We start from the raw sequence: 51,333 nt of genomic DNA on the forward strand, positions 1-51,333 counted from the left end.
GCCTCCGACCACCCCGCCCACGGGCTGCGGCTCGGTCCCGGCGTACGTGGCCGGCACGYTCTACAACGCGGGCAACGWGGTCTCCCACAACGGCCGCAKGTACAAGGCCCAGTGGTGGACCCAGAACGAGACSCCSGGCWCSACCGGRGAGTGGGGCGTCTGGAAGGACCAGGGCGCCTGCTGACGCCCCGCACCACCCGCTGAACCCCGCATGAACCACTGCCCCCGCCCGGAATGTCCCTCCGGCCGGGGGCAGTTCCATGCCCCGGCCCGGCGCCCGGGGGCGTCCGGGCCGCCGGGCCTCAGGCCGGCAGTGGCTCCGAGCCGAGCAGTTCCGGGATGCGGTCCGGCGCCACCGCCCGCGAGTACAGCCAGCCCTGCCCCGTGTCGCAGCCGATGCTGCGCAGCCGGTTCGCCTGCCCCGAGGTCTCGACGCACTCGGCGGTGACCGTCAGCCCCAGCCGGTGCGCCAGCTGCACCAGCGCCTCGACGATCAGCTCGTCGGCCGGGTTGGCGTGCTCCTCGTCCTGGAAGCCCCGGACGAACGCGCCGTCCAGCTTGAGGACGGAGACCGGCAGCCGGCTCAGGTAGGCCAGGTTCGAGTAGCCGGTGCCGAAGTCGTCGATCGCGATCCGCACCCCCATGTCGCTCAGCGCCTGGAGCGCCTGGAGCGGCCGCCCGGCGGAGCCCATCACCGCGGACTCGGTCAGTTCCAGCTGGAGCAGGTGCGGGGCGAGCCCCGTCTCCGCGAGGATCCCGGCCACGTCGGTGACCAGGTCGGAGTCCCAGACCTGGCGGACCGCCACGTTGACGCTGACGAAGATCGGGCGCTCGTCCGGACGGTCCTGCTGCCACTGCCGGGCCTGGAGGCAGGCCGAGCGCAGCACCCAGCGGCCGAGCTCCACGATGGAGCCGTCCTCCTCGGCGATCCCGACGAACCGATTCGGCGGCAGGGTGCCGAACTGGGGGTGGTGCCAGCGCACCAGCGCCTCCACCCCGCGCACCGCGCCGTCCGTCAGATCCACCAGCGGCTGGTACTCCAGGGCGAACTCCCCCCGCTCCACGGCCGGCCGGAGCGTGGAGGAGAGCGACTGCCGGGTCATCCGGTGCGCGTTGCGCTCCGGGTCGAAGAAGGTCCAGCGGGCCTTGCCGTCCGCCTTCGCCCAGTACAGCGTGGTGTCGGCGTCCTGCATCAGGGCCGTCGCCGTGGTGCCGGCCCCCGAGCGCTCGACCACGCCGATCGACGCGGAGACCGAGAGCCGCCGGCCGCCCAGGTCGAAGGGCTCCTGGAGGGCGCACAGCACCGAGCGGGCCAGGTCGGCCAGTTGCTCGGTGCCGGTGGAGTCCTCGACCAGGATGGCGAACTCGTCCCCGCCGAGCCGGGCCACCAGATGGCCGCCGCTGCGGGTGTAGCCGTCGCCGTCCGCGCACTCCGTCAGACGGGCGGCCGCGGCGGCGAGGAGCCGGTCGCCGACCCGGTGGCCGAGGGTGTCGTTGACCGCCTTGAAGCCGTCGAGGTCCAGGTAGCAGAGACCGATCCGCCCTGTTCTGCCATACCCGTACGACTCGTAGGAAGAGCTGATCGCCCTGCGGCGGGCCGCCGTGCCCGCCGTGCCGTCCGCCGTGCCCGCGGTGGTCGGGGTGCTCGCGGTGCCCGCGATGGACGCCGCGCTCGCCATGTCCGCCGCGTCCTGCGCCGAGGACTCCAGGGCGGCCGAGAGCCGCTCGAAGAACAGGGCGCGGTTGGGCAGCCGGGTCACCGGGTCGTGCATCTGGAGGTGCCGCAGCCGCGCCTGGAGCTCGCGCCGGTCGCTGATGTCCGCGATCGACACCAGGACGCGCGGACTGTCGGGCACCGGGGCCACGGTGACCTCGACCCACAGCGAGCGGCCGTCGGCGTGCTTGAGGCGGCGGGTGCAGCGGAAGCGGGAGCGGCGGCCGCGCAGCACCTCGCTGTACGCGTGCCAGGTGCGCCCGTCGGACCCGAGGTCGACGAGGTCGGCGGCGGCCTGGTCCCGCAGTGCCTCCGGCGCGGCGCCGAGGAGGGCGCCGAAGGTGTCGTTGGCCGTGACGACGAGGCCGTGCTGGTCGACGAGGGCCATCGCGAGCGGGGAGGCGCGGAACGCGGCGCGGTGATCCCGGAGTTCCGAGGGGGAACAGCCGACGCGGTGCTCGGCTCCGTACGGGGGGTGACGCTCCGTGAGTGCGGACTCCGCCGCGCGCGTCTCCGGCGGCTCTGGGTGCACCGGTCCTTCGGGGGTTCCGCTCACGCTCGCTCCCGTAGTGCAGTCGGGCCGGTCGCAGAGGTCGGAACGGTCGGCCGAGGAAGAGTGTGCCGATCATAGAGCCCGTACGGGGGAGCGTTCCAGCTCCACGGTGCCTCCGGGGGACGGCCGATCCGGTGAGGCCTCCCGCCGGAACACCCCGCCCGATCGTTTCTGCTCAGGTCTGACACGGGTCGACGCCGACGTGACCGAAAGTGACTTTCCGTGAGCTGAAGCGCGTCCGTGTCGCGTCGACGCCATGGCGCGCCCTCACCCGACCGGGGCAGCGGAAACATGCGAAACGTCGCAAACCATCACAAGGTGGTTGAGGTGTCCCGCATTCCCGATCCGGAGGTCCACGTGAGGGGTCAGCAGCCACTCGGGGGAGTGGAACGCTCGCGGCTGCGTGCCGGCGCGGCGGCCCTCACCTCGTTCGCCGCCCTCGCCGCCACCGGGCTCGTCGCCGGGCCCGCCGTCGGAGCCCCGGCGGCCGGGCCCTGCGTCCTGCCCCGCACCGCGGCCCATCACTCGCTCGGCCTCGACACCTGGAACAGGTCGTATCCGCGCCCCGACCGCCCCCTCGACGCGGTCATGATCTTCCTGTCGTTCCCGGACTCCGAGCCACTCAACGACCCGGCCGAACTGGCCGCCGACCACTTCCCCGCCACCAGCGAGTTCTTCACCCGCGCCTCCTACGGGCGGTTCACCCTGCGCCCGGACATCCAGCGCGTCTGGACCGCCATGCCGAAGGAGTCGGGCGCGTACGACATACGGCGCGACTGGGACGCCGGTCAGCGCGCCGCCTACCTCCGGGACGCGATCGACGCCGCCGACGCGAGCGTCGACTTCTCCCGGTACGACATCGTCTACCTGGTCGCCGACCCGGACGCGCCCGGAGTGGACTCCGACGCGACCAAGGTCGTCAACCTGGAGAAGCCGCTGGAGGTCGACGGCACCGAGATCAGGCGGGTGGTCACCGTCTTCGAGCGGCACCCGCCGGACCGGAACGTGCTGGCGCACGAGACCGGGCACGTCTTCGACCTGCCCGACCTCTACCGCCGCCCGGTGGACGGCAAGGGCGACTGGGACACCCATGTGGGTGACTGGGACGTCATGGGCAGCCAGTTCGGGCTGTCCCCCGACCTCTTCGGCTGGCACAAGTGGAAGCTCGGCTGGCTCTCCGGCGCGCAGATCGCCTGTGTCCAGGGGACGGACCCCCGGATGGTGACCCTGGAGGCGACCGACGCCCAGCCGGCGGCCGGGGCCACGCTCGGGACCCGGCTCGCCGTGGTCCGCACCGGCCCCGACAGCGTTCTCGCGATCGAGGCGCGGGGCCGGGCCGGGAGCAACGCCGACACCTGCACCGAGGGCGTCCTCGTCTACCGGATCCGCGGCACCGCCGCCTCCGGCGACGGGCCCGTCGAGGTCGTCGACGCCCATCCGCGCACCGAGGCCTGCTGGGACCGCTCCGTCTACCCGCCGCTCGCGGACGCCCCGCTGGAGGAGGGCGAGACGCTCACCGTGCCCGGTACGGGGGTACGGGTGGAGGTCGCGGAACGCACCGCGGCGGGCGCCTGGACGGTCCGGATCACCCCGCCCCCCGTCGGCTGAGAGCCGGATCCCGGGACGGCCGGGAACACGAAGAAGCCCCCCGCTTCCGCGAGGGGCTTCTTCTGTCGGTGCGCCGCCAGGGACTCGAACCCCGGACCCGCTGATTAAGAGTCAGCTGCTCTAACCAACTGAGCTAGCGGCGCCTGCTGACGTCGTAGACATTAGCATCCGGATCGGCGGGAGGAAAAATCGATACCCGCACGTCGGCGGCGGATGCCGAGCGGGCGGCCCGGACGCAGGCCCAGAGCACGACCTCGGGTCCGGGCAGCCACGGACTGCGCGTGTCGGGTGCCACGAGCCAGCGGGGTCCCTCGCCGTCGGACGGCACCAGCGGCGGCACGGTCACGGCGTCCCCGAGCCCGTGGCAGAGCGGCCGGGGGACGCTGTCGCCCCAGTCCTCCCAGTCGAGCAGGGCCGGCAGCCGCTGGGCGGTGCCCGGCGCGGCGAACAGCATCATCCGGCCCCGGTGCACCGCGACGGGCCCCGAGCCCGGGCCCTCCTCCCAGAGCCGGTCCAGCATCCGGCGCCCGAAGACCGGGTCCACGTTGACGACGTCGAAGACGGTCCCGCAGGGCAGTGCGGCCGGGGAGGACGGCCGCGACTCCCAGCGGGTCAGCGCGGCCTCGCGGCTCCCGGTGGCGGAGGTGAGCCAGGAGGCGCCGTCGGCGGTCACCCGGGCGGGCTGGTGCCGCCCCTCGTCGCCCTCCCCGGGGAACCGGAGGATCCGGGGCACCCAGGGCGTCCGGGTGATGTCGTGCGGGGCCTCGTCGCGCGTCCACGTCGTCATGCTCCAGATCTACCGGGAGTCACGTAACCGTCGCCGAGAGTTCACGGAATCCCGGACAGGAGGGGAGGGCGAGGAGTATCGTGCCCTCCCGGCATATGCCAGGGGTGGTATTCCAGCCACCCATGACCAAGCCCCCGCACGCTCCGGGCCTCCGGCCGCCTCCGTGGAGCCGGCCGGAGGCCCGGGGCGTGCGCGGCTCAGTCCTCCGCCGGCCGCCCGTTCGTCCTGATCAGGTCGTGGCCGAACTCGATCATCTTCCGGGCGTAGTCCTCGGTCCACTGCGCCCGCTCGGCGACGTCCGCGGGCGTCAGCCGGTCGAACCGGCGCGGGTCCGCCAGCTGCGCCGCCGCGATCGCCTGGAACTCGGTCGCCCGGTCCGTCGCCGCGCGGAACGCCAGCGTCAGCTCCGTCGCGCGGGACAGCAGCTCCCGGGGGTCGTCTATCGACTCCAGGTCGAAGAAGTGCTCCGGGTCGGCGGTCGCCTCGGCAGGCTCGAAGACCAGCGGTGCCGGCCTGAGCCGCCGCTGTCCGCTCCGCTCCGCGGGTTCCGCCATCGTCGCTCTCCTCTTCACGTCCATGTGCACGTTCCCGTTCACGTTCCCGTTGCCCCGGTACGGCACCGGCACGTCGCGCACCGGCTCCCCGCACACGGGCGGCCCGGAACCCCGGGCCGCTCTCCATTGTCCCGCGCCCCGCAAGAGGGCGTCGGGCCGTGGCGCGCACGGGCCGCCCGGCCCCGCCGCGGTCAGGGCGTCCAGGTGACGCGGTGCTCCTCCAGGTGGGAGAGGACCGCGTGGTTCGCCTCCCAGCCGTCCGGGAACGACACGGCGGCGCCCAGCTGCACCGGCTCGGTCGACGGGTGGGCGTCGAGCAGGTCCGCGACGCCCGCCCGGCAGACCACGACGCACGCGTGCCGGTGCCGGGAGGCGAGCACGCACAGCCGGCCCGTCTCCAGGTGGAAGGCGGTCGCGTCGGGCCGGCCGGACAGCGGGTGGAGGACGACCGTCACGTCGTACTCGCGTCCCTGGAGCCGGTTCGCGGTGTCCACCGTCACGCCCGTGACGCCCAGCCCGGCGAGGGCCGCGCGGACCGCCGCCGCCTGGTCGCGGTGCGCGGTGCCGACCGCGACCCGGTCGGGCGTCAGCGGCACGGGGGTCTCCGAGCGCTCGGAGACCGCGGCCCCGCCCCGGTCGAGGAGCCGGCGCACCACGACGGCGACCGCGGCCACCGCCTCCGGGTCGGTGCGGGGGGTGTGCCGGGCGGGCAGTTCGAGCAGGCCCCAGCCCGACTCCGCCGCCTCGTCCAGCACCCGGTCGGGCCCCGAGCCGTCCGAGGCGACCGCGAAGGAGAGCCGCCGGTCGCCGGGCCCGGTGCCGCTGCGGAACGGCGTGAACGGATAGAACGCGTCCGAGACCAGCGGCGCCGCCGAGGCCGGCAGCCGCCAGGACACCGGCAGCCGGTGCTGCGGCAGGTCGGGGTTGTGCGCGAGCAGGGTGGAGACCGCGCTCGCCGACGGGTCGTACGAGAGTCCCGCCCACTGCTCGGCGCCCACCACCGAGAACGGGTCCAGCTGCCCGGGATCGCCCACGAACAGGGCCCGCTCGAAGAGCCCCGCCACCGCGAGCAGCGCGTCCGAGCGCATCTGGTACGCCTCGTCGACGATCGCGTGCGCCCACGGCTCGACGTTCTTCACGTGCGCCCACTTGGCGGCCGTGGAGAGGACCACCGGCAGCCCGGCGAGCTCACCCGCCTTCGCCGACTTCCGTACGTTCTCCAGGTCGTTCAGCGCCTTGTCGTACGGGTCGCTGTCGTTCGAGTGGAGCCGGCCGACCTCCAGGTCCGGCTCCTTCTCGGCGAGCCGCAGCACCAGGTCGTCCACCTGCGCGTTCGTCTGGGCCACCACCATCAGCGGGCGTCCCTCCGCGGCCAGTTCGAGGGCGGCCCGCACCACCAGCGTCGACTTCCCGGCGCCGGGCGGGGAGTCCACCACCACCCCGCGCGCGGTGCCGTGCAGGGTGGCCGCGAGGATGTCGGCCGTCGCCCGGCCCGCGGCGGCCGAGGGGTCGAACGGCGCCGCGTCCCCGACGGGCGGCCTCGACAGGTCGAACACGGTCACAGCACGTCCTCCGGGGTCACGGCGTCGGGCAGTTCCACGGCGTCGGCCCGCGGCGGACCGCCGTGCGTCCAGGGCGTCTCCTCGGCCTCCGGCAGCTGCGGCCCGACCCGCTGGTCGTGCTCGAACAGGGTGAAGGCGATCCGCTCGCCCTTCTCCGGCACCGAGCCCTCCGCCGGCTCCTTCGAGCGGCCCATCCGGTCGAGGAGCCGCAGCAGCAGCGCCCCGTCCTCCTCGTACCGCACGAACTCCGCCGACTGCGGCTTCCCGTCGAGCGAGCGGTACACCTTCACCTTCTCGCCCAGATGCGGCCGGTCCTCGGTGCGGACCGTGAGGAGCGGCCGCGGGGCGGGCCGCTTGGACTCCGTCCACGCCATCGTCACCTCGACCACCTCGGCCGCGAACGCCTCGCCCGACAGCCGCCGTCCGGCGAGCACCAGCGGATCGTCCAGGGCCTCCTGCGCCTCCAGCTGACCCTGCGCCTGCTCCCGCGCGGCGAGCTTCCGGGCCGCCGTCACGGCGTCGTCCCGGCGCGGCTGCGGCGGCTCGCCCGCGGTGACCCGGTCCCGGTGGGCGGTGAACGACCAGCGGTCGCGGGTCCAGCGGTCCTCGACCCTGGCCCCCTCCGGCAGCTCCCGCAGCAGACCGACCGCTCGCCAGACCGCGTCCCAGGTGGGCCGCAGCTGGGAGACGACCAGCCGCCGCACCTCCCGCTCCGCCCGGTGCAGCTCACCGAGACCGCGCTCGGCCGCCTCGCCGTCCTCGGCCGCGCCGACCGCCTGCCGCGCCCGGTCGTACCGCTCGATCGCGGGCGCGAGCAGCCCGTTGTCGAAGGCGGGATCGGTGGCGGGCCCGGCGGGCGGACAGAACAGCTGCCCCCGCGGGTCCCGGCCCGTCTCGGCCCGCAGCGCCGCCTCGGCGCCCGGCCCCCCGTCGTACGGGTCGATCCACGCGAGCAGCGCCCCCAGGTGCTGGTCCTCCAGCGAGGACTGACCGGTCGCCCAGTGCCGGTTGAGCAGGTCGGTCGCGCTGAGCAGCAGCGAGGACCCGGGCACCCGGGCCCGGTCGCCGAAGTGCGTCAGCCACCGCCCGAGCAGCGGCACCCGGGGCGGCGCGGGGAACGGCGTCTCCGGGTCCTGCTCGGCCGTCCGGCGGAACCGCGTGGACCGCCCGAGCAGCCGTACGTACTCGATGCCCGCCCGGCTCGGCACGATCAGCTGCGGCGCGTCCGCGCACAGCTCGACCTCGACCTTCACCTTCTTGCCGGATTCGGGGTCGACCTCGCTCTTCTCCGCCGCCTCGACGGCCGCCGCGAAGGAGTCGACGTACGGCAGGACCTCCTCGGCCAGATCGGCGAGGAAGGCGAACCGCAGCTCCCGGTCCCGGGGCTGGGCCACCACCAGGAGCCTCGGCTCCTCCGGGTCGGTGCCGACGAGCGCCCCCAGCGGGGCACCCGCCTCACCGGCCGTGGTCAGCGGGACGAGGACGAGGGGCCGTGCGGAGAGCCGCCGGTGCCGGACGGTGGCCAGCGGCTGCGCGCGGCCGGACTCGACGGCCTCCATCCGGGCCAGGGTGGAGATCAGCGACATGTCCGCGCCTCCGCCCCCGCCAGGGCCTCCTCGCGCAGGGCCCGCGCCCGGCGCAGCGCCGCCACCGCCGGGTCGTCCGGGTCCCCCTCCTCGCCCCGGGCGGCCCGGAGGACCGCGCCGACCGTCGTCAGCCCGCCCAGCTCACCCCGTACCGAGCGGCCCAGGGTCTCCACCGCCTCCGCCTCCCGGGCCCGCGAGCGGCAGTGGAAGGCCAGCTCGCAGGCGGCCAGGCACTCCGACGCGTACTGGTGGGGCACGCACTCCACGGCCGCCGCCAGCTCCTCCGCCGAGCGCTCCGCCAGGTCGAAGCCGACGCCCTCGGGCAGCGCGGCGGCGATCTCGTCGACCCGGGTCAGCCGGTCGAGCTGGCGGCGGGTCACCGACCGCTGCTTGCGCACGTCGACGACCGAGGCCGTCGGCAGGTTGGAGAAGTCCTTCGGGCAGACGAGGAGCACCGAGGGGGCCACCCGGGCGCCCTCGGTGACCGCCGCCACCCGTTCGAGCGCGAGCACGTACACGGCGGCCTGCCGGGCGGCCGCGCCGACCTTGGAGGCGTCCGCCGCGCCGTCGACCATCGGGAAGGACTTGATCTCCACGACCGTCCACCCGCCGTCGGGGCGGACCACCACGGCGTCCGGCTCCAGGTAGACCGGCGAACCGGCCACCTCCAGGGCGAGCAGCGGGTGGTCGAGGAGAGTCCACGCGCCGGCCGCGGTCGCCTCCCGCAGGGCGAGGGCGGTGCGGGCCACCCGCCCCTCGGGTCCGGCGGCCGTCAGCTCGGGCACGGAGACCGCGCCCGGCTCCTCGACGCCGATCAGCCGCAGCAGCTCGCGGCCGCCGTCGGCCTTGACCTTCGCCTCGAAGGAGTTCCCCCGGACGATCGCGAACTGGGACTGCCCGAAGGGGGCGGGCGAGCCGAGCCTCTCGGCCAGGGCGGACTTGTCGACGCCCGCGCCGTCGAGCAGGGCCCGGCGCCGGCAGCCGGGGTTCGCGGCCAGCGCCGCGAGGGCCCGCGCGTCGAGCGGACGCGGCGGGGTGGCCGGTCCGCGCAGCTCAGCGAGCCTCTCCCACGCTCTCTGCTTCGCCGGAGCTGGAGCTGGAGCAGGGGAGGCCCCTGGTCGACGTGTCGTCTGCGGAGGTCGGGAAGGTCCGCTGTCCGGGGATGCGCTCACCCGCGGAAGTCTCGCATCCGCCACTGACAACCGGGGGAGCTTCCGCCGTTCCGCGCAGTCGCCGGGCGAGCCGCAGCACGGGCGGGGTGAGGAGCAGACCGGCCCCCATCACGGCCGCGCCGGCGACCGCGTCCAGCAGGTAGTGGTTGGCGGTGCCCATCACGACCACCGTCGTGAGCAGCGGATACGCGACCCCGAGGGCCTTCGCGGCCGGGGTCCGCCCGTACCGCCAGAGCATCACCCCGCACCACAGGGCCCAGCCGACGTGCAGGCTGGGCATGGCCGCGTACTGGTTCGTGAGACCGCCGAGCCCGCGCGGCGCGCTGGCCTCGCCGCCCCACCAGCCGTACGCGCTGAAGTGCGCCATCGTGTCGGTGAAGCCGTGCACCGGGTCGAGCAGCCGGGGCGGGCAGGTGGGCAGCAGGGTGAAGCCGACCAGGCCGAGCAGGGTGGAGACCATCAGCCAGGTCCGGGCGGCCCGGTAGTGGGCGGGGCGGCGGCGGAAGAGCCACAGCAGGATCGCCGGGGTGACCAGGTAGTGCAGGGAGGCGTACGCGAAGTCCGCCGGGATCCCGAGCGCGGGCACGTCCGTGAACAGCCGGTTCAGCGGATGTTCGGCGTCGATGCCGAGCAGCCGCTCCAGGCGCAGGATCGCCAGCCCGTGCTCGACGGCCGAGGCCTCGTCGCCGCGGACGAGCAGCCGCCCGCCCGAGTAGGCCGCGTACACGACCCCGATCAGTGCCAGTTCCGCCCACCAGCGTGGCTTGCGCATACGAAAGGTCCCCCACCCCGACTGCCGGTCGCCCCGGGGGAGGGGACGCCGGACGCCGCCCGCGGGTTGCCCCCACGTCACCCCGAATCCACGTGGGCGATGATGGAGGAGGCACGTCCGCACCGTGAACCTCTGGAGATTCCTTCCCATGGCACCGCGCATCCTGCTCGCCCGGCACGGCCAGACCGAGTGGTCGCTCCTCGGCCGGCACACCGGCAGGACCGACATCCCGCTGCTCGACGAGGGGCGGCGCGGCGCGAAGCTCCTCGGCGAGCGCCTCCACCGGGGCCCCTGGGCGGGGCTGCCCGGCGTGGAGGTGCGCACCAGCCCGCTGGTCCGGGCGAGCGAGACCTGCGAACTCGCCGGCTTCGGCGAGCGGGCCGAGCCGTGGGACGCGCTGATGGAGTGGGACTACGGGGCGTACGAGGGGCTGACCCCGCCGCAGATCCAGGACATCCGGCCGGGCTGGTTCATCTGGCGCGACGCGGTACCGGACGGCGAGACCCTGGCGCAGCTGTCGGACCGCGCCGACGAGATCGTGAACTGGGCCCGCTCGGCCGACCGCGACGTCCTGGTCTTCGCGCACGGCCACATCCTGCGGTCGATCGGCGCCCGGTGGCTCGGCGAGGACGTCTCCTTCGCCTCCCGCATCCGCCTGGACCCGACGAGCCTGTCCGTCCTCGGCTGGGCGTACGGGGCGCCTGCGGTCGAGCGCTGGAACGACACCGGGCACCTGGAGTAGGCGCCCCGGCCGCGAGAGTCGCCGGGCGGTCTCCGGTCAGTACGCGGCGAGGGCCCGGCGGGTGTCGACGAGCATGTCGCGGATCCTGGCCGAGGCGATGCCCTCCAGGGAGTCGATCACCCGCCGCGCCTCCGCCTCGGCCTCGTCCGGGCGGCCCGCGTGCGCCAGGTTCTTGGCGAGGTGGGCGCGGTAGAGCGCCAGGTTCCGCGCGAAGTGCGGGTTCTGCAGGACGGCGGCCCGGTGGGCGTGCCGGGCCGCGCGGCCCCAGTCGCCGAGGGCCGACCAGCACTGGGCCTCCAGGGCCTCCCGCTCCGGCTCCCCGAAGAACGACATCCACTCGGGGTCGTCCTCGGCCGTGCCGCGGTCGAAGAAGCCGTGGGCGCGGCCGAGGGCCTGCTCGCAGGCCGACCGGTCGCCGAGCCCGGCCCAGGCGGCGGCCTCGCGCAGCGAGAGCAGCGACCGCAGCCGGTCCGAGTCCAGGCCCTGCGCGGCCCGCAGGCCCGCCTGCGCGGCCCGGACCGCCTCGCGGAACCGGCCGGTGTCCCGGGCGAGGAAGGAGGTGTTGCAGAAGGCGTGCGCCTCCAGGGCGGCGTTCCCCGCCACGCGCGCGGTGGCCAGCGCCTCGGCGTAGTGCGAGCGGGCGTCCTCGGGCCGGCCCGAGTCGTGGGCCAGCCAGCCCACCGAGAGGGAGAGTTCGCCCGCGCCCGCGTGCAGTCGGTCCTCGGTGGAGCGGCGGGCCATGGTGCCCGTGTCGAGCAGCGCGTAGGCGGCCCGGAGCGGGTGGGCGGCGACCTTGTAGAGCCCGTCGGCGCCGTGCCGGTCGTCGAGCAGGCGGATCTGCCGTACGGCGTCCTCGACGGCCCGCACCTCGGCGTCGCCGATCCGGTGGGTGCCGCGGGGGGAGGGGATCGCGACGGCGGGGCCGCCGAGTCCCAGAGAGGTGGCCGCCAGGGTGGCGGAGCCGCTCGTCATGAATGCGCGACGCAGCACGTCGCTCTCCTCATCGTTCCGGGTCGGGAGTGCCGCGGGAGCCGGAGCCCCGGCCGCGACCGGCTGTCGCCGGCCGCGCACCGTCTCCCGCGCGGAGAAGCCCAGGTCCGACAGACCCAGACCGGGGAACATGTGCAGGAACACCCGCTCGTACGCGTAGTTGGGACAGCGGATCTCGCCCGCCTCCACGCGCCCGATGTAGCGGGCGTCGCACGCGACCTGTTCGCCGATCTCCCGCGCCGCCCGCCGGACGGCCGCGGCGAACTCCGCCGGCGAGTGCTGCCCGCGGAGCCTGCGGAAGGCGAGATTGGGAACTGCCCGTGACGTCGCCATGGCCGAGCCCTCTCCTGTGCTGCCGGGTGGTCCGGCGGCAAGAACGTACCTGCTGTGACCGGATGGACACACAGAGTTCCGCAACAAATCGGATATCTCGCCTGCGATCTGCCATGAACTGCCATCCTTTGCGGCGGCATGGCGCCGTAGCCGTTGACGCGCCCGGGCGTTGAACCGTATGGGAGAGACGGAACGTGTCTCCTCAGGAGCGAGGAGGGGTTCCCATGTCGGAGATCGGTTCCCAGTCGGCCACGCGGCACGCGCCCGCCCCGGACGCCCGCGCGCCCCGGTCCTGGGGGGCGGTCCGGGGCGCGCGGGCGTCCGGGGCGGGCGCGTGCCGCCTGGCCGACTGGGAACCGATCCCCGACATGGGAACCCCTCCTCGCTCCTGAGGGTCCGCGGAACCGTGGGACCTGGTCACCGTGCCCGTCCGGCAGGGCCTGGAGGCCGTCGACATCCTGCGCCGCGGCGCAGTCCCCGCCGTCGGCCCCGTCGTCCACGACGGCACCTGCGACACCCTCGGCTTCCTCGTGCCGCCCGGCACGGCCGCCGGCTGGGACATGCCCGGCAGCGCCTGTACCAGGACCTCGGGCCGCGGCCTGCGCCTGCCCGAGCTGCCCGAACTGCCGGAACCCGCGGGGGACGCGCCCCGCCCCGCCGGCTGGCTGCTGCCCCCGGGCGACGCCGACCCCGTCACCGACCCCGTCGTGCTGCGCGAGGCGCTCGGCGAGGCGGCCCGGCTCATCGAGGCGGCGGACGGCTGCCACTGAGCCGCCGCGACCGCCGCCGGGCCCGGGGCCGCGCGGCGGGGCCGGGGCGAATGCCCCGATAATGGCCCTGTGGCCAGGAACAGACAGCGCGACCGGGCGCCCGCCGCCTCCGTCGTCGAGACCGTCGACGGCGGGCTCGCCGAACTCATACCCGACCGGGAACGCCCCCGCGCGTGGACGCTGCTGATCGACGGCGCCCCGCAGTCCCACGTGGACCTCGACGACCCGGCCCACCTCACCTTCGAGTACCAGCGGCGCCTCGGCCACATCGCCGACCTCGTCGCCCCGCCGCAGCGGCCGCTCCAGGCCGTCCACCTCGGCGGCGGCGCCTTCACCCTCGCCCGGTACGTCGCCGCGACCCGGCCCCGCTCCACCCAGCAGATCGTGGAACTCGACGGCCTCCTCGTCCAGCTCGTCCGCCGCGAACTGCCCCTCGACGCCGGGGCCCGCATCCGGGTCCGCTCCACCGACGCCCGCGCCGGGCTCGCCAAGGTCCAGGACGGCTGGGCCGACCTGGTCGTCGCCGACGTGTTCAGCGGCGCCCGCACCCCCGCCCACCTGACCAGCACCGAGTTCCTCGGCGAGGTGCGCCGGGTGCTGCGGCCCGGCGGCTTCTACGCCGCGAACCTGGCCGACGGCCCGCCGCTGACGCATCTGCGCGGCCAGATCGCCACGGCCGCGGCCGTCTTCCCCGAACTGGCCCTGGCCGCCGACCCGACGGTGCTCCGCGGCCGGCGCTTCGGCAACGCGGTGCTGCTCGCCTCCGACCGGGAGCTCCCGGTGGCCGAGCTGACCCGCCGGGTGGCCACCGACCCGCACCCGGGCCGGGTCGAACACGGAAGGGCGCTCGCCGAGTTCGCCGGGGGAGCGGTGCCGGTCACCGACGCGAGCGCCAAGCCCTCGCCCGTACCGCCCGCGTCCGCCTTCCGCTGACCGCGCCGGGACCCGGGGCGCCGGTTCAGAGCCGGCGGTCGTCGATCTCCACGCGGGGCGCGGTGTCGTGCCAGACGCAGAAGACGGACAGCTCGCGGCCCTCCCCGGTGAACGTCACCCGGATCCAGCTCGTCTGCTTCCACACCTGCATCTGCCAGCCGGACGCGGGGATCGCCGAGACCAGTCCGGCCGAGTCCGCGCCCATGTCGAAGGTGACCCGGCCGCCAACCACCGTGTAGGTCTTCACGTTCGAACCGGTCGAGGGGGCGGTCGTCGCGGGGGGCGGCTGCGTCGTCGGCCGCGGTGTCCGGGAGGGGGCCGCGGACGGCGTCGCCGAGGTCGAACCCGTGCCGTCGGGCGTCGGCTTGCGCGTGACGGCCGCGGTGGGCTCGACGGTCTCGGGCCGCCGGGTCGAGGAGGTCAGCGGATCGCCGCCGACCGGGTCCGGTTCGCCGGCGCCGCCGGCCGGGAGGGGCAGCGCGCGCGGGGGGTCGTACACCGTTCCGGACAGGACCGTGTGCACTCCCCACCAGGAGAGCGTGACCGCCGCGCCGGTGGCGAGCGACCAGGCCAGGGCGTGAACGAGTCCTCTTCGCATCCGGGCCATACTGCACCACGCCGCCGGGTGCCCCGCCGCAGGGTGCGCCGTGCCGCGCGTTCGCCCGGATGGCGTACGGTGCGGCCCATGGCAAGTGTGCTCGTGGTCGAGGACGACCAGTTCGTGCGCTCCGCCCTCATCCGCCGGCTCTCCGAGGCCTCCCACACGGTACGGAGCGTCGGTACGGCCCTGGAGGCGCTGCGCGAGGTCGCCCATTTCCGGTTCGACGTGGTCATCCTGGACCTCGGACTGCCCGATCTGGACGGGTCGGAGGCGCTCAAGATGCTGCGCGGGATCACCGACGTACCGGTGATCATCGCGACCGCCCGCGACGACGAGGCGGAGATCGTCCGGCTCCTCCACGCGGGCGCCGACGACTACCTCGTGAAGCCCTTCTCGGTCGACCACCTCTCGGCCCGGATGGCCGCCGTCCTGCGCCGGGCCCGGTCCGCCGCGGGCGAGGCCCCGCCGCCCCGGGTGATCCGGGTCGGCGGACTCACCGTCGATCCGCTGCGCCGTCAGGCGGAGCTGGACGGGGGTCCGCTGGACCTCACCCGCCGCGAGTTCGACCTGCTGGCCTTCCTCGCCGGACGGCCCGGCGTCGTCGTCCCGCGCAAGGAGCTGCTCGCCGAGGTGTGGCAGCAGTCGTACGGGGACGACCAGACCATCGACGTACATTTGTCATGGCTACGGCGGAAGTTGGGCGAAACGGCCGCCCGGCCCCGTTATCTGCACACCCTGCGCGGGGTCGGCGTCAAGCTGGAACCGCCCCGGGAGTCCCAGCCGTGAGATGGGCGCTCGTCAAGGTGTCGCTCGCCGTCACCGCCATGGTCGTCGTCGCCTTCGCCGTACCCCTCGGGCTCGTCGTCAAGGAGATGGCCCGCGACCGGGCCTTCTCCAACGCCGAACGGCGGGCCGCCGGCCTCGCCCCCGTCCTCGCCATCACCACCGACCGCGAGGAACTCGACAAGGCCGTCGCCACCACCGAGGACGGCGCCGCCGGACGGCTCGCCGTCCATGTCCCAGCCGCCCGACCCGGCGACCCGGGGCTGGAGATCGGCACCCGCCGGGCCGGCGAGGCGGAACTGGCCGCCACCCGCAGGCTCGGCCGGGCCTCCATCGCCGAGGTCCCCGGCGGCTTCGCGCTGCTCCAGCCCACCGCGCTCAGCAGCGGCCAGGTCGCCGTCGTCGAACTCTTCGTCGCCGAGGGCGAGGTGTCCAACGGCGTCGCCACCGCCTGGCTGGTCCTGGCCGGCGTCGGCATCGCCCTGATCGTCGGCTCCGTCGCCGTCGCCGACCGGCTCGGCGTCCGGATGGTCCAGCCCGCGCAGCGCCTCGCGGGCGCCGCCCACGACCTCGGCGAGGGCCGGCTCGGCGCCCGCGTCCCCGAGGAGGGGCCGCCCGAACTCAAGTCGGCCGCCGTCGCGTTCAACTCCATGGCCGACCAGGTCGTCCAACTCCTCGCCAACGAACGCGAACTGGCCGCCGACCTCTCCCACCGGCTGCGCACCCCGCTCACCGTCCTCCGGCTCAACGCGGCCTCGCTGGGCTCCGGTCCGGCCGCCGAGCAGACCCGCGCCGCCGTCGAGCAACTGGAGCGCGAGGTCGACATCATCATCAGGACCGCCCGTGACGCCAAGCCGCAGACCCAGGCCACCGGCCCCGGCGCCGGCTGCGACGCCGCCGAAGTGGTCCGCGAGCGGATGGAGTTCTGGTCGGCGCTCGCCGAGGACGAGGGCCGCCTGGTCCGCGTCGCCGGCGTCGACCGGCCGGTCCGCATCCCCGTCGCCCGCCCCGAACTCGTCGCCGCCCTCGACGCGCTCCTCGGCAACGTCTTCCGGCACACCCCCGAGGGCACGGCCTTCTCCGTCGACGTCCACAACGGCGAGGACGCGGTCATCGTCCTCGTCTCCGACGCGGGCACCGGCATCGCCGACCCGACCGCCGCCCTCGCCCGGGGCAACAGCGGTTCCCGGGACGGCTCCACGGGCCTCGGCCTGGACATCGTGCGGCGGATGGCGGAGACCACCGGCGGCGACGTCCGCCTCGGGCACTCGGTCCTCGGCGGGACGGAGGTCCGGATCTGGATCGGCCTCGACGGACGCCGCACGGGCGGCGCGACCGGCCGCCGAGGCCACCGCCCCGCCCGCCGCCGCCGCGGAGGTGGCGGCACCCGCCGGGCCGCCGAGAGCTGACCGCCGGGGACGTTCGGGCCGCCGAGGGCTGACGTCCCCCGGGGCCGGCCCGCGCGCCCTGACCTCCCCCCCCCCGACGCCCACCGCGACCGGCGCGCCCGCCACCGCCGCCCGGTTCGCCCCCTACGTCGACACCTCGCTCTACCCGGCGTACGACCTGCTCGCCACCGCCGACGCCACCGGCGTGAAGGAGTTCAACCTCGCCTTCATCACCTCCGGGGGCTCCTGCGCCCCGCTGTGGGGCGGCGTCACCGACCTGGCGAACGACCGGGTCGCCGCCCAGATCGGAGCCCTGCGCGCCAAGGGCGGCGACGTCCGGGTCTCCTTCGGCGGTGCCGCGGGACACGAACTCGCCCTGAACTGCTCCTCCGCGTCGGCGCTGGCCGCCGCGTACGGCAAGGTCGTCGACCAGTACAGGCTGACCAAGGTCGACTTCGACGTCGAGGGCGCGGCGCTGCCCGACACCGCCGCCAACACCCGCCGCTCCCAGGCGATCGCCCAGCTCCAGAAGTCCCACCCCGGTCTGAACGTGTCCTTCACCCTGCCGGTCATGCCCGAGGGCCTGACCCAGCCGGGCGTCGATCTGCTCGCCGACGCGAAGCGCAACGGGGTCCGCGTCGACGCGGTCAACATCATGGCGATGGACTACGGGCCGGCCTACAGCGCCGACATGGGCACCTACGCCGTCCAGGCCGCGACCGCGACGCAGGCGCAGATCAAGGGCGTCCTCGGGCTCTCCGACGCCGCCGCCTGGAAGGCCGTCGCCGTCACCCCGATGATCGGCGTCAACGACGTCGTCAGCGAGGTCTTCAGGGTCGACGACGCCACCCAGCTCGTCGACTTCGCGAAGTCCAAGGGGATCGGCTGGCTCTCGATGTGGTCCTCGACCCGCGACAAGCAGTGCCCGGGCGGCGCCGTGAACCACGCCGACGCGACCTGCTCCTCGATCCTCCAGCAGCCGCTGGCCTTCACCAAGGCCTTCGCCGCCTACCGGTAGGCACCCCCGAGATCCATCGCGCCCCCCACACCGCGCGCCCCGGCCGGAGACACCCCACCTCCCGGCCGGGGCGCGCACCCCTGTGTCCGCGGCCCTCAGTCCGTGGCGGCCCGCCACTCCTCCGCGTAGTCGTTGAAGATGGCCCGCAGGTGATGGCCGATCTTCAGGTAGTCCAGGTCGTCGAGGTTGGCGAGCGACACCCGGACCGACCACTCGGGGCCGTCGAAGCCGCCGCCGTTGAGGAGGACGACGCCGGTCTGCTCGGCGAGCCGGAACAGCGGGTCGACCGGTTCGTAGTTCTTCTCCAGGAAGTCCGCGAACTTCTTCCCGTGCACCCGCTCGGCCTCGGCGAGCAGGTCGAGCTCCACGTAGTAGGCGGCCCGCTTCACGTCGTCGGCGATCTTCATGTGGGCGCCTTCGAGGAGCAGTTCGAGGCGCCTGCGGACGATGCCGCGGATCCGCTCCTTGTAGGCCTGGCCCTCGGGCAGCAGGTCGAACAGCGAGAACAGCGTCATCATGACCTGCTGGGGGAGCGAGAGGCCCGCCGTGTGGTTGAGGGCGACCTGACGGGAGTCGGCGACCAGGCGGTCGATGAACCGGATCTTCTCCGGCTCCAGGGACAGCGTCCCGTACCGCTTGTTCAGGCGCTCCTTCTGCTCCGGCGGCAGGTTCGCCAGCATCTCGTCGACGACGTTGTCGTCGTGGAGGCCGATGACGCCGAGCCGGTGCCCGGTGCAGCCGTAGTGCTTGGAGTACGAGTAGACGAGCAGCGTGTTGCGGGGCAGGTCGGCGGCGATCGAGCGGAAGCCCTCGACGAAGGTGCCGTACACGTCGTCCGTGACGATCAGCAGGTTCGGGTTGCTGGTGGCGACGATCTCCTGGATCTGGCTCGCGACCCGGTCGCTCAGCGCGAGCGAGGGCGGGTTCGAGGGGTTCACCAGGCAGACCAGCTTCACCGAGGGGTCGGCGAGCTTGGCGACCTCCTCGGCCGGGTAGCGCCACTCGCGCACGCCCGTCTCGGTGAACAGGTTCGCCTCGACCGTCACGACGTCGAAGTCGTAGGTGTCGAGCTCGGGGATCTCGATGTACGGGGTGAAGACCGGCACCATCAGGGCGATCCGGTCGCCCTTCCGCAGGATGCCGTTCTTCATCAGGGAGTCGAAGATGTAGCACATGGCGGCCGTGCCGCCCTCGGTCGCGAACAGCGCCATGGTCCCGGCGGGCGGCCGCTTGCCGAACATCTCGTCGTCGAGGTAGCCGCGGACGATCTGCTCGGCGTGCGGCAGCATCCGGTCCGGCACCGGGTAGTTGTCCCCGATCGAGCTGTCGGTCAGCTCGTGCACGAACGCATCCTTGCCGAAGCCGAAGCGCTCGATGGCGTACTCCACGCAGCTCTGGAGCAGCTCGATCCCGGGCAGGTCCGGGTGCCGCCGCACGAAGGCGTCGAAGCGGTCCCCGGAGCCGTGGAGTTCCGGCATGCCGCCGAGGTCGTCGGCGGTCCAGACGCGGCGGGACTCGGAGAGCGCGAAGTGGCCGAGGGCGAGGAAGGCCTCGCGGGGGCCGGTGGCGACCCAGTTGGGGTTGCCGCGGCCCGCGTTGAGCATCTGGGTCTGCGACTTGTCCTTCTGGCCGGGCTGGTCGGCCTGCGCGGCCTGCGCGAGCTTGATGAACTTGTCCTTCAGCTCGAACGGCGAGAGCTGCGCGAAGGACTGGATCTCCTCGCGGGTGAAGGTGGTCCTGGGCACGGTGACTTCCTTACGTACGAGAGGGGGAGGACGGTCGGCTCAGTGGGTGAGGATGACGATCACGGCGCCCCAGATGGTCAGCAGGACGTTGCCCACCGCGTAGGGGATCGTGTAGCCGAGCGTGGGGATCTGGGACCGGGACTGTTCGTTGATCGCGCCGATCGCCGCGGTCGTCGTCTGACCGCCGGCCAGGACGCCCATCAGGATCGGGAAGCGGATCTTCTGGATGTGGTGACCGACGCCGAAGCCCACCAGCAGCGGCACCACCGTCGCCACCGCGCCCCAGACGAGCAGCCCCCAGCCGGCCGTCGAGAGACCGCTGGTGAAGCTCGGGCCGGCGTTGATGCCGACGACCGCGACGAAGAGGCAGAGGCCGAGGGTGTCCATGAACCACTGCGCGCCGGGCGGCACGTTGCCGTACGTCGGGTACTTGCCGCGGATCCAGCCGAAGACCAGACCCATGATCAGCGCGCCGCCCGAGGTCGACAGCGAGATCGGCACCCCCGACACGGTCAGCGCCGGGATGCCGATGCAGCCGCCGAGGAAGATGCCGAGACCCACCCAGAGCATGTCGGTGGCGAAGGAGGTCGGCACGGGCTTGCCGATCGCCCGGCCGGCCGGGTCCACCAGACGCTTGGGACCGGTGAGGATCACCGTGTCGCCGCGCTCCAGGGTCGTGGAGAGCCGGTACGGGAACTCCGCGCCCGAACGGTAGACCTTGTCGACGTACACGCCGACCATGAACGGCTCGCGGCGCAGGTCGGCGATGGACTTGCCGAGCTGCGCCTTCTCCGAGGCGACGACGTGCAGGGTCTCGGTCCGGTAGCCGAGCAGCTCCACGTCGTCGGTCTCGGGACCGATGTGGGTGCGGGCGTCGAAGTCGACGAGCGAGCCGCGCAGGGCGCTGAGGGCGACCACGTCGCCGGAGCGCAGCACCGTCTGCTGGTCGTGGTCGAGGATCAGGCCCTCGCGCCGGACCCGGGTGATGTAGATGCGGTGCCCGAGCTCCTTCTGCTGGTTCTCGAAGTCGTCGATGGTCCGGCCGACCAGCGCCGGGCGGTCCAGCCGGTACGCGCGCAGGACGACCTCGTAGTAGCCCTCGGCCAGGTCGGGGTCGTCCTCGGGGGCGTCGAGCTCCTTGGCCAGCCGCGCGGACTCCTCGGCCAGATCCCGCTTGTACAGCCGGGGCAGGACGTTGGCGAGGAGCATCGCGCAGAGGATGGTGCCGAGGGGATAGGTGACGGCGTAGCCGATGGCGACCAGGTTCTCCTCGGTCTTCACCTGCTGGGCGGAGAGCCCCGGCAGGGTGCCGATGGCGTCCTGGGCGACACCGATGACCGCGGACTGGGTGAGCGCGCCGCCGAGCAGGCCGGCGGAGAGGCCGGGGCCGTAGCCGAGCATCACGGCGAAGCCCCAGGAGACGAGGAGCCCGGTCACGCAGACCACGACGGCGTTGACGACCTGCGGAACGCCGTCCTTCCTCAGGCCGCGGAAGAACTGGGGGCCGACCTTGTAGCCGAGGGCGAAGAGGAACATCGTGAAGAAGAGGTTCTTCACCGTGCCGTCGATGGTGACCTTGAACTGCGCGCCGAGGAGCAGGCCGGCCACCAGGCAGCCGGTGACGGCGCCGAGGGCGATCGCCTTGTAGCGGAGCTTGCCGAAGAGGAAGCCGAGCGCGACGGTGAGGAAGACGAGCAGTTCGGGGTGGGGCTGGAAGATGTTCCGGTTGAGGAAGTCGATCATGGCCGTCCTCTCACGCTCCGAGGATGCCGACGAGCAGCGGGCCGGTCAGCGGGAGCAGGAAGTTCGAGAGCGTGTACGTGATCGTGTAGCCGAGCATCGGGACCGAGCTCTGGGCGACCTGGGTCACCGAGGTGATCGCCGGGGTCGAGCACTGCTGGCCGGCGATCGCGCCGATGAGCAGCGGTTTCTCGATGTCGAGGAGCTTGCGGCCGACGAAGAGCGAGATCGTCGCGGGGATCAGGACCATCGCGATCCCGGCGAACGGCAGCAGCGCCCCGTACTCCTTGAGCAGCGGCCAGGCCTGCGGGCCCGAGACCAGGCCCGTGCACGCGATGAAGATCGCCAGGCCCATGTCCTTGAGGGTGGCGGCGGCCTGGGGCGGGAAGGCCCCGAAGGTCTGCGTACGCGAGCGGAACCAGCCGAACAGCAGGCCCGAGATCAGGCAGCCGCCGCCGGTGCCGAGGGACATGGGGACGTCGCCGAACTCGACGACGACCTGTCCGAGGAGCGAGCCGCAGACGATGCCGAGGCCCAGGTAGATGAAGTCGGTGGCGTCGTTCCGGACGACCGCGCCGACCTTGGAGGCCAGCCTGCCGAGGCTCGCGCGGGCGCCGACCAGGGTGAGGACGTCGCCGCGGGCCACGACGGTCTCCGGGGTCGCCGGGAGGTGCTGGTCGTTGCGGAGCACGTCCGTCACGTACACCCCGCCGGAGGAGAACTCCGGGTGCTCCCGGGCGAGGGTGTCCAGGGACTTGCCCGTCGCGCTCCGGTCGGTCAGCGAGACCTGGGTGGTGGCGAGCGGGGTGTCCAGGCCCGGGACGGCCGGGGTCTCGGGGCCGATGACCCGGCCCGCCTCGATGATGTTGGCCCGCCGTCCGACGGTGAGGACCAGGTCGGAGAGCGTCAGCTCGAAGTCGGGCGGGGGAGGGGTGAGGACCTTGCTGCCCCGCTTCACCGCCTCCACGGTGACCCGGCCGCCGAGCGCGTGCTCCAGGTCGCCGACCCTGGTGCCGTCCGCCTGGGTGACCAGGAAGGTCCGGCCGACCATGCCGGGCAGCGCCTCGCGCTCGTCGTCCTCCAGACCGCCGCCGGAGCCGCGCATCTTCTCCCACAGCTCGCGGCAGGCGTCGCGGAGGTTGATCCGCATCATCATCGGCATGATCTGGCTGGTGTAGATGACGATGGTGATGAGGCCGAACAGGTAGCAGACGGTGTACGCGGTGGCCACATGGCCCTGGTACTGGGTGATCTGCTCCTGGGTCAGGTCGGACAGGTTGCCGATGGCCTCGGTGGCCGTGCCGACGACGGCCGACTCGGTGGCGGCCCCGGCGAGGATGCCGGCGGCGGTGCCCACGTCCAGGTCGAAGCCCTCGGCGAGACCGAGGGCGATGCCGACGACACAGACGACCTCGATGAGGCAGAGGGCGAAGAACCGCAGGCTCTTCTTGTTGAGGTTGGCGAAGAACTGGGGTCCGGCCATGTAGCCGAGCGAGAAGATGAAGAGCGCGAAGAAGATCGTCTTCACGTCGTCGGAGATCGTGAGCTTGGTCCAGGCGCCGACGAGCAGCGAGACGATCAGGGTTCCGCAGATGCCGCCGAGGGTGATCGGGCCGACCCGCAGCTTGCCGACGAGGTAGCCGGCGGAGAGGCAGAGGAAGAGGGCGAGTTCGGGGTGGTCGCGCAGGACTCCCATCCGCCCTCACCCCGCCCAAACGGGTCGAATAGTGAGGATATTGGACATAAGGGGACGCTAACAGGGCGGCAGGGGGAGTGGATCAACGCCTCACCCGAACGCGCCTGAACGGGTGGGCCGCCGGGTCCTCGGCGCTCGCGGGGCCGTGACATGACTCAGGCCCCGGTTCGAAACGAACCGGGGCCTGAGTCGTAAGGGTGAGTAACGGGACTCGAACCCGCGACATCCTGGACCACAACCAGGTGCTCTACCGTCTGAGCTATACCCACCATGACCGGCGGTTTCCCGAGGGTTTCCCCGACCGGCCGAGAAGAAGTCTACAGGGTCCTGGAGGGTGCTCGCGCCCGCATTGATCTGCGGGCACGAGCGGCCCTCCGCGGCGGGGGTTATTCGGCCGGGACGACGTGCCGGGCCGCGATCCGCTTCGCGGTCTCCGAGTCGGGACCGGGCTGCGGGACGAAGACGGCCTCGCGGTAGTAGCGCAGCTCCGCGATGGACTCGCGGATGTCGGCGAGCGCCCGGTGGTTGCCGTTCTTCTCCGGACTGTTGAAGTACGCCCTCGGGTACCAGCGGCGGGCCAGCTCCTTGACCGAGGAGACATCGACGATCCGGTAGTGGAGGTGGCCCTCCAGGGCGGGCATGTCCCGGGAGAGGAAGCCGCGGTCCGTGGAGACCGAGTTCCCGCACAGGGGCGCCTTGCCGGGCTCCTTGACGTGCTCGCGGATGTACGCGAGGACCTGCGCCTCCGCGTCGGCGAGCGTCGTGCCGCCGGCGAGCGCGTCGAGCAGCCCCGAGGACGTGTGCATCTGGCGCACGATCTCGGGCATGGTCTCCAGGGCCGCGTCCGGCGGGCGGATCACGATGTCCACCCCGTCGCCGAGCACGTTCAGTTCCGAGTCGGTGACCAGCGCGGCCACCTCGATGAGTGCGTCGTCCGTCAGCGAGAGCCCGGTCATCTCGCAGTCGATCCACACCATGCGATCGTTCATGCGTCCACCTTAGGGGCTCTTTCCCCGGCCGGAGCGGGCCGAGTCGCCCCGGCACCGCTCGTTCCGGCGCCTCTTCCCCGTCGCGCGGCGGGCGAGGAGCGCCGACGGGCCCCCGGGGGGATGTCCCCGGGGGCCCGTCGTTCCTGCGTCGCGCCGCTTGTGGCGGCGGCGGTCTCCTTCTCGCGGAGCCCTACGGAGCACCGCTCAGGGCGCGCTCCGCTGGCCCGGGAGCGCGGGGCGCCCCGGAGCGTAGGTGTCCGACTGCGGCTTCCCCTGGTCCAGCGGGGACATCGGGCGCCTGATTCCGGCCACGACCTGCGCGGGCACGACCGGGTCGAGCACGGCCGTGGCCGTCTCGCCCTGCGGCCGCCGCGCACGGTACGCGGCCCGGTAGGCGGCCGGCGAGGAGCCGAGCTGCCGCCGGAAGTGGCCGCGCAGCGCCACCGGCGAGCGGAAGCCGCACCGGCCGGCGACCTCGTCCACCGAGTAGTCGGAGGTCTCCAGGAGCCGCTGCGCCTGGAGCACCCGCTGGGTGATCAGCCACTGGAGGGGGGCCGAACCCGTCAGCGAGCGGAACCGGCGGTCGAAGGTCCGCCGGGACATGTAGGCGCGGGCGGCCAGGGTCTCCACGTCGAACTGCTCGTGGAGGTGCTCCAGCGCCCAGGCGACGACCTCGGCCAGCGGGTCGGCGCCGATCTCCTCGGGTAAAGACCTGTCGAGATAGCGCTCCTGACCGCCGCTGCGCCGCGGCGGGACGACCAGCCGGCGCGCCAGGGCGCCCGCGGCCTCCGTGCCGTGGTCGGTCCGCACGATGTGCAGACACAGATCGATTCCGGCCGCCGTGCCCGCGGAGGTCAGCACGTCCCCGTCGTCGACGAAGAGCTCCCGGGGGTCCACGTGGACCGACGGGTAGCGCTTGGCGAGCGTCGGCGCGTACATCCAGTGCGTCGTCGCCGGGCGGCCGTCGAGCAGGCCGGCTGCGGCGAGGACGAACGCGCCGGTGCACAGGCCGACGATCCGTGCGCCCTCCTCGTGGGCGCGGCGCAGCGCTTCGAGCGCCTCCGGCGGTGGCGGCGAGGTGATCGACCGCCAGGCCGGGACGACGACGGTGCCCGCCCGGCTGATGGCCTCCAGGCCGTACGGCGCGGTCAGTTCGAGGCCACCGGTGGTCCGCAGCGGTCCGTCCTCACCCGCACAGACGAGCAGTCGGTAGCGGGGCACTCCGGCGTCCTGCCGGTCGATGCCGAACACGGAGAGCGGGATGGAACTCTCGAAGATGGGGCCGCCGCTGAACAGCAGCACCGCGACGACTTCGCGACGGCGGCGCCCGGTCAGCTTCCGTGCGGCCTCCGGTGCGGTGGAGTCCTGGCTCATGACGCTAAGCCCCCCTCGGTGTTCGCGTCTCCCTGGTCGTGTCGCTCCTGCACGTTTCCCCTCGGTTTTGCACGAGACCCCAGTCTTCGGTACCCATGATCGAATCTACTGCGTCCTGTGGCGCCGGCGTGACAAGTTCTTCATCCGGTGGATTGTCGACAAGGCCACTTGGCGTGAAGCGATCGATCGCGAAGTCTTCCGCAGGGAGGGGCCCTGTTGCGCCGCTCGGAACGGGGCATGCGGAGCGAGGGGGGGACGGGAAACGGAGGAGCGGAACAACGGGTGGCGGCGGTCGATGGTGCGTGCACGGGCGGTCTCCCTGCGACGGTGGGCTGGACCTGTGGCAACGAGAAGCGGAACGTTACGGTCACTCTCGGCGACGTCCGTTTGGCCCCCGTACGGACACCTGTAGGGCACATCCGGCATTGCCAGATCCCGAGACCCTCGTGCATGCTCCCTGGGACGCCGCGCGCGAGCGGGGTCACGCCGGGGAGCGACGCGGCGGGCTCTGGGCAGGAGAGGAGTGTCGCCGTACCCTTGGGGGTATGGGCTTGGGAAGATGATTCCCGGACACAGCTCCGCCGCCACCCGTTGTTCCGCTCCTCCGTTTCCCGTCCCTTCCCACGAGGACCCTCTTCGCCGAGACACCGATGGCCGGTCACGAATTCTCCGAACCCGCGGACCGCAAGCGCGTCGCCGATTCCACGGTCGACCCCCTCGCGGTCGAACAGCCACGTCACGCCTGCGACCCGGCCTTCCGGCACGGCGTCGTCATCGGCTTCGACGGCTCCACGTCCAGTGAGCGCGCCCTCGCGTACGCCATCGGCATGGCCCGCCGCTCCGGCTCCGGCCTGATCATCGTGCACGTGGCCAACCGGCTGCCCACCACGGTGTGGGCCGGCTGTGAGCCCCCGGTCTTCGTCGACGTGCCCGACCACCGGACCGAGGTCCTCGGCCTGGAGCTGGCCTGCGCCGAACACCTCTCCGAGGTGCCCTGGATCCTCGTCGAGCGCGGTGGCGACATCTGCCACGAGCTGGAGGAGGTCGGCCGGGAGTACTCCGCCGACGCGATCGTGGTCGGCTCCACGCACGGGATCGTCGGCCGGATCTTCGGCTCGGTGGCCGGCCGCCTCGCCCGCCGCGCCCAGCGGCCCGTGATCGTCATCCCGTAGGGCGTACGAGAACTCCCGCCGGTCCCGCAGGACGTACGAGGTCTCCTCCTGCCGTCCCGCCCGAGGTCTCAACCGCCCCCGGCACCCCGCCCGTTGCGTACGACCCGTCAGGTCGCATCCCCAACTCACGTCATCGCGCCATAAATTCGGCCTTCCTCAGGTGAATTGTGTGCTTGTGAAGGGTACATAAGCGTCACCGGAACACTGCAGCTCACGCAGGACACCTGCGCACCTGAAGGGAGCCCGCCGTGGACAACGACGTCGCCGCGGGAAACACCACCTCCACTCTCGGCCACCTCGCACTCGGACTGACCCTGCTGGCCTTCGGCCTGGGCGGCACGGGGATCATCGACAACGTCGCGGCAACGGATGCCGCGGGCCTCGCCACCTGGGTCGGCGGGGTCACGCTCTTCCTCGTCGGTCTGCTCGCCCTCCGCGCGGGCGACAGGGGCGACGGCACGGCGTTCACGGCGCTCGGCGCCTTCTGGTTCACCTGGGGCACCGCGACCGGCGGCGGGACGTCCGCCGACGCCGTGGGCGTCTTCCTGCTCCTGTGGGCGCTCCTGGCGCTCACCCTGACGCTGGCCGCCTCGGGCAGCGGGCTGTTCGGGCAGGGTGTCCACGGGCTGCTCTTCCTCGCGCTCGTGCTGCTCGGCATCGGGGCGCTCGCCGACAACGGCGCGCTCGGGAAGGCGGGCGGCTGGGTGGCGGCCGTCGCGGGTCTGGTCGCCTGGTACGGCGCGACGGCGGCGGTGGCCGGCTGGCCGACGGCGCTCGGCCGGGCGAACCGCGGCGCGGCCACGGCGAGCTGACGGCGGGACGTACGGACAGCACGAAAGGAGAAGCGGTCCCCCGTGCACCTGGGATGCACGGGGGACCGCTTCGTGTCCGGTCGAACCGCCGGGGGACAGGCCCGGCGGCGAGGCTCGGGGGGACAGGCCCCGGGCGCTGCTACTCGACCGTGACGGACTTGGCCAGGTTGCGCGGCTTGTCGATGTCGCGGCCCATGGCGAGCGCCGTGTGGTAGGCGAGGAGCTGGAGCGGGATGCCCATCAGGATCGGGTCCAGCTCGTCCTCGTTCTTCGGCACGACGATGGTGTGGTCGGCCTTGGCCTGCGGCTGGTGCGCGACCGCGAGGATGCGGCCGCTGCGGGCCTTGATCTCCTCCAGGGCGGCGCGGTTCTTCTCCAGCAGGTCGTCGTCGGGGACGATCGCGACCGTCGGCAGGGCCGGCTCGATGAGGGCGAGCGGGCCGTGCTTGAGCTCGGAGGCGGGGTAGGCCTCGGCGTGGATGTAGGAGATCTCCTTGAGCTTGAGGGAGGCCTCCAGGGCCACCGGGTAGCCCCGGACGCGGCCGATGAACATCATCGACTGGGCGCCGGCGTACTCCGCGGCGATCTTCTTGATCTCGTCCTCGATCTCCAGGATCTCCTGGATCTGCGCGGGCAGCTTGCGCAGGCCCTCGATGATCCGCTTGCCGTCGGTGACGGACAGGTCGCGGATGCGGCCCAGGTGCAGGGCGAGCAGCGCGAAGGCGGTGACCGTGTTGGTGAAGCACTTGGTGGAGACGACGCAGACCTCGGGGCCGGCGTGCACGTACACGCCGCCGTCGGCCTCGCGGGCGATGGCGGAGCCCACCACGTTGACCACGCCGAGGACGCGGGCGCCCTTGCGCTTGAGCTCCTGGACGGCGGCGAGCACGTCGTAGGTCTCACCGGACTGGGAGACGGCGATGTAGAGGGTGTCGGGGTCCACGACCGGGTTGCGGTAGCGGAACTCCGAGGCCGGCTCGGCGTCGGCGGGGATGCGGGCCATGGACTCGATGAGTCCGGCGCCGATGAGGCCGGCGTGGTACGAGGTGCCGCAGCCGAGGATCTTGATGCGGCGGATGGTGCGGGCCTCGCGCGGGTCCAGGTTCAGGCCGCCCAGGTGCACGGTGGAGAAGCGGTCGTCGATCCGGCCGCGCAGCACGCGGTCGACCGCGTCGGGCTGCTCGGAGATCTCCTTGTGCATGAAGGTGTCGTGGCCGCCCATGTCGTACGAGGCGGCCTCCCACTCCACGGTCTCCGGGGTGGCGGTGGTGGTCGCGCCCGAGGTCGTGTAGGTGCGGAAGTCGTCGGCCTTGAGGGTGGCCATCTCGCCGTCGTCGAGGGTGACGACCTGGCGGGTGTGGGCGATCAGGGCGGCCACGTCGGAGGCGACGAGCATCTCCTTCTCGCCGATGCCGAGGATGACCGGCGAGCCGTTGCGGGCCACGACGATGCGGTCGTTGAAGTCGGCGTGCATCACGGCGATGCCGTAGGTGCCCTCGATGACCTTGAGCGCTTCGCGGACCTTCTCCTCCAGGGTGGAGGCCTGGGAGCGGGCGATGAGGTGGGTGATGACCTCGGTGTCCGTCTCGGAGGCGAAGACGACGCCGTCGGCCTCCAGCTTGGCGCGGAGCTCCTGGGCGTTGTCGACGATGCCGTTGTGGACGACCGCGACCTTGTTCTCGGGGTCCATGTGCGGGTGCGAGTTGATGTCGCTCGGCGCGCCGTGGGTGGCCCAGCGGGTGTGGGCGATGCCGGTGGTACCGGTGAAGCGCTTGGGGACCCGGGCCTCCAGGTCGCGGACGCGGCCCTTGGCCTTCACCATCTTCAGGCCGGAGGCCTTCGGGCTGGTGACGACCATGCCGGCCGAGTCGTAGCCCCGGTACTCGAGGCGCGCCAGGCCCTCCAGGAGCAGGGGGGCGACGTCGCGCTTTCCGATGTAACCGACAATTCCGCACATAAAGGTGAAACCCCTCCAGGTTGGTGAGTGTGTCCGCGTGCCCGCCGCGCGGGTCAGCCGTAGACGATCCGGCGCAGCTGCCGGAGCGAGAGCTCCGGCGGCGCCACGGCCCGGTGGGGCAGTTCCCCCGAGATCCGTTCGAAGATCTCGGCGTTCACGGCCCCGCCGGACTGCAGTTCGCGGTGTCGGCGGCGGACGAACTCCTCGGTCGTCTCGTCGAAGTACGCCAGCACGTCGAGGATCACCCGGGCGGCCTCACCGCGCTGGAGCGCGGTGCTGCGGACCAGGTGGTCGATGAGGTCGTCGTGCGACGGGCGGCGTTCGAGCACCCATGAATACTGGGCTGTACGGACGTCATCCGCAAGAATCCTGCCCGATATCGGGCAGGGTCGTCATGATCCGCCCCTTCTTCGGGGCCGTTGGTCCAGACCTTGACGGGTGGGGACCTCGGCGGTACGCATGGTGACGGTTCGGATATAGAACTCGACAGACGCGTCCCACGACGATCCCACGCCCGATAGGGGACCAGCCTTGACCCAGCGCCGAAGGATTCCGCGCCTGATCGGATCCCTGCTCCTGGTCGCCGCCGCCGGCGTCGGCTGCGGCGAGGCCGCCGCCGACGCACAGAAGGCCGCGGCCGCCGAGCCCGAGGTCCGCCCGCTCGGCCGTATCGTGCCCGTGCCCGCCTCCGTCGCGCCCGAGGGCGAGCCCTTCGCCCTCTCCCGGACCACCCGCATCGGCGCCGACACCGCCGACCGCGAGACCCGCGACCTCGCCCGCTACCTCGCCGGACTGCTCCGCCCCGCCACCGGCTTCCCGCTGCCCGTCGTCGACGACCAGGCCGCCCGCGGCGGCATCCGGCTCCGCCTCAGCCCCGCCGCCACCGAACTCGGCGACGAGGGCTACCGGCTCCACTCCGCCCCCGACGGCGTCACCCTCACCGCCCGCGCACCCGCCGGGCTCTTCCGCGGCGTCCAGACCCTCCGCCAGCAGCTGCCCTCCGCCGTCGAGCGCAAGAGCGTCCAGACCGGACCCTGGAAGATCGCCGGCGGCACGATCACCGACACCCCGCGCTACGCCTACCGGGGCGCCATGCTCGACGTCTCCCGGCACTTCTTCACCGTCGACGAGGTGAAGCGGTACATCGACCAGCTCGCGCTCTACAAGGTCAACACCCTCCATCTGCACCTCTCCGACGACCAGGGCTGGCGCATCGCCGTCGACTCCTGGCCCCGCCTCACCACCCACGGCGGTTCCACCGAGGTCGGCGGCGGCCCGGGCGGCTTCTACACCAAGGCGCAGTACCGGGAGATCGTCGAGTACGCGGCCTCCCGCTACCAGGAGGTGATCCCCGAGATCGACCTCCCCGGCCACACCAACGCCGCCCTCGCCTCCTATGCCGAGCTCAACTGCGACGGCGTCGCCCCGGAGCTCTACACCGGCATCAAGGTCGGCTTCAGCTCCCTGTGCGTGCCCAAGCCCGTCACGTACGACTTCGTCGACGACGTGATCCGCGAGATCGCCGCCCTCACCCCCGGCCGGTACATCCACATCGGCGGCGACGAGGCACACTCCACCAGCCACGCCGACTACGTGACCTTCATGGACAAGGTCCAGCCGGTCGTCGCCAAGTACGGCAAGAAGGTCGTCGGCTGGCACCAGCTGACCGGCACCACCCCGGCGGAGGGCGCCCTCGTCCAGTACTGGGGCCTCGACCGCACCCCCGCCGCCGAGAAGGAGCGGGTCGCCGCGGCCGCGCGGAACGGCGCCGGCCTCATCCTCTCCCCGGCCGACCGCTCCTACCTCGACATGAAGTACACCGCGGACACCAAGCTCGGCCTCGCCTGGGCGGGCTACGTGGAGGTCCGCAGGTCCTACGACTGGAACCCGGCCGGCTACCTCGCCGGCGCCCCCGCGGACTCCGTCCGGGGCATCGAGGCCCCGCTGTGGACGGAGACCCTGGCGACCACGGACGACCTGGACGTCATGGCCTTCCCGCGCCTCCCGGGCCTGGCGGAACTGGGCTGGTCGCCGGCGGCCACCCACGACTGGGACACCTACAAGGTCCGCCTGGCGGAACAGGCCCCGCGCTTCGACGCCCTGGGCATCGACTACCACCGCTCACCCGAGGTGCCCTGGCCGGCGGAGTAGCCCGTACGGCGGCCGAGCGAGCCCGTACACAGGGATGCGAGCCCCGGCGGAGGACCGTACTCCGCCGGGGCTCGCATCGGTCACGGGGTCACGCGAAGCGGGCGATCGGGTTCACCAGGTCGCCGACGAGCTGGAGGGCCGCCGACGGGTCCGAGAGGTCGACCATCTGCTTGTTGTTGCGGAGCTGGAGGCGGTTCAGGGCCGACAGCGCGAAGGTCTCCGCGAACATGTCGTACTGGGCGAACCGGTCCGCCAGCTCCGGCTTCGACCGCTCGTAGCCGCGCACGCACTCCGCGACCGTCCGCCAGAAGTCGTCCTCGCCGAGGACGCCCTCCGCGGCGAGCGTCGACGCCAGGAAGCGGAAGAAGCAGTCGAAGACGTCCGTGAAGACCGACAGGAGCTTCATGTCCTCCGGGATGTCCGCACGGACCCGCTCCACCGCCGGCGGCAGGACCGCCGCCGGGTCCATGACGACGATCTCCTCGGCGATGTCCTTGAAGATCGCCCGCACCACCGCGCCGCGCTCGTCGAGGACCAGGATCACGTTCTCGCCGTGCGGCATGAACGCCAGGTCGTACGCGTAGAAGCTGTGCAGGACCGGGAGGAGGTAGGCGTCCAGGTACTGCCGGAGCCACCCGGTCGGCTCCTGGCCCGACTCCTTGATCAGCGCGCCCGCGAACGACGCGCCCGCGCGGTCCACGTGCAGGAGGGACGCCATCGTCGCCGGCCGCTCGCCCTCGGCGAGGGTCGGCACCGGGGACTCGCGCCAGAGCGCCGCCAGCATCTTGCGGTACGGCGAGTAGCGGTCGGTCGCCGCCTCGTACTCCAGGTGCCGGTAGCCCACGGCCGCCCGCTCCCGGATGATCGAGAAGCGCGCCGCCGCGAAGACGGAGTCCGACTCGATCAGGGTGTGCAGCCAGTCGTTGATGGCCGGCGTGGCCTCCATGTACGCGGCCGACAGGCCCCGCATGAAGCCCATGTTGAGGACGGAGAGCGCCGTCTTCACATAGTGCTTGGCCGGGTCCGAGGTGTTGAAGAAGGTACGGATCGACTGCTGCGCCAGATAGGTGTCGTCGCCCTCGCCCAGGTACACCAGGCGCTGCTGCGCCACCTCGGCCGCGAACGTCACCGACAGCTTGTTCCACCACTGCCAGGGGTGCACCGGCATCAGGAGGTAGTCGGCCAGGTCCAGGCCGCGGGCCGCCAGGGTCGCCGCGAAGGCGTCCACCGCCGCGTCGCCGAGCTCCTCGCGGACGAAGACCTCGTAGTCGATGCCCGCGCCGGCCGTGAAGGTGGTCCGGTCGCGCCGCGCCGCCAGCCAGATCAGCCGGATGTCGCTCGCCGCCTCGGGGGCGTACGCGCGGAACTCGTCGACGCCGAAGCCGAGCCGGCCGTTGTTGGCGACGAAGCAGGGGTGGCCCTCGGTCATCCCCGTCTCGATCGCCTGGAAGCCCGCCCGGGCCAGCTCGGCGGAGGTCACCGGCTCCTTGGTCGCCTTGAAGGCCGTGCCCGCCAGCGTGGAGGAGATCTCCTCCAGGTACACCGGCAGGACCTCGTCGCTCAGGCCGAGGGCGCCGCGCAGCTCGGTCACGAACTGGAGGGCGTCCAGCGGGAGCTGCTCGTCGCCGCGGTGGCGGCTGATCGACTCGGCGTAGACCTGCCAGTGGTCGAGGGCGAACCGGTCCGCGGTGAAGCGGTACTCGGTGGCGCCGTCGTCCGACCGGACCACGTACCGGCTGTCGCCGAGCTCCCGCGGGTCCAGCAGCCGCTCGTGGGCGAACTCGGCGAGGCCCTTGCGGATCAGCGCGCGGTTGGCCTCGGCCCAGAGCTCGGGCGTGAGGTGCGCGACGGGGTTCGCGCGGTCGGTGGCGCTCATACGGCGGCTCCCACGGCGGCCTCGAACTGCTCCCGGGTGCAGAAGCTCAGCAGGGCCTTCTTCTCGGGCTTCTGGATCTCCCGCTCGGGCACGAAGCCGACGACCGCGTTGAGCGCGTGGACGGCCTTGTTGGCCACGTCCGGCTCGACGACGACCCGCTTCGTCGCCGGATCGGCGAACAGCTCCGTCATCACGGCGGTGATCACGGTCCGCGTGAAGCCGTGCACGGGGGTGTCGGTGGGCGCGACGAGGAAGTGCATGCCGACGTCGCCGGGGAGCGGGTCGTAGAGCCCGACCAGCTCCAGGTGCGCGGGGTCGTACCGCTCCATCAGGAAGGCGGGCTCGCCGTCGACCAGACCGATGAAGACATGGTGGTGCGGGTGGGCGCTGAACGCCGCGTACTCGCGCTCGACGTCCTGGAGCGTGGCGTCCTGCATCATCCAGTAGGCGGCCTTGGGGTGGGTGACCCAGGGATGGATCAGCGCCGCGTCCTTCAGCGGGTCGAAGGGGCGTATCGATACGGTCATGCCGCGAACTCCTGGAAAGCGATGGTCTTCTCGACGGGGTAGTACTCGTAGCCCAGCATCGCCCCGATGATGTACGCGTTGCGGTACGCCCCCATGCCGAGGTCGGGCGAGGTGATCGAGTGGGTGTGCACGGAGGAGTTCTGGACGAACACCCCGCGGCCCGTCGTGTCGACGGCGTAGTTGCGGGCCACGTCGAAGCGGCCCCGGCCGTCCCAGTTGAGGCGGTCGCGGACCGGCTCCAGGAAGGCGGGGACGCTGTACCGGTAGCCGGTGGCGAGGATCAGGCCCTCGGTGTCCAGGGTGAAGTCCCGCTCCTGCTCCTCCTGGCGGAAGCCGAGGGTGTACGTGCCCGTCGACTCCTCGTACGCGGCGTCGTGCAGCGCGGAGTTGGTGAGGAGCCGGGTGGGGACGGGGCCGTTCAGGTTCTTCTGGTAGAGCAGGTCGAAGATGGCGTCGATCAGCTCGCCGTCGATGCCCTTGAAGAGGCCCTTCTGCTCGGTCTCCAGGCGGTAGCGGGTCCGCTCGGGCAGCGCGTGGAAGTAGTCCACGTACTCCGGGGACGTCATCTCCAGGGTGAGCTTGGTGTACTCCAGCGGGAAGAAGCGCGGGGAGCGCGTCACCCAGTTCAGCCGGTACCCGTGGACGTCGATCTCGCTCAGGAGGTCGTAGTAGATCTCCGCGGCGCTCTGGCCGCTGCCGACCAGGGTGATCGACTTCTTCTTCTGGAGCGCCTCCTTGTTCGGGAGGTAGCGCGAGTTGTGGATGAGGTCGCCGCCGAGGCCCCGGCAGTTCTCGGGGACGTACGGCGGGGTGCCGGTGCCCAGCACCAGACGGCGGGCGCGGAACGTCTCCCCGGCCTCGGTCGTCACCGCGTACACCTCGGCCGCCTCGTCGAACTCCACGGTCGCGACGGTCGTCGAGAAGCGGACCGAGGAGAGGCGCCCGGCGGCCCAGCGGCAGTAGTCGTTGTACTCGGTGCGCAGCGGGTAGAAGTTCTCGCGGATGTAGAACGAGTACAGCCGGCCCTTGTCCTTGAGGTAGTTCAGGAACGAGTACGGCGAGGTCGGGTCGGCCATCGTGACCAGGTCCGACATGAACGGGGTCTGGAGGTGCGCGCCCTCCAGGAACATCCCGGAGTGCCACTCGAAGTCGGGCTTGGACTCCAGGAAGAGGCCGTTCAGCTCGTCGATCGGCTCGGTCAGGCAGGCGAGACCGAGGTTGAACGGACCGAGTCCGATGCCGATGAAGTCGTGGATCTCGGTCGTCTCAGGCGTGGACAAGGGTCTCTCCCAGGTACTGCTCGGCGTGGCCGGCGATCAGATCGAGGACGGCGGCGATGTCGGCCGCGGTGGTCTCGGGGTTGAGCAGGGTGAACTTGAGGTACTGGCGGCCGTCGACCTTGGTGCCCGCGACGACGGCCTCGCCGGAGGCGAACAGGGCCTTGCGGGCGTGCAGGTTGGCGCGGTCGATCTCCTCGGGGGAGGCGGCGGCGGCCGGGATGTAGCGGTAGACGAGGGTGGAGAGCTGCGGCTCGACGACGACGTCGTAGCGCGGGTCGGCGGCGAGCAGGGCGAAGCCCTCGGCGGCCAGGTCGCAGACCTCGTCGAAGAGCGAGCCGACGCCGTCGGCGCCCATCACGCGCAGCGTCATCCAGAGCTTGAGCGCGTCGAAGCGGCGGGTGGTCTGGAGGGACTTGTCGACCTGGTTGGGCAACCGCTCGGCGAGCATGGGGGTCCCCCCTGTTCGAGCGGAGTCGAGAACGTGGGGGAGGGCCGGGTTCAGGTAGTCGGCGTGGTAGGTCGCGTGGCGCAGGGTCGCCCCGTCGCGGACCAGGAACGCGGAGGAGCTCACCGGCTGGAAGAACGACTTGTGGAAGTCGACGGTGACCGAGTCGGCCTTCTCGATGCCGTCCAGGAGGTGGCGGCGGGTCGGCGAGGCGAGCAGTCCGCAGCCGTAGGCCGCGTCGACGTGCATCCAGGCGCCGTACTCGTCGGCCAGCGCGGCGATCTCGTGCAGCGGGTCGATGGAGCCGAAGTCGGTGGTGCCGGCGGTGGCGACGACCGCCATCGGGACGAGGCCCTCGGCGCGGCAGGCCTCCAGCTCGGCGGCGAGGACGACGGACTGCATGCGCTTGTTCCGGTCGACCGGGATGGAGACGACGGCGTCCATGCCGAGGCCGAGGAGCTTCGCCGACTTCTGGACGCTGAAGTGGCTGCACTCGGACGAGAAGATCCGCAGCTTCGACAGGTCGGTGCTCTTCGCCTCCTCGCGGGCGAGCAGCAGCGCCTGGAGGTTGGACTGCGAACCGCCGCTGGTGAACACGCCGTCGGCGGCCGGGCCGAAGCCGACGCGGCCGTTGGTCCAGTCGACGAGCTTGCGCTCGATGAGGGTGCCGCCGGCGCTCTGGTCCCAGGTGTCCAGCGAGGAGTTGACCGCCGAGAGGACGGCCTCGCCGAGGACGGCCGGGATGACCACGGGGCAGTTGAGGTGGCCCAGGTAGCGGGGGTGGTGGAAGTAGACGGCGTCGCGGAGGTAGACGTCCTCCAGCTCGTCGAGCGCGGCGGAGGCGTCGCCCAGCGGCCGGTCGAGGTCGACGGCGTCGATGGCGGGCGCGAGCTCGGCCGGGGTCACTCCGGTGAACGGGCCCCGGGTCGCGGCGAGTTTCCCCGCCACCCGCTCGACTCCCTCGGTGACGGAGCGTCGGTAGCTCTCCGCCGTGGCGTCGTTGAGCAGGTGAGAGCGCATGTGGGGGGCCTCCAGGCACGGGGCTGGGTCGCGCCCTCCGGACAGGGGAAAGGGGCGAGGGGCGACACGGTGAAACAAGGTTAGCCTAACCTAACTCTTTCACCGTGTCGTCCCTCGCCCCCCATGGGACACAGGAGTTGACGTGTGTAACGTCCGGAGTGTCCGGTTCGTCGGCCGGCGAACCGGCTACAGGTCTTCCTGGGTGGCGTCCGGAACCTCGCGCAACGCGTCCTCGGAGAGGCCCTTGCGCCAGTAGCCCACGAACGTCACCCGGCGCCGGTCGAGTGCGCGGTCCCGCACGAAGTGACGGCGCAGCGCCTTCACCGCGCCCGACTCGCCCGCGATCCAGACGTACGGCGCCTCCCCGGGCAGTTCGACCCCGCGCACCGCCTCCACGGCCGAGGGCGCGCCCTCCTCGCGCACCAGCCAGGTGACGGTCACGTCGGCCCGGGTGGCGAGTTCGGCGCGGTCGCCGGAGTGGGGCACCTCCAGGAACACCTGGGCGCGGGTCCCGGCCGGCAGCCACTCCAGGATCGCCGAGGCGGCCGGAAGGGCCGTCTCGTCCGCCCAGACGAGGACGGAGTCGGCGTCCGCGGGCGGCCGGAAGCGGACGGCGGTGTTGTCGGCGACCGCCGGGCCGAGGACGGCCACCTGGTCGCCGGGGGTGGCCCGGGCGGCCCAGCGGCAGGCGGGACCGCCGTCCTCGTGGAGCGCGAAGTCGATGTCGACGGCGTTCTCGCCGTGCTCCCGCTCGGTGCGCTGCTCGCGGACGGTGTACGAGCGCATCACGGCCCGCACGTCGTGGGGCATCGCGCGCCAGGCGCCGAGGATCGCGTACATGTCCTGCGGGGCGTCCAGCGGCGGCAGGACCGGGGCGTCCTGGCCGGGGTGCGGCAGGAAGAGGGAGAGCGACTGGTCGCGGCCGCCGGCGGCGAAGCCCTTGAGCTCGTCGCCGGTGAAGGTGACGCGGACCAGGGAGGGGCTGAGCCGCCGGGTCCGGTCCACCCGCAGGCGGAAGAACTGGAAGGGGGCGGTCTCAGGTGTCGTCATGGGAACATAGGTTAGCCTAACCTCATAAGTCCTGGGGTGTGGGGGAGGGCCCCACCCCGCGGGGTGGGGCCCTCCGTCAGGACCCTCCGTCCGGACCCTCCCGTCCGGGGCCGGCCGTCCTCGTCGGGACGGCCGGGCCGGTCAGCCCTGGAGGCCCAACTCCCGGGCGATCAGCATGCGCTGGACCTCGCTCGTGCCCTCGCCGATCTCCAGGATCTTCGAGTCGCGCCACATCCGGGCCACCGGGTACTCGTTCATGAAGCCGTAGCCGCCGTGGATCTGGGTCGCCTCACGGGCGTTGTCCACGGCCACCGTCGAGGAGTACAGCTTCGCGATCGCCGCCTCCTTCTTGAAGGTCTGACCGAGGACCAGCCGGGAGGCCGCGTCCCGCCAGCCGATCCGGGCCATGTGCGCCCGCATCTCCATGTCGGCGATCTTGAACTGGATGGCCTGGTTGTCGCCGATCGGACGGCCGAAGGCGTGACGCTCCTTCGCGTACTTCACCGACTCGTCGACACAGCCCTGCGCCAGACCCGTCGCCAGCGCCGCGATCGCGACCCGGCCCTCGTCCAGGATCCGCAGGAACTGCGCGTACCCGCGGCCCTCCTCGCCCAGCAGGTTCTCCACCGGGACGCGCACGTCGTCGAAGGACAGCTCCCGGGTGTCCGAGGCGTTCCAGCCGACCTTCGAGTAGGGCGCGGCCACGGTGAAGCCGGGGGTGCCGGACGGGACGATGATCGAGGAGATCAGCGGACGGCCGTCGGGCTTGCGGCCGGTGACCGCCGTCACCGTCACCAGACCCGTGATGTCCGTACCCGAGTTGGTGATGAAGCACTTCGAGCCGTTGATCACCCACTGGTCGCCGTCGCGCACGGCCGTGGTCCGGGTGCCGCCCGCGTCCGAGCCGGCGCCCGGTTCGGTGAGGCCGAAGGCGCCCAGCAGCTCGCCGGCGCAGAGCCGCGGCAGCCACTCGCGCTTCTGCTCGTCCGTACCGAAGAGGTACACCGGCATCGCGCCGAGCGAGACGCCGGCCTCCAGGGTGATCGCCACCGAGGAGTCGACCCGGGCCAGCTCCTCCAGGGCGATCCCGAGCGCCAGGTAGTCACCGCCCATGCCGCCGTACTCCTCGGGGAACGGCAGCCCGAACAGGCCCATGCGGCCCATCTCGCGGACGATCTCGTACGGGAACTCGTGCCGCTCGTAGTAGTCGCCGATCTTCGGCGCCACGACGTCGTGCGCGAACGCCTCGACGGTACGGCGGAGTTCCTCGTGCTCTGCGGAGAGCCGGTGGTCGAGGGACATGTCTTTCGTCACTCCTTGTGGGAGAGGGCGCGGACGGTACGGGAGGGGCTGGGGCGGCCCAGCTGTTCGGCCATCCACACGCTCGTGGCGGTGAGGGCGGCCAGATCGACCCCGGTCTCGATACCGAGGCCGTCGAGCATCCACACGAGATCCTCGGTGGCGAGATTGCCGGTCGCGCTCTTCGCGTACGGGCAGCCGCCCAGGCCGCCGGCGGAGGCGTCGACGGTGGTCACTCCGTGGCGGAGGGCGGCCAGCGTGTTGGACAGGGCCTGGCCGTAGGTGTCGTGGAAGTGCACGGCGAGGCGGGAGGCCGGGACACCGGCCTCGTACAGGGCCGTGAGCAGGGCCTGGACGTGGCCGGGGGTGGCGACGCCGATGGTGTCCCCGAGGCTCAGCTCGTCACAGCCCATGTCGGCGAGGGCCCTGGTGACGCGGACGACCTGCTCGATCGGGACGGCGCCCTCCCAGGGGTCGCCGAAGCACATCGAGAGATAGCCGCGGACCTTGAGGCCGGACTCTATGGCCCGGGTGACCGTCGGCGCGAACATCGCGAGCGCCTCGTCCACGGTCCGGTTCAGATTGGCCTTCGCGAAGGACTCGGTCGCCGAGGCGAACACCGCCACCTCGCGCGCCCCGAGCGCGAGGGCGCGGTCGAGACCCCGCTCGTTCGGCACGAGCACCGGAAGCCGGACGGGCAGATCGCGGACCTGGGGGAACAGGTCCTCGGCGTCGGCGAGTTGGGGCACCCACCTGGGGTGCACGAAGCTGGTCGCCTCGATCGTGCCGAGCCCGGCGGCGGCGAGCCGCCGGACGAACTCGGCCTTCACGCCGGTCGGGACGGCCGTCTTCTCGTTCTGCAGCCCGTCCCTGGCCCCCACCTCGTGGATCCGCACCCGGGCGGGGAGCGACGGGTCCCCCACGGTCATCGGCAGGCTCACGCGTCCTCCTCCTCGCGGGGCGTCACCACGGCCAGCACCTGGTCCATGGCGACGGTCGCACCGGGCGTGACGTCCAGCTCGGTGACGGTGCCGGCGTGCGGGGCGGAGATGACGTGCTCCATCTTCATCGCCTCCACCACCAGCAGGCTCTGCCCGGCCTCGACCTCGTCCCCGACGGCCACCTTCACCACGGTCACGGTCCCGGGCATCGGGGCGGCCAGCGTGTCGGCGCCCCCGAGCCGGGCGCCGGAGAGCGCGGCGGCGACCGGGTCGTGGTCCATGACGTGCCAGGAGTCGCCGTCCCGGCCGAGCCAGTCGCCCGTCCGGTGGAAGCGGTGGACGACACCGTCCACGGTGACCGTCACCGACGTGCCGGTGACGCGGGCGCCGGCCGGCGCCTCGGCCGGGACGGGCTCGTGGCCCGCCACCCGCACGGGGAAGGGGAGCGGCGCCGGGCTGCCGCCCAGCCGCCAGCCGCTCGGCACCGAGAACGGGTCGGTCCAGCCGTCCCGCGCCGCCGGGGCCAGCTCCGCGAGCCGGACGGCGGCCGCCGCCGCGTACACCTCCGCCGGGACGCCCGCGGGGATCAGGCTCTCCGCGTCCCGCTCCACCAGACCCGTGTCCAGGGCGCCCGAGACCACGTCCGGATGCGCGAGCAGCCGGCGCAGGAAGCCCGCGTTGGTCGGCACCCCCAGGGTCACCGTGTCCGCCAGGGCCGCGCGCAGCCGGCGCAGGGCCGTCGGGCGGTCCTCGGCGTGGACGATCACCTTCGACAGCATCGGGTCGTAGAGGGACGAGACCTCCGTGCCCTGCGAGAGGCCCGAGTCCGTCCGGACCCCGGCGCCCGAGGGCTCGTTGAGGGCCAGGACCGTACCGCCCGAGGGCAGGAAGCCCCGGGACGGGTCCTCGGCGCAGATCCGCGCCTCGATCGCCCAGCCCGTGAGGGTGATGTCCTCCTGCGCGAAGGGCAGCGGCTCGCCCGCCGCCACCCGCAGCTGCCACTCCACCAGGTCCACCCCGGTGATCAGCTCGGTCACCGGGTGCTCGACCTGGAGGCGGGTGTTCATCTCCATGAAGTAGTACGAGGACGGGTCGCCGCCCGGGACGATGAACTCGACCGTGCCCGCCCCCACGTACCCGCAGGACCGCGCCGCCTCGACGGCCGCGGCGCCCATCGACGCCCGGATCTCCGGGGTCAGCAGGACGCTCGGCGCCTCCTCGATGATCTTCTGGTGCCGGCGCTGGAGCGAGCACTCGCGCTCGCCCAGGTGGATCACGTTCCCGTGGGCGTCCGCCAGGACCTGGATCTCGATGTGCCGGGGCCGGTCGATCCACCGCTCCACCAGCAGGGTGTCGTCACCGAAGGACGCGCGCGCCTCCCGGCGCGCGGAGGCGATCTCCTCCGTCAGCACCGACAGGTCGCGGACCAGCCGCATGCCCTTGCCGCCGCCGCCCGCGCTCGGCTTGAGCAGCACCGGGGCCCCCAGCTCGCGCGCCGCGGCCTCCAGTTCGGGGTCGGCCGCGCCGGGGACGACGGGCACGCCCGCCGCCTTCACCGTCTCCTTCGCCGTGATCTTGTCGCCCATCAGGGAGATGGCCTCGGCCGGCGGGCCGATGAAGACGAGTCCCGCGTCCGCGCAGGCCCGCGCGAACCCGGCGTTCTCCGCGAGGAAGCCGTACCCGGGGTGCACCGCCTGCGCGCCCGTCCGGCGGGCCGCGTCGACGAGCGCCTCCGCCGACAGGTACGACTCCGAGGCCGGCGGCGGGCCGATCCGCACCGCCGTGTCCGCCTCCCGCACGTGCCGGGCGTCGGCGTCCGCGTCGCTGTACACCGCGACCGAACGCACCCCGAGCGCCCGCAGGGTGCGGATGACCCGCACCGCGATCTCGCCGCGGTTCGCGACGAGCACTGTGTCGAACATGGACGTCCTCACACCCTCACATCCGGAAGACGCCGAACTGGGGGTCTCCCAGGGGCGCGTTGGCACAGGCGGTCAGGGCCAGCCCGAGGACCTGCCGGGTCTCCAGCGGGTCGATGACCCCGTCGTCCCAGAGCCGGGCGCTCGCGTAGTAGGCGCTGCCCTGGGTCTCGTACTGCTCGCGGATCGGCGCCTTGAACGCCTCTTCCTCCTCGGCGCTCCAGCCGTCGCCGAGCTGGTCGCGCTTCACGGTCGCAAGGACCGAGGCGGCCTGCTCGCCGCCCATGACCGAGATCTTGGCGTTCGGCCACATCCACAGGAAGCGCGGCGAGTACGCCCGGCCGCACATCGAGTAGTTGCCCGCGCCGTACGAACCGCCGACGACGACCGTGAGCTTCGGGACCCGGGTGGTGGCCACGGCCGTGACCATCTTCGCGCCGTGCTTGGCGATGCCGCCGTGCTCGTACGCCTTGCCGACCATGAAGCCCGTGATGTTCTGCAGGAAGACCAGCGGGATGCCGCGCTGGTCGCACAGCTCGATGAAGTGGGCGCCCTTCTGGGCGGACTCGGCGAACAGGATGCCGTTGTTGGCGACGATGCCGACCGGGTGCCCGTGGATCCGGGCGAAGCCGGTGATCAGCGTCTGCCCGTACTCGGACTTGAACTCCTGGAAGCGGGAGCCGTCCACGACCCGGGCGATGACCTCGCGCACGTCGTAGGGGGTGCGGGAGTCCACCGGCACCGCGCCGTACAGCCCGTACGGGTCGACCTTCGGCTCCTCGACGGGCTCGACGGACCAGGGCAGCGGGCCGCGCCCGGGGAGCGTCGCCACGATGTTCCGGACGATCCGCAGCGCGTGGGCGTCGTCCTCGGCGAGGTGGTCGGTGACGCCGGAGATCCGGGAGTGGACCTCGCCGCCGCCCAGCTCCTCCGCCGTCACGACCTCACCGGTCGCCGCCTTCACCAGCGGCGGACCGCCGAGGAAGATCGTGCCCTGGTTCCGCACGATCACGGCCTCGTCGGACATCGCCGGGACGTACGCGCCGCCGGCCGTGCACGAGCCGAGGACGGCCGCGATCTGCGGGATGCCCGCGGCGGACATCCGGGCCTGGTTGTAGAAGATCCGGCCGAAGTGCTCCCGGTCGGGGAAGACCTCGTCCTGCATCGGCAGGAACGCGCCGCCCGAGTCGACCAGGTAGAGGCAGGGGAGACGGTTCTCCAGGGCCACCTCCTGGGCCCGGAGGTGCTTCTTCACCGTCATCGGGTAGTACGTGCCGCCCTTGACCGTGGCGTCGTTGGCGACGATCACGCACTCGCGGCCCGAAACCCGGCCGATGCCCGCGATGACGCCGGCCGCCGGGGCCGCGTCCCCGTACATGCCGTTCGCCGCCAGCGGCGCCAGCTCCAGGAAGGGCGAACCGGGGTCGAGCAGGGTGTCCACCCGGTCCCTCGGCAGCAGCTTCCCGCGCGCGGTGTGCCGGGCCCGGGACTTCTCACCGCCGCCCAGCGCCGCCGCCGCGAGCCTGGCGCGCAGGTCGGCCGCCAGCTCGTGGTGGGCCGCCTCGTTCGCCTGCCAGGCCGGCGAGGCGGGGTCCGCCGCACTCGCCAGCACAGGTGCCTGCTGCATCCGTCGAGCTCCCTTGCTCGGTTAATGAGCGTTAACGTATGGCGTTCAGGTTAACGACCGCTAACCGGGTTGTCTAGAATCGAATCCATGACCACCACCCCGACCACGGCCCGGACCGCCACCGGCAGGACCGACGCCCCGACGCGGCGCGAGCAGATCCTCAAGGAGGCCGCCCGCCTCTTCGCCGAGCGCGGCTTCCACGGCGTGGGCGTGGACGAGATAGGGGCGGCGGTCGGCATCAGCGGCCCCGGCCTCTACCGCCACTTCCCCGGCAAGGACGCGATGCTCGCCGAGCTCCTCGTCGGCATCAGCGAGCGGCTCCTCGACGGCGGCCGGCTGCGGGTCGGCGAGACCACCGGCGACCCCGAGGCCCTGCTCGGCGCCCTCATCGACGGCCACATCGACTTCGCCCTCGACGACCGGCCCCTGATCACCCTCCACGACCGCGAGCTGGACCGGCTCAAGGACGAGGACCGCAAGCGGGTGCGGCAGCTCCAGCGCCAGTACGTCGAGCTGTGGGTGGCGGTGGTGCGCGAGCTGTACCCGGACGCGGGGGAGTCGGAGTCGCGGACGGCGGTCCACGCGGTGTTCGGCCTGCTCAACTCGACGCCGCACCTCGACGCCGTGGGTCGCCGGCCCATGGAGGACCTCCTCAGACGCCTCGCCCACGGGGCCTTCGGGGCGCTCGGACGCTGAGCCGCGCCCCGGTCCCGCCGGGTCCACGGGGCGGAACGATTGCCCACGGCGACGGGCCGTCGTCCAGAATGAACCCATGCCGATACTCAGCCGCCCCGCCCTCGTCGAGCACCTCGTCCGCAGCCGGATCGCGGGAGACGTCGCCACCCCGCGCGACAACAACCTCTCCCACTACCGCAAGCTCGCCAACGGCGACCGGCACTACTGGCTCGGCCTGGAGCTCGGCGACCGCTGGACCGACGAGCAGGACGTGCTCGCCGTGATGGCCGAGCGCTGCGGCGTGATCGACGACCCGGCCCACCGTTCCGGCCAGGACACCATCGACCCCGAGCTGACCGTCGACGGCCTGGAGCGGATGGCCGCCCGGCTGCGCAAGGCCGCCGACGGCCGGGAGCGGGTCCTCTTCGCCACCGGCCACCCCGGCGCGCTGATCGACGTGCACCACAAGGTCGCGGCGGCGCTGCGGGCCGAGGGCTGCGACATCGTGAAGATCCCCGGCGGGCTCGTCGCCGACGAGGGGTACGTCGTGCAGTTCGCCGACGTCGCCGTCTTCGAGCGCGGCGCGAGCCTCTGGCACACCCATTCCCCGGAGCCCATGAACGCGATCCTCGACGCGCTCGGCGAGGACGGCCGCCCCGACCTGGTGATCGCGGACCACGGCTGGGCCGGGCGCGCGGGCCAGCGGGGGATCGACTCCGTGGGCTACGCCGACTGCAACGACCCCGCCCTCTTCATCGGCGAGGCGGAGGGCACGATGCAGGTCACGATCCCCCTGGACGACCACGTCCTTGACCCGCGCTACTACGAGCCGATGACGGCGTACACGCTGAACGCGGCGGGCCTCCTCTAGCCGCCCGGAGCCCCCGGCCACGGTGACGGGAACGCCCCGCGCCGGGGGGCGCGGGGCGTCCGTGTCCGGGGTCCCCCCCTCTGCGGTGAGGGATCAGAAGACGACGGGGGCGGGGGCGTCGTACGGGGAGCTGTACGGCGAGACGACGCCGAGGTGCGTTCCCCGCCCGAACGGGGCCTTCCAGTCGCCGGTGCCCTTGTAGACGTGGAGCAGCGTGGACTGCGGCAACCCGCTCTCCGCGATCAGGTCCGCCCGGCCGTCCCGGTCCACGTCGCCGACGTTGCCGATGTGCCGGAACTGCTTCCACCCGTCGCCGACCTTGCTGCGGGCCGCGAACGTGCCGTCGCCCTTGCCGAGGTACAGCCACAGCACGCCGTCCCGGTCGCGGGCCAGGAGGTCGCCGGACTTCGCGCCGCCGATGTCGCCCGGGGCGGTGAGCAGGTCGTACGTGTTCCACCCGCCGCCGACGCGGACGCGCGCCTCGAACGGCTTGGCGGCGTCGCCGGTGGCCTTGTACAGCCACAGCACACCCGCCGTGTCGGTGGCGACGAGGTCGGGGCGGCCGTCACCGGTCAGGTCGGAGCCCGCCGCGAACGTCGTGTAGACGCCCCATCCGGAGCCGACCCGGACCCGCGGCGCGAGGGAGTGTCCGGTGCCCGGGTAGAGCCACAGCACGCCGTCCTTGTCGCGGGCGACGACGTCCGCGTACGGGGTCGCGTCGAGGTTCCCGGCGGACAGCAGCCGGTCGTACACGGACCAGCCGCCGCCCCGCTCGGTCCGCTCCCACGGCTCCGTCGGGTGCGCGACGAACTGCCGGACGTCGTACGAGGCGAGGCGGCCGGTGCTGTCGCGGACGAGCAGGTCGGGGGAGCCGCTGTCGGAGTAGTCGTGCGGGGCGGTGCCGCTGGCGACCTGGAGGGTGCCGTTCCGCGTGACCGACCCGCCGACGCCGTTGAGGGGCGAGACGTCCACCTCCCACGCGTAGGCGCCGTTGTATGCGGCGGTCCCGTTCGTGAAGGTCCCGTCCCAGGCGAAGGCGGCCTCGGTGGCCGTCCCCAGGAGGTCCTTGCCGACCGTCCAGGACTTGCCCGTCGCCTTGTGCGTCAGCTTGAGGCTGACCTTCACGTCGCCCCGGTTGAGCTTCCACCGCAGCTCCGCCGTGGACCCGGCCGTGCCGAAGCCCGCGGTGGCGGGCACCTGCTCGTCCACGACGGCGACGGGCGTCCGCACGCCGTCGGTCGCCACCTGGGTCACGGCGGGTCGGCCGTCACCGTCGGGAGCGATGCGGTACAGGCCCTTGCCGTGCTCCGCGGTGCTGCCCTGCGCCAGCAGGCCGTCGCCGGACGCCGACATGTTCCGCAGGCCGCCGAGGAGACCGGTGACGGTCGTGCCGTCCTTGAGGGAGACGGCCGAGAGCTCCCTCTCGGACGCGCCGGACAGGACCCAGTCGCCGAGCAGGGCGATCGATGCGAAGAGCCCGCCGTCGGTGTCGAGCGTCGAGTGCCGCGTCGACCCCGCCGCTCCCCGAACGGCCGTCACCAGGGTCACGGAGCCGTCGGGGTTGCTCTCGGACCAGGCCAGGTGGGTGGCCGAGATCGCGATCTGGGACGCGTAGTAGAGGCGGGGTACGGCCCGGTCCTCGACGACCTTCGCCTCCGCGAGGTCGACGACGGCCAGGTGCTTCACGCCGGAGACCTCGTACCAGACGACGAGAGCGCCGGAGGGCGAGTACCTGAGGTCCCGGATCTGCGCATCCGCGGGAAGGCCCTGCACCTGGCGGTGCACGACGGAACTCGCGGGCTTGGAGACGAGGTGGAGGCTGTTACCGCCGCGGACCATCACGAGGGTGTCCCTCGCGACCTCCCAGAGCTCCGCCCCCTCGCCGACGGAGCCGGCGTCGATGTCGACGGGCTCGCCGCCCGCCATGTCCAGGAGCCGGTAGCTGCTCACTCCCGTCTGCACCGCGACGAGGTCGCTGTCCGTGGCCGCGGTGGGGTTGACGAAGTCGGGAGCGCCCTTGGGCAGGGTGGTCGCGGACCCGTCCGCGGACCGGCGCCACTGCCAGGTGGTGTTCACGCCGTCGTGGGACCGGACGAAGGTCACGAAGCCCGTCGAGCCGGCACCGTACAGCGCCTCGCCGGAGGCGAGGGCGAAGGGCCCCGTCTGCTGCTCCACCGCGACGGCGGTGGCGGCCCTGGGGGCCGCGAGGGCGGGGGCGGCGGCCATGGCCGTCCCTGCCGTCACGGCGAGGGTGACGGTGACCGCGACAGCGAGATTCCGGCCGGCCGGGGTGAGGTACTTCAAGAGGCTTCCTCCGAGCTGTGGTTGCGGCGTCCCTACGCCACAACCACTGGACCCGCGACCGCCCCGCAAGGTTGTGCGGAATGCGCAAGGAAGATCGATTTCGTCAGATCGGGTCCGGATCGGAGGGCCGCCGCTCCCGGCGCTGCCCCACGCCCGGCGTCGGGTCCAGGTACACCCGGCGGATCGACGGGAAGCGCTCCCGGAGCTGGGACTCGGCGTCCTCGCACGCCCACTCGACCTGCGCCGCGGACGCCACGTCCCGGAAGTCGACCTTCGCCGCGATCAGCACCTCGCCCGGCCCCTGGATGAGCGTCGTCAGGTCGAGGACGTCCACGATGTGCGGGACGGAGAGCAGTTCCTCGCGGATCTCGGCCCGCACCCGCTTCGGGAGCGGCCGGCCGATGAGGAGTTCGGCGTTGGAGCGGCCCAGCACCCAGGCCACGTACACCAGGAGCAGGCCGATGAGGATCGACGCGACGCCGTCCCAGACGCTGGAGCCGGTGAGCTGCACGCCGAGGAGGCCGCCCGCCGCCAGCATCAGGCCGGCCAGGGCGGCGGAGTCCTCCATCACCACCGCCTTCACCGTGGTGTCGGGGGTGAGGCGGAGGTAGCGGGCGAAGGGGATCCGGGAGCGTTCCGCCTCGGCCCGCATCTGCCGCACGCCGGTCCTGAGCGAGAAGCCCTCCAGGACGAAGGCGACGGCCAGCACGATGTAGGAGATCAGCGGGTCGCCGACCTCCTCGCCGTGGGTGAGGGTGTGGACGCCGTCGTAGACCGAGAAGACCGCGCCGCCGACGAAGGTCGCCACGGCCGCGAGCAGCGCCCAGACGTACCGCTCGCCCGCGTAGCCGACGGGATGGTCCTCGTCGGCCGGCTTCTCGCTCCGCTTGAGCGCGGTGAGCAGCATGACCTCGGTGACGGTGTCGGCGACCGAGTGGGCGGCCTCCGACAGCATCGCGCTGGATCCGCTGACGATGCCGGCGACGGCCTTGGCGGCGGCGATCCCCAGATTCGCCACCGCCGCCACGATCACCGTGAACGTGCTCTCGCCCTGTTCCGCCATGGACCGGACGTTATGTCCGGTCAGTCGCGGGGAACGCGAACGACACCCTCCTGGATGACCGAGATGGCGAGCCTGCCGTCCTGGGTGTAGATCCGTGCCTGGCCCAGGCCGCGCCCGCCGGACGCGGTGGGCGACTCCTGGTCGTAGAGGAGCCATTCGTCGGCCCGGAAGGGGCGGTGGAACCACATCGCGTGGTCCAGGGACGCCCCGACGACGTCCCCGACGGCCCAGCCGCCCCGCCCGTGCGCGAGCAGGACGGAGTCGAGCAGCGTCATGTCGGAGACGTAGGTGGCGAGGACGACGTGCAGCAGGGGGTCGTCGGCCAGCTTGCCGTTGGTGCGGAACCAGACCTGGGAGCGCGGCTCGCGCGGCTCGCCGACCGAGCCCCACGGGGGGACGTCGGCGTAGCGGAGGTCGACGGCCGCCCGGGCCTCGATCAGCCGGTCCGCGACCGCGCGCGGGAGGTGACGGGGCAGCATCTCGGCCGGGGTGGGCAGCGACTCCGGGTCCGGCGCGGCCGGCAGGGCGGCCTGGTGGTCGAGCCCCTCCTCGTACGTCTGGAACGACGCCGAGAGGTGGAAGATCGGCTGTCCGTGCTGGACGGCGACGACCCGCCGGGTGGTGAAGGAGCGTCCGTCGCGGATGCGGTCGACCGTGTAGACGATCGGCGCGCCCGGATCCCCGGGGCGGAGGAAGTACGCGTGGAGCGAGTGCGCCGGGCGGTCCTCGGGCACGGTCCGGCCGGCCGCCACCAGGGCCTGGGCGGCCACCTGGCCGCCGAAGACCCGGGGGACGAGCGCGGAGCGGGACTCGCCCCGGAAGATGTCCCGCTCGATCCGCTCCAGGTCGAGCAGATCGAGCAGGCCATCCAGCGCCGTGGGGGCGTGGGGCACCTACAGGCCCATCGACTTGGCGATGATCGACTTCATGATCTCGCTGGTGCCGCCGTAGATGCGGTTGACGCGGTTGTCGGCGTACAGGCGCGCGATCGGGTACTCGTTCATGTAGCCGTAGCCGCCGTGCAGCTGGAGGCAGCGGTCGATGACGCGGTGCGCGACCTCGGTGCAGAAGAGCTTGGCGCTCGCGGCCTCGGCCGGGGACAGCTCGCCCGCGTCCAGGGCCTCCAGGGCGCGGTCCGCGACCGCCTCGGCGGCGTCGACCTCGGCCTGGCAGGCGGCCAGCTCGAACTTGGTGTTCTGGAAGTGCGCGACCGGCTTGCCGAAGACGGTGCGGTCCTGCACGTACTCCTTGGCGAACCGGACGGCGGCCTTGGCCTGCGCGTACGCGCCGAAGGCGATGCCCCAGCGCTCGGAGGCCAGGTTGTGGCCGAGGTAGGAGAAGCCCTTGCCCTCCTCGCCGAGGAGGTCCTCGACGGGCACCTTGACGTCGACGAAGGCCAGCTCGGCCGTGTCGGAGGTGCGCAGGCCGAGCTTGTCCAGCTTGCGGCCGATGGAGTAGCCCTCGGACTTCGTGTCCACGGCGAAGAGGGAGATGCCGAAGCGGCGGTCCTCGGCCGTGGGGGCGGAGGTGCGGGCGCAGACGATCACGCGGTCGGCGTGGACGCCACCGGTGATGAAGGTCTTCGAGCCGTTGAGGACGTAGTGCGTGCCGTCCTCGGAGAGCTTGGCGGTGGTCTTCATGCCCGCGACGTCGGAGCCGGTGCCCGGCTCGGTCATCGCGAGGGCCCACATCTCCTCGCCGGTGACGAACTTCGGCAGGTAGCGCTTCTTCTGGTCGCCGGTGGCGAGCATCTTGATGTACGGCAGGGCCAGCAGCACGTGGACGCCGGAGCCGCCGAACTGCACGCCCGCGCGCGAGGTCTCCTCGTAGAGGACGGCCTCGAACTTGTGGGTGTCCAGGCCCGCGCCGCCGAACTCCTCGGGCACGTTGATGCCGAAGACGCCCAGCTCGCCGAGCTTGTCGTAGAACGCGCGCGGCGCCTGGCCGGCCGCGAACCACTCGTCGTAGACCGGCACGACCTCGGCCTCGATGAAGGCGCGGATGGTCTCCCGGAACGCCTCGTGGTCCTCGTTGAATACGGTACGGCGCACGGTGCGGCTCCTCCGGTGTGCGGGCCCAGTTGTCTAAGCGCTTGCTCAGTCTGTCGTCAACGAAGTTACCCAGCAGTCACCCGCCCTGTCCAGACTCCTCGCCTGTGATCCAGGCCCGCCCCACGGAGTCGTACCCGTACACGGGCCGCCCCTTCGCCCCGCTCGTCCGGAACGGCGCGCCGTCCTCGTCCCCGATCCGGACCGTCCCCCGGCGCCCCTCCGAGCTCCACTCCAGCTCCAGGTACCAGCGGCAGTCGCAGCCCGCCGTCCCCGCCGAGACCAGCAGTTCCTCCGGCTCGCCGACGCTCACCGCGTACGGGAAGGAGACCGCCGGAATCGTCCGGCCCTCCTGCCCGGAGGCGTCGTACCCGTCCCGCGCCCGCGCCACCGGCCGGGGCCGGTCCAGGTCCACCTCGAAACGGCGCGGGGTCACCGCCCCGCCGCACCCGTCGTCCATCCGGTACGCCGTCCACGGCAGCGGCCTGCCGCGCTCGACCACCCGCACGTGCAGGGCCTGGAGCACCACGGCCGCCGTGCCCTTCCCCTGCACCGACACCCGCACGAGCGTCTTCCCGCCGTCCACGGCGCCCCGCGCCGCCGCCCAGCTCCGCGCGTCGGCGGCCTCCGGCGGGGGAGGGGGCGTGCGCCGGACGAGGTAGGTGTGCCCGCAGCCGTTCTCCCAGAGGTCGGAGGCGACCGTCCAGGTGAGCGGCGCCGGTGGCGCGGCGGGCTGCCGGGGGGCCTTCCCGGGCAGGAGTACGGCTCCGAGGGCGACCGTCACCACGACCGCCAGCGCCCCGCCGACCACGCCCGGCCACCCCCAGCGACGCCTCCGCCGCTCGGACGGGAGGCCGGACGCGCGCGCGTGCACAGGGTCCAGCTC

Annotated in this window: 42 protein-coding genes, 2 tRNA genes and 1 pseudogene; 13 read left to right on the forward strand and 32 right to left on the reverse strand. The window is 72.7% G+C overall.

Annotated features, from left to right (window positions below; translation table 11 throughout):
* Window positions 1–184, forward strand: a 184-nt coding sequence (locus EAO70_RS18465; RefSeq protein WP_261992934.1) for a carbohydrate-binding protein, incomplete at its 5' end; no start/stop codon positions are given.
* Window positions 185–302: 118 nt separating this feature from the next.
* Here the strand turns inward: EAO70_RS18465 and EAO70_RS18470 are convergent.
* Window positions 303–2,270 (reverse strand): putative bifunctional diguanylate cyclase/phosphodiesterase, encoded by a 1,968-nt coding sequence (locus tag EAO70_RS18470; protein ID WP_148004022.1) that lies wholly within the window; start codon window positions 2,268–2,270, stop codon window positions 303–305.
* 354 nt (window positions 2,271–2,624) lie between these two features.
* Between EAO70_RS18470 and EAO70_RS18475 the strand changes: the two genes are divergently transcribed.
* Window positions 2,625–3,875: a M6 family metalloprotease domain-containing protein gene (locus EAO70_RS18475; RefSeq protein WP_148005218.1), complete on the forward strand. Its 1,251-nt coding sequence runs from the start codon at window positions 2,625–2,627 to the stop codon at window positions 3,873–3,875.
* A gap of 69 nt (window positions 3,876–3,944) precedes the next feature.
* Here EAO70_RS18475 and EAO70_RS18480 read toward each other — a convergent pair.
* The 7 genes from EAO70_RS18480 to EAO70_RS18510 form a co-directional block, all read right to left on the reverse strand.
* Window positions 3,945–4,018 (reverse strand) — tRNA-Lys (locus EAO70_RS18480).
* Window positions 4,009–4,662, reverse strand: coding sequence for a bifunctional DNA primase/polymerase (locus EAO70_RS18485; RefSeq protein ID WP_187283941.1), 654 nt, complete (start codon window positions 4,660–4,662; stop codon window positions 4,009–4,011). The genes EAO70_RS18480 and EAO70_RS18485 overlap by 10 nt, the downstream gene beginning before the upstream one ends.
* Window positions 4,663–4,859: 197 nt before the next feature.
* Window positions 4,860–5,216 (reverse strand): hypothetical protein, encoded by a 357-nt coding sequence (locus EAO70_RS18490; RefSeq protein WP_148004023.1) that lies wholly within the window; start codon window positions 5,214–5,216, stop codon window positions 4,860–4,862.
* A gap of 191 nt (window positions 5,217–5,407) precedes the next feature.
* Entirely contained in the window at window positions 5,408–6,778 is a 1,371-nt protein-coding gene (locus EAO70_RS18495; RefSeq protein WP_187283942.1) for an AAA family ATPase, read from the reverse strand.
* The gene (locus tag EAO70_RS18500; RefSeq protein WP_148004024.1) at window positions 6,775–8,364 is read right to left on the reverse strand and encodes a hypothetical protein; all 1,590 of its coding nucleotides are present in this window, start codon (window positions 8,362–8,364) and stop codon (window positions 6,775–6,777) included. The genes EAO70_RS18495 and EAO70_RS18500 overlap by 4 nt, the downstream gene beginning before the upstream one ends.
* Window positions 8,355–9,536 (reverse strand): hypothetical protein, encoded by a 1,182-nt coding sequence (locus EAO70_RS18505; protein ID WP_148004025.1) that lies wholly within the window; start codon window positions 9,534–9,536, stop codon window positions 8,355–8,357. Before EAO70_RS18505 ends, EAO70_RS18500 begins: the two co-directional genes overlap by 10 nt.
* Window positions 9,418–10,308, reverse strand: a complete 891-nt coding sequence (locus EAO70_RS18510) for a phosphatase PAP2 family protein (protein WP_148004026.1) — start codon at window positions 10,306–10,308, stop codon at window positions 9,418–9,420. Before EAO70_RS18510 ends, EAO70_RS18505 begins: the two co-directional genes overlap by 119 nt.
* 148 nt (window positions 10,309–10,456) lie before the next feature.
* On the opposite strand from EAO70_RS18510, the gene EAO70_RS18515 reads away from it, so the two are divergent.
* Window positions 10,457–11,050 carry a histidine phosphatase family protein gene (locus EAO70_RS18515; RefSeq protein WP_148004027.1) on the forward strand — a complete coding sequence of 198 codons (594 nt, stop codon included), beginning with the start codon at window positions 10,457–10,459 and terminating at the stop codon, window positions 11,048–11,050.
* 36 nt (window positions 11,051–11,086) lie between these two features.
* On the opposite strand, the gene EAO70_RS18520 is transcribed toward EAO70_RS18515, so the two are convergent.
* A complete protein-coding gene (locus EAO70_RS18520) occupies window positions 11,087–12,373 on the reverse strand; it encodes a tetratricopeptide repeat protein (RefSeq protein ID WP_148004028.1) in 1,287 nt (428 codons plus the stop codon).
* Between the two features lie 413 nt (window positions 12,374–12,786).
* On the opposite strand from EAO70_RS18520, the gene EAO70_RS18525 reads away from it, so the two are divergent.
* Together EAO70_RS18525 and EAO70_RS18530 are read left to right on the forward strand one after the other, a co-directional pair.
* Window positions 12,787–13,143, forward strand: coding sequence for a hypothetical protein (locus tag EAO70_RS18525; protein WP_148004029.1), 357 nt, complete (start codon window positions 12,787–12,789; stop codon window positions 13,141–13,143).
* 69 nt (window positions 13,144–13,212) lie between these two features.
* Window positions 13,213–14,076, forward strand: a complete 864-nt coding sequence (locus EAO70_RS18530; protein WP_148004030.1) for a spermidine synthase — start codon at window positions 13,213–13,215, stop codon at window positions 14,074–14,076.
* A gap of 25 nt (window positions 14,077–14,101) precedes the next feature.
* Here the strand turns inward: EAO70_RS18530 and EAO70_RS18535 are convergent, their stop codons facing one another.
* The gene (locus EAO70_RS18535) at window positions 14,102–14,683 is read right to left on the reverse strand and encodes a hypothetical protein (protein WP_148004031.1); all 582 of its coding nucleotides are present in this window, start codon (window positions 14,681–14,683) and stop codon (window positions 14,102–14,104) included.
* Between the two features lie 78 nt (window positions 14,684–14,761).
* Between EAO70_RS18535 and EAO70_RS18540 the strand changes: the two genes are divergently transcribed.
* The 3 genes and pseudogenes from EAO70_RS18540 to EAO70_RS18550 form a co-directional block, all read left to right on the forward strand.
* Window positions 14,762–15,463, forward strand: a complete 702-nt coding sequence (locus EAO70_RS18540; protein WP_187283943.1) for a response regulator transcription factor — start codon at window positions 14,762–14,764, stop codon at window positions 15,461–15,463.
* The gene (locus EAO70_RS18545; protein ID WP_148004033.1) at window positions 15,460–16,869 is read left to right on the forward strand and encodes a sensor histidine kinase; all 1,410 of its coding nucleotides are present in this window, start codon (window positions 15,460–15,462) and stop codon (window positions 16,867–16,869) included. The genes EAO70_RS18540 and EAO70_RS18545 overlap by 4 nt, the downstream gene beginning before the upstream one ends.
* A 64-nt stretch (window positions 16,870–16,933) precedes the next feature.
* Window positions 16,934–17,866: pseudogene (locus EAO70_RS18550) on the forward strand (chitinase); the annotation flags it as partial.
* Between the two features lie 95 nt (window positions 17,867–17,961).
* On the opposite strand, the gene EAO70_RS18555 reads toward EAO70_RS18550, so the two are convergent.
* From EAO70_RS18555 to EAO70_RS18580, 6 genes are all read right to left on the reverse strand, one after another.
* Complete coding sequence (locus tag EAO70_RS18555) at window positions 17,962–19,611, reverse strand: bifunctional aspartate transaminase/aspartate 4-decarboxylase (RefSeq protein ID WP_148004034.1); 1,650 nt, start codon at window positions 19,609–19,611, stop codon at window positions 17,962–17,964.
* A 39-nt stretch (window positions 19,612–19,650) separates the two neighbouring features.
* Window positions 19,651–21,354, reverse strand: a complete 1,704-nt coding sequence (gene aspT / locus EAO70_RS18560; RefSeq protein WP_148004035.1) for an aspartate-alanine antiporter — start codon at window positions 21,352–21,354, stop codon at window positions 19,651–19,653.
* A 10-nt stretch (window positions 21,355–21,364) separates the two neighbouring features.
* A complete protein-coding gene (gene aspT / locus EAO70_RS18565; RefSeq protein WP_148004036.1) occupies window positions 21,365–23,047 on the reverse strand; it encodes an aspartate-alanine antiporter in 1,683 nt (560 codons plus the stop codon).
* A gap of 196 nt (window positions 23,048–23,243) precedes the next feature.
* Window positions 23,244–23,316, reverse strand: a tRNA-His gene (locus EAO70_RS18570).
* A 117-nt stretch (window positions 23,317–23,433) separates the two neighbouring features.
* On the reverse strand, window positions 23,434–24,036 hold the full coding sequence (gene orn / locus EAO70_RS18575) for an oligoribonuclease (protein WP_148004037.1): 603 nt from the start codon (window positions 24,034–24,036) through the stop codon (window positions 23,434–23,436).
* 204 nt (window positions 24,037–24,240) lie between these two features.
* Window positions 24,241–25,410, reverse strand: coding sequence for a helix-turn-helix domain-containing protein (locus tag EAO70_RS18580; protein ID WP_148004038.1), 1,170 nt, complete (start codon window positions 25,408–25,410; stop codon window positions 24,241–24,243).
* 650 nt (window positions 25,411–26,060) lie between these two features.
* Between EAO70_RS18580 and EAO70_RS18585 the strand changes: the two genes are divergently transcribed.
* Window positions 26,061–26,582, forward strand: a complete 522-nt coding sequence (locus EAO70_RS18585) for a universal stress protein (protein ID WP_148004039.1) — start codon at window positions 26,061–26,063, stop codon at window positions 26,580–26,582.
* Window positions 26,583–26,830: 248 nt separating this feature from the next.
* Entirely contained in the window at window positions 26,831–27,394 is a 564-nt protein-coding gene (locus EAO70_RS18590) for a GPR1/FUN34/YaaH family transporter (protein ID WP_148004040.1), read from the forward strand.
* A 139-nt stretch (window positions 27,395–27,533) separates the two neighbouring features.
* Here EAO70_RS18590 and glmS read toward each other — a convergent pair whose 3' ends face one another.
* Window positions 27,534–29,351 (reverse strand): glutamine--fructose-6-phosphate transaminase (isomerizing), encoded by a 1,818-nt coding sequence (gene glmS, locus EAO70_RS18595; protein WP_148004041.1) that lies wholly within the window; start codon window positions 29,349–29,351, stop codon window positions 27,534–27,536.
* 53 nt (window positions 29,352–29,404) lie between these two features.
* Window positions 29,405–29,680: a hypothetical protein gene (locus EAO70_RS18600; RefSeq protein WP_148004042.1), complete on the reverse strand. Its 276-nt coding sequence runs from the start codon at window positions 29,678–29,680 to the stop codon at window positions 29,405–29,407.
* 202 nt (window positions 29,681–29,882) lie between these two features.
* Between EAO70_RS18600 and EAO70_RS18605 the strand changes: the two genes are divergently transcribed.
* Window positions 29,883–31,502 (forward strand): beta-N-acetylhexosaminidase, encoded by a 1,620-nt coding sequence (locus tag EAO70_RS18605; RefSeq protein ID WP_148004043.1) that lies wholly within the window; start codon window positions 29,883–29,885, stop codon window positions 31,500–31,502.
* 88 nt (window positions 31,503–31,590) lie between these two features.
* On the opposite strand, the gene EAO70_RS18610 is transcribed toward EAO70_RS18605, so the two are convergent.
* The 9 genes from EAO70_RS18610 to EAO70_RS18650 all read right to left on the reverse strand — a co-directional run bounded on the left by EAO70_RS18610 (window position 31,591) and on the right by EAO70_RS18650 (window position 43,486).
* Complete coding sequence (locus EAO70_RS18610) at window positions 31,591–33,378, reverse strand: IucA/IucC family protein (RefSeq protein WP_148004044.1); 1,788 nt, start codon at window positions 33,376–33,378, stop codon at window positions 31,591–31,593.
* Window positions 33,375–33,905, reverse strand: a complete 531-nt coding sequence (locus tag EAO70_RS18615) for a GNAT family N-acetyltransferase (protein ID WP_148004045.1) — start codon at window positions 33,903–33,905, stop codon at window positions 33,375–33,377. The genes EAO70_RS18610 and EAO70_RS18615 overlap by 4 nt, the downstream gene beginning before the upstream one ends.
* On the reverse strand, window positions 33,902–35,185 hold the full coding sequence (locus EAO70_RS18620; RefSeq protein ID WP_148004046.1) for a lysine N(6)-hydroxylase/L-ornithine N(5)-oxygenase family protein: 1,284 nt from the start codon (window positions 35,183–35,185) through the stop codon (window positions 33,902–33,904). Before EAO70_RS18620 ends, EAO70_RS18615 begins: the two co-directional genes overlap by 4 nt.
* Entirely contained in the window at window positions 35,172–36,650 is a 1,479-nt protein-coding gene (locus tag EAO70_RS18625) for a pyridoxal phosphate-dependent decarboxylase family protein (RefSeq protein WP_148004047.1), read from the reverse strand. Before EAO70_RS18625 ends, EAO70_RS18620 begins: the two co-directional genes overlap by 14 nt.
* 186 nt (window positions 36,651–36,836) lie before the next feature.
* Entirely contained in the window at window positions 36,837–37,700 is an 864-nt protein-coding gene (locus EAO70_RS18630; RefSeq protein WP_148004048.1) for a siderophore-interacting protein, read from the reverse strand.
* 141 nt (window positions 37,701–37,841) lie between these two features.
* Window positions 37,842–39,002 carry an acyl-CoA dehydrogenase family protein gene (locus EAO70_RS18635; RefSeq protein ID WP_148004049.1) on the reverse strand — a complete coding sequence of 387 codons (1,161 nt, stop codon included), beginning with the start codon at window positions 39,000–39,002 and terminating at the stop codon, window positions 37,842–37,844.
* Between the two features lie 8 nt (window positions 39,003–39,010).
* Complete coding sequence (locus tag EAO70_RS18640) at window positions 39,011–39,940, reverse strand: hydroxymethylglutaryl-CoA lyase (protein WP_261992935.1); 930 nt, start codon at window positions 39,938–39,940, stop codon at window positions 39,011–39,013.
* Window positions 39,937–41,862 carry an acetyl/propionyl/methylcrotonyl-CoA carboxylase subunit alpha gene (locus EAO70_RS18645; RefSeq protein WP_148004050.1) on the reverse strand — a complete coding sequence of 642 codons (1,926 nt, stop codon included), beginning with the start codon at window positions 41,860–41,862 and terminating at the stop codon, window positions 39,937–39,939. Before EAO70_RS18645 ends, EAO70_RS18640 begins: the two co-directional genes overlap by 4 nt.
* Window positions 41,863–41,878: 16 nt before the next feature.
* Window positions 41,879–43,486, reverse strand: coding sequence for a carboxyl transferase domain-containing protein (locus EAO70_RS18650; protein ID WP_148004051.1), 1,608 nt, complete (start codon window positions 43,484–43,486; stop codon window positions 41,879–41,881).
* Between the two features lie 87 nt (window positions 43,487–43,573).
* On the opposite strand from EAO70_RS18650, the gene EAO70_RS18655 reads away from it, so the two are divergent.
* Both EAO70_RS18655 and EAO70_RS18660 read left to right on the forward strand, forming a co-directional pair.
* Window positions 43,574–44,182: a TetR/AcrR family transcriptional regulator gene (locus EAO70_RS18655; RefSeq protein ID WP_148004052.1), complete on the forward strand. Its 609-nt coding sequence runs from the start codon at window positions 43,574–43,576 to the stop codon at window positions 44,180–44,182.
* A 76-nt stretch (window positions 44,183–44,258) separates the two neighbouring features.
* On the forward strand, window positions 44,259–45,032 hold the full coding sequence (locus tag EAO70_RS18660) for a phosphatase (RefSeq protein ID WP_148004053.1): 774 nt from the start codon (window positions 44,259–44,261) through the stop codon (window positions 45,030–45,032).
* Between the two features lie 93 nt (window positions 45,033–45,125).
* Here the strand turns inward: EAO70_RS18660 and EAO70_RS38010 are convergent, their stop codons facing one another.
* The 5 genes from EAO70_RS38010 to EAO70_RS18680 all read right to left on the reverse strand — a co-directional run.
* A complete protein-coding gene (locus EAO70_RS38010; RefSeq protein WP_187283944.1) occupies window positions 45,126–47,336 on the reverse strand; it encodes an FG-GAP repeat domain-containing protein in 2,211 nt (736 codons plus the stop codon).
* 103 nt (window positions 47,337–47,439) lie between these two features.
* On the reverse strand, window positions 47,440–48,399 hold the full coding sequence (locus EAO70_RS18665) for a cation diffusion facilitator family transporter (RefSeq protein ID WP_148004054.1): 960 nt from the start codon (window positions 48,397–48,399) through the stop codon (window positions 47,440–47,442).
* Window positions 48,400–48,419: 20 nt separating this feature from the next.
* Complete coding sequence (locus EAO70_RS18670) at window positions 48,420–49,292, reverse strand: acyl-CoA thioesterase (protein ID WP_148004055.1); 873 nt, start codon at window positions 49,290–49,292, stop codon at window positions 48,420–48,422.
* Entirely contained in the window at window positions 49,293–50,450 is a 1,158-nt protein-coding gene (locus tag EAO70_RS18675; RefSeq protein WP_148004056.1) for an acyl-CoA dehydrogenase family protein, read from the reverse strand.
* 76 nt (window positions 50,451–50,526) lie between these two features.
* On the reverse strand, window positions 50,527–51,333 hold an 807-nt coding region (locus EAO70_RS18680; RefSeq protein WP_148005222.1), incomplete at its 5' end, for an XRE family transcriptional regulator.

The organism is Streptomyces sp. adm13(2018), from assembly GCF_008042145.1.
Classification (GTDB): domain Bacteria; phylum Actinomycetota; class Actinomycetes; order Streptomycetales; family Streptomycetaceae; genus Streptomyces.

Bases quoted from the DNA above. Each gene is read 5' to 3' on its own strand.
- EAO70_RS18485 (WP_187283941.1), bottom strand. From the start codon at position 4,662: ATGACGACGTGGACGCGCGACGAGGCCCCGCACGACATCACCCGGACG.
- EAO70_RS18490 (WP_148004023.1), bottom strand. From the start codon at position 5,216: ATGGCGGAACCCGCGGAGCGGAGCGGACAGCGGCGGCTCAGGCCGGCA.
- EAO70_RS18500 (WP_148004024.1), bottom strand. From the start codon at position 8,364: ATGTCGCTGATCTCCACCCTGGCCCGGATGGAGGCCGTCGAGTCCGGC.
- EAO70_RS18510 (WP_148004026.1), bottom strand. From the start codon at position 10,308: ATGCGCAAGCCACGCTGGTGGGCGGAACTGGCACTGATCGGGGTCGTG.
- EAO70_RS18515 (WP_148004027.1), top strand. From the start codon at position 10,457: ATGGCACCGCGCATCCTGCTCGCCCGGCACGGCCAGACCGAGTGGTCG.
- EAO70_RS18520 (WP_148004028.1), bottom strand. From the start codon at position 12,373: ATGGCGACGTCACGGGCAGTTCCCAATCTCGCCTTCCGCAGGCTCCGC.
- EAO70_RS18535 (WP_148004031.1), bottom strand. From the start codon at position 14,683: ATGGCCCGGATGCGAAGAGGACTCGTTCACGCCCTGGCCTGGTCGCTC.
- EAO70_RS18540 (WP_187283943.1), top strand. From the start codon at position 14,762: ATGGCAAGTGTGCTCGTGGTCGAGGACGACCAGTTCGTGCGCTCCGCC.
- aspT (WP_148004035.1), bottom strand. From the start codon at position 21,354: ATGATCGACTTCCTCAACCGGAACATCTTCCAGCCCCACCCCGAACTG.
- aspT (WP_148004036.1), bottom strand. From the start codon at position 23,047: ATGGGAGTCCTGCGCGACCACCCCGAACTCGCCCTCTTCCTCTGCCTC.
- orn (WP_148004037.1), bottom strand. From the start codon at position 24,036: ATGAACGATCGCATGGTGTGGATCGACTGCGAGATGACCGGGCTCTCG.
- EAO70_RS18580 (WP_148004038.1), bottom strand. From the start codon at position 25,410: ATGAGCCAGGACTCCACCGCACCGGAGGCCGCACGGAAGCTGACCGGG.
- EAO70_RS18585 (WP_148004039.1), top strand. From the start codon at position 26,061: ATGGCCGGTCACGAATTCTCCGAACCCGCGGACCGCAAGCGCGTCGCC.
- glmS (WP_148004041.1), bottom strand. From the start codon at position 29,351: ATGTGCGGAATTGTCGGTTACATCGGAAAGCGCGACGTCGCCCCCCTG.
- EAO70_RS18610 (WP_148004044.1), bottom strand. From the start codon at position 33,378: ATGAGCGCCACCGACCGCGCGAACCCCGTCGCGCACCTCACGCCCGAG.
- EAO70_RS18615 (WP_148004045.1), bottom strand. From the start codon at position 33,905: ATGACCGTATCGATACGCCCCTTCGACCCGCTGAAGGACGCGGCGCTG.
- EAO70_RS18625 (WP_148004047.1), bottom strand. From the start codon at position 36,650: ATGCGCTCTCACCTGCTCAACGACGCCACGGCGGAGAGCTACCGACGC.
- EAO70_RS18630 (WP_148004048.1), bottom strand. From the start codon at position 37,700: ATGACGACACCTGAGACCGCCCCCTTCCAGTTCTTCCGCCTGCGGGTG.
- EAO70_RS18635 (WP_148004049.1), bottom strand. From the start codon at position 39,002: ATGTCCCTCGACCACCGGCTCTCCGCAGAGCACGAGGAACTCCGCCGT.
- EAO70_RS18645 (WP_148004050.1), bottom strand. From the start codon at position 41,862: ATGTTCGACACAGTGCTCGTCGCGAACCGCGGCGAGATCGCGGTGCGG.
- EAO70_RS18650 (WP_148004051.1), bottom strand. From the start codon at position 43,486: ATGCAGCAGGCACCTGTGCTGGCGAGTGCGGCGGACCCCGCCTCGCCG.
- EAO70_RS18655 (WP_148004052.1), top strand. From the start codon at position 43,574: ATGACCACCACCCCGACCACGGCCCGGACCGCCACCGGCAGGACCGAC.
- EAO70_RS18660 (WP_148004053.1), top strand. From the start codon at position 44,259: ATGCCGATACTCAGCCGCCCCGCCCTCGTCGAGCACCTCGTCCGCAGC.
- EAO70_RS18665 (WP_148004054.1), bottom strand. From the start codon at position 48,399: ATGGCGGAACAGGGCGAGAGCACGTTCACGGTGATCGTGGCGGCGGTG.